The following is a 56356-nucleotide window of genomic DNA, read 5'->3' on the forward strand; positions in this document are numbered from 1 at the left end:
TGCGCCTCGCCGCCGCAGAGGTCGCGACGGCCGCTGCCGGTCTCGAGATCCGCACCGCCGGCGGCAAGGGCTACGCGAGCGCCACCCCGGCGTCGCGCCGCTTCCGCGAGGCGACCTTCATTCCCGTTCAGAGCCCCAGCGAAGGTCAGCTGCGCTGGGAGCTCTCCCAGGCGAACTGAGGCCGGGCATGGACGACAACTGGACCGACCCCGGCTACATCGACCCGGTCGCCCTGCGCAACACGATGGGCGCGTTCCCCACGGGCGTCACCGTCATCACGACGACGACCGGAGGGACGACACCCGTCGGCCTCACCGTGAGTTCGTTCACCTCGGTCTCGCTCAAGCCGCCGTTGCTCCTGGTCTGCGTGGCGCGGACGGCCGGCAGCCTGCCGGCGTTCCGCGTCGGCAAGCACATGGCCGTCAACGTGCTCGGGCGTGACCAGGAGAGCGTCGCGCGGTTGTTCGCCGGACGCAGCGAGGACCGGTTCGCCGGACTCGATTACTCCAGCTCGGCCAACGGCTCGCCCCTGCTCGCCGGCACCTCGGCGTGGGTGAGCGGCTTCGTCGAGCGCATCTACGACGCGGGCGACCACGTCATCCTCCTCACCCACATCGAGGAGATGCAGCGCAACGACAAGAGCCCCTTGCTCTACCACTCCGGCACGATGCACGACTGGAACGAAGCAGCCCTCACCTACGAGATCTGACGCTCCACCGAAACCAGAAGGACCACCATGACCGACACCCTCGAGCGCCCGGGCAACAGCGCCTCGGACGCCCAGAACAGCGACGAGCACGTGCCTGCGCACCGCTCGTCCGGCACGAGCCCGACGCCCGCAGCGCGGCCCGTCTCCGAGTTCTCGACCATCCCCGAGATGGTCGACCGCGTCGCCGCAGGCGCCCTGGAGAAGGCGAGCCACCCGCTGTCGCACTTCGTGCGCTCCCTCATCGGCGGCGTCTTCGTCGCCTTCGGCGTCCTGCTCTCCCTGACGGTGGCAACCGGCGTGTCGACACCCGGCCTCGAATCCCTCGTCATGGGCCTGGCCTTCGGGATGTCGTTCGTCCTCATCCTCGTCTCGGGCGTCTCGCTCATCACCGCCGACATGGCCGCCGGCCTCATCCTCCTGCTGCGCCGCCAGATCGGCATGGGCGCGTACGGCCGATTCCTCGGCCTCGGGCTAGTGGGAAACCTGCTCGGCACACTCTTCTTCGTGACGGTGGCTGCCCTCGCCGGCGGGCCCTATCTCGCGAAGCCGTTCACCGAGCAGGCGCTCAAGGTCGGCGTCGCGAAGAGCGGTGAGGGCACGTTCTCGGCCATCCTGCTCGCCGTCCTGTGCACCTGGTTCCTGCAGACCGCCATGTTCATGTTCTTCAAGGCACGCAATGAAGGCACCCGGATGGCGTTCGCGTTCTACGGCCCGTTCGCCTTCGTCGTCGGCGGCACGCAGCACGTCATCGCGAACATCGGCTTCATCGGTTTCCCGTGGCTGCTCCACGCGTTCCACCCCGACGCCGCGCCCGCCACGCCCATCACGTGGGACTTCGGCGATCACGGCATGCTGCGTAACCTCGCGACGACGACGCTCGGCAACTTCATCGGCGGCGCCCTGCTCGTGGCGCTCCCGTTCTACATCGTCTCGCGGCTCATGCAGCGCGAGCGCTGAGTTCCGAGCGAACGTGAAGGAGGCAGGCACCTGGCTGGGGTGCCCGCCTCCTTCACGTTGGCGGACCTGAGCCGACATCGATCAGCTCTCCAGCGGATCCGCCACGTCGCGTGCGGCGATGACCGAGCGGCCGAGGAAGAACAGTGCGATCGCGGCAGCCACGAGTGCCGCGACGCCGGCGCCGATGAAGACGGTGTGCACCTGGACGACGCCGGCGTCGCGCACCGTCTGGGCGTTGGGCCGGTCGACCTTCTGCATCTCCGTCGAGAAGCGGTGGAGACCGACGGCCGTGAGTAGCGCGAGTCCGACGACCATGCCCATCATGCGGCCGACGACGACGAGCGCGGACGTCACGCCGTGTGCGCTCTCCGGGGCGTCGGCGAGCGCCGCGTCGTTGACGGGGGCGACGGCGAGACCGATGCCGAAGCCCGCGACGAGGAGCACGAGCGTCGAGATGACGAGATCGGAGAGGGCTCCGCTGCGCCACCCCGACATGACGAGGATGGCCCCGCCCGCGAGCACGAGCCCGGGAGCCGCGACGAACGCCGGGCCGATGCGGCGCAACAGGAGACCGCCGACGAGCGCACCGATCGGCACGGCGACGAGGAAGCGCAGCAGGACGAAGGCTGCCGTCGTCTGCGAGTTCGTCATCGTGAGGCGCGCGAGCACCGGGATCTCGACGACGACCGCCACGAGGGCCGTCCCGACGAGGAACGACACGAGCAGCGCCGCAGGCACACGTCCGGTGAGCACGCCGCGCTCGATGAGCGGCTGCTTCGCCGTCAGGTGCCGCACGACGTAGCCGACGAGCAACACCCCGGTGACCGGCAGCAGCCAGACACCCGAGTCGCTCATGACCTGCTTCGAGGAGTCGGCGGTGGCGAACGTCCACACGACACACGCCAGCGCGCCGGTGAGCAGGGCCGCACCGAACACGTCGACCGCCCGAAGGCGCGGCCACCACACCGCAGCCGTGAGCACGACGAAGCCGGCGAGCAGGCCGAGACCCCAGAACCCGATCGGCGTGATGAGGCGGGACGTGTAGCCCTCGTACGGCACGAACGGCGGGCCGTACGTGACGTTGGACGTCAGCCGCTCCGGTGCCCACAGCGCCAACACGACGACGGCCGTGCCGAGAGCCCCGGCGATCCAGCCGACGCGTGCGACCCAGCGAGCGCCGAGACGCAGCGGTTCACCGGTCGGCGCGCCGCGGCCGAGCACGGCGATGACGAGGGCCAGGACGACCGCCGCGCCGGCGTTGAGCCAGAAGATGGCCCGCCAGGACCAGAACGCGAGGACGGCTGCGCCGAGCAGCGGGCCGATGACGGCACCGATCTCCTGCACGGCCGAGACCATGCCGAGGGCGACGCCGCGGCGTCCGCGCGGCAGTAGATCGGCCACCAGGGCGAGCGTGGCGGGCACGAGGCCGCCACCGCCAATGCCCTGAATGACACGGCCTCCGACGATGACCGGGAGGTCCACGGCGAGCGCCGTCACGACGCTTCCGAGGCCGAAGAGCACGAGGCACCACAGGAGCACGCGCTGGCGTGACACGAGGTCGGACAGCCGCCCGATGAGGGGAAGCACCGCGATGTAGCCGAGCAGGAAGCCCGAGACGATCGGCGCGGCACGCTGCAGCTGGTCGATACCGAGCCCGACGCCCGACATCATCTCCTCGAGCGCGAGGACGACGACGTAGGTGTCGGCAGCCGTCAACAGGACGGCGAGCGCTGCCGTGGCGAGCAGCGCCTTCGATCGGGGCGTCGGCTCGCTCATGGCGGGCGTCACGGTGGCGTCCGTGCTCATGCGGGCTTGGAGATCGTCGCCTTCTGCCCGAACTTCGACATCTCGAGGTTGTACGTGGCGTCGGACGAGTCGAAGAACGAACCGTTGATCGACATCGAACGCATCTCGTTCTTGTCGTTGAGACCGACCTCGACCGTGTAGTTCTTACGCGTGCGCCCGAAGCCCATGGCTTTCGTGGCGGTGGGTCCGTCGACCGTGCCCTTGAACAGGGTCACCTTCTCGCCGCCGACGAGCTTCTCGCCCGTCTTCTTCATGTCCTTGCTCAGCACCGGCAGTGCCGGGAGGCCCTTCGAGGCGTTGAACAGCGACGACGGCAGCGGCACACCCATGTCGTCGAGGTTGACGGCGATGTACTTCGACGAGAAGCCGGGCTTGACCCAGCTCTCCTTCTCAATGCTGATGACCTCGGCCTTGACGTCGCTGCCGCCGGTGTTCGCGGTGACCGTGCCCTTGAACGACTGCGGCGAGTTGACGACGTCGCCCTCACCGGACTTCAGGGACGACTCCTGGTCCGGCGTCCCCGAGGAGGTGAGCTTGACGTGGTAACCCGCCGTCTTCGCCATGACGTCCTGCGCGGCCTTGAGGCGCGTGCTGGCGTCGCTGTCGTCCGACGTGTCGGACTTCTTCGTCGACGAGCACCCGGCGAGGGCGAGCGTGGCGAAAGCTCCGGCGAGCGCGATGCGGCGGGAGGGCAACTGTGCGGTCATGCGGTCAACCTATCCATCGGGGGCGCGCGAGCGCCCCATTTGTGCGCATTGGCGTTTCCCGATTGAGACGCTCGCCGGAGCCTTCCCGGTTCCGCCCACCTGACGGCGGCAGCGTGTGTTTGGGTGTGTTCATGGCCCGCATCGACTGGAACACCCGCGAAGTGACTGCGCCCGACGGCGCCCGACTTGCCGTCTTCGTCCACGAACCGGCCGGTCTCGCCCCGGACGCGACGACGATCGTCATGGCGCACGGGTGGACGCTGGATCACCGCTCCTGGGAGCCCGTCGCCGAGCGGCTCGCCGCCGAGGGCGGACGTCGCATCGTGGCGTGGGATCAGCGTGGACACGGCGGCTCCAGCGTGGCCGGTGGCGCACGACGCGGCGGCGAGGCGAGTGTGCACGCACTCGGGGACGACCTCGCCCTCGTCATCGAGAAGGCCGTTCCGGAGGGCTCACCGATCATCCTGGCGGGCCACTCGATGGGCGGCATGACGATCATGGCGTTCGCGGGCATGCACCCCGACGTCGTGCGTGAGCGGGTCACGTCCGTCGTCCTCGTGGCGACCTCGGCCGGGCAGCTGCGCGGTCTGCGCATCCCCGGCGAAGCCCTCGCCATGCGGGCCCTGAGCCACATCCCGTGGCGCCCGGGTGTTTTCGCGACGACGCGTTCGCAGCGCATCGCGTTCGGCCAGGACGCCCGCAAGGAGGACGTCATCGCCGCGCGCGCCCAGATGCGCGGCACCCGCCTGTCGACGACGGGCAGCTACTACAAGGCCCTCATGGCCCACGACGAACTCGCGGCCCTTGAGTCACTCAAGGACACCCCGGTGACGATTCTCGTCGGCACGCGCGACATGCTCACCCCGCCGCGTCACGCCAAGGCGCTCGCCGAGGCACTGCCGGACGCCGACGCTCAGTTCCTCGAGGGCAAGGGGCACATGCTCACCTACGAGGCGCCCGACGAGGTGGCCGCCGCCATCCTCCGATCCTGAGCGGCCACCGGGGCACCGGTCCCGCGTTTCCCAGGCAACTTCTCGGGGCGGCTTGCCGTCAGGCGAGCCCTGCCTGACGCTCCAGCCCCGCGAGGATGAGGTCGAGGCCGGCGACGAACTGCTCGAAGTCGTCGTGGTCGCGGAAGATCGGCGCCATCGAGTGTGCGAAGGGAAACACCTCGGGGTCGCGCTGCATCCACGTGTCGGCCCACTCGCCGAGGTAGCGCTCGCGCATCTCGTCGGGGTTCTCGCCCGGCTCGGGTTCGGGTGCCTGCTCGATCGCCATCTGCGCGCCCATGCCGACGACGTAGTTGACGACGGCCGAGACGGCCTGGAAGCGCTGGCGATCCGTGAGGTCGAGGCGCAGCAGGTGTTGGCCGATGCCCTCCCAGAACACGAGTGAGTTCTCCTGCAGCTCCATGTCGTGCATGAAGTGCGCCGCCGTCCACGGGTGCGCCTGGCGGAACGCTCGGCGACATGTTCGGTCGCCGCCGCAGCCTCCTGCTCGGTCTCAGCGCCTTCGGCGCCGTCAGCCTCGGCGTCCTCTTCATCGACGCGGCGTGGCAGCTCGTCGCCATCCGCGCCCTGCTCGGCATGGCGGCCGCCTTCATGGCCCCCGCCACGATGTCACTCACCTTCCGCCTCTTCGACGACGACAAGCTGCTTGGCAAGGCGATCGGCCTCATCGTCACTGTCGCGATGATCGGCTTCGCCATCGGCCCGGTGCTCTCGGGCCTCGCCGTCGAGCACATGAGCTGGCACGTCCTGCTCCTGCTCAACGCGCCCGTCGCCCTCATCGCCGCGCTCGGTGTTGCCTGGGGCATCCCGGCCGACGAGAAGAGCGAACTTCGCACCGGCAGCCTCGACACCGTCGGAGCCTTCTTCTCCATCACGACGCTCGCCGTCGGCCTCTACTCCTTCACCAGCGGCGTCCAGAACGGCTGGGCCTCGACGACGACGCTCACCTGCTTCGCCGTCGCCGTCGCCGCAGGCATCGGCTTCTACCTTCGTGAGCGCAGCGCCGCCAACCCGATGGTCGACCTCAACCTGCTCGCTCGCCCCGCCGTCCGCGGCAGCGCCCTTATCCAGACCGCCGTCATGCTCGCCATGGTCGGCACGATGTACGGCACCTCGCAGCAGTTCCAGTTCGCCTGGGGCTGGAGCCCGGTCGAGGCCGGTTTCGCCAACCTGCCGTTCGTCTTCGCGATGCTCGCCGCGTCGCCCCTGGCCGACAAGCTCATCGCGACGATCGGTCAGCGCAAGACGTCGGTCTTCGGCGGCTCGATGGCGGTGCTCGGCCTCGTCGTCATGACGTTCGCCGTCGCGCAGAACTTCATCGCCATCGCGGCAGCCACGATGATCCTCGTCGTCGGCGTCCGCTGCACCATGAGCAGCGCCGCCCTCGCCCTCATGGGCGACCTGCCCGACGACCAGACGTCCTTCGGTGCCGCGCTCAACGACACCGTGCAGGAGCTCGGTAACTCGGTCGGCGTCGCCATCATCGGCACCGTCATGGCCGTCGTCGTCGCCGGCTTCGTGGCCCTGGGCGCCCGCTCCCTCACGGACTCGAAGGCCACCGACGAGCACTGAGCCACGACCCCCTCACGATGTTGAGCGGTGAGCGCGACACCGATGCCGCGCTCACCGCTCAACATCGTCATGGGGTGGGGCGGTTTCGGCACGGGGCGCCGGGCCTCGGTCGTAGCGTGAGCCCATGTCGAACCACGACCCTGCCCAGGCGATGACGGACGACGACGCGGTGGCCGCTTTCCGTGCCGCGTTGCGCCACCCGACCGTCGCCGGAAGCGCCTACGACGCCGCGGTGTTCAGCGCGTTTCACGAGACGCTGCGCTCGTCGTTCCCCTTGCTGTTCGCCGCGGCGGAGTCGGTCGAGGTGCCGGGCGACGCTCTGCTCCTGCGCGTCGGCGGAACCACCGACGCCGATCCGCTCGTCCTCATGGCTCACCAGGACGTCGTCCCGATCGAACCGAGCGACACGTGGACCCACCCGCCCTTCGACGCCCATGACGACGGGGAGTTCCTCTGGGGCCGAGGAACACTCGACGACAAGGGTTCCCTCGTCGCCATCTGCGTGGCGATAGAGCGGTTGCTCGGCCGCGGGGTCACGCCCCGTCGCGACGTCTGGCTCTCCTTCGGCGCCGACGAGGAAGTCATGGGTCATCACGCCGCGGCCGCCGTCGAGGCGTTGCGGGCGCGCGGCGTCACGCCGTTCGTCGTGCTCGACGAGGGCGGCGCCGTGGCTTCCGAGGTCTTCCCCGGCGTGACGAAGCCCGTCGCGATGATCGGCGTCGCCGAGAAGGGCACGGCCGATCTCCGGCTCGTCGCACACGGCGACGGCGGGCACGCCTCGACCCCGAAGAGGGGCGGCGCCACGGCGAAACTGGCCCGCGCCATCTCGGCACTCGACGCCAACCCCGCCCCCGCGCGGCTGACGCCGACCGCCGTCGCGATGTTCGAGGCTGTCGCCGAGGTCGCGGCCCGACCCCTCTCGCTCGTCCTGGGCCGGATCGGGTCGGCGAGCGGCCTCTTCGCCCGGGTTCTCACGCGCCTCGGCCCCGAGACCGCCGCGATCGTCCGCACGACGCGGGCCGTCACGATGCTCGAGGGCTCGAAGGCCCAGAACGTCATCGCGACCACCGCGACAGCCGGCGTCAACATGCGCATCAGTGTCGGCGAGAGCCTCGACGAAGCGGTGCACGCCGTCGAGCGGGCCGTCAGGCCCCACGCACAGGTCGAGCTCATCGGCGGCAGCGGGCCGACGCAGGTGGCACCCGTCGATCACCCCGCGTTCGAGACGCTGCGCCGCGTGACACGCGAGGTGCTGGCCGACGCACACGTCGCTCCCTACGTCATGAACCAGGCCACGGACGCCCGTCACTTCCACGCCGTGTGGCCGCACGTCTATCGCTTCACCCCGTTCCATATGTCGAAAGCGCAGCGCGAGAGTCTGCACAACGTCGACGAGCGCATCACGCGGGCCTCGTGGCTCGAGGGCGTGCGCTGGTACGAGCGTCTCGTCGAGGAGGCCTGATTCCCGTGGAGAAGAGCACGCGATCGGGCGGCGACGTCGTTCCGAAGATCGCCGCCGTCGTCGGCTTCCTCGTCGTGGTGGAACTGACATCCGGCGTCATCCAGGGCTACTTCACGCCGCTCTACACCGATATCGCGCGGCATCTGGGCATCCACGACGCCGATGTGAACTGGTTCGAGGCGGCGCAGTTGCTCGTCTCCGCGGTCACGGTGCCGGTGTTGGCGCGCCTCGGCGACATCGTCGGGCACAAACGCGTACTCCTGCTCTCCAGTGCGATCACGGCGTGCGCCGCATGGGGCGTCGCCTTCGCGCCGAACTTCTGGCTCTTCCTCATCGCCTGGGCGCTCATGGGGCCGTACGTCGTGTGGCTGCCGCTCGAGATCGCGCTCGTTCACCGGCGCACGAAGGGCGATAGCTCGCGCACCCGGACGGCTGCTGCCGTGCTCGTCCTCGCGCTCGAGGTCGGCGTCATTGCAGGAGCGCTGACGTCAGGCGCCCTCCAACCGGTGATCGGCATGACGGGTCTGCTCGCCATCCCGGCAGTCGCGATCACGGCGTGCTTCGTCGTCATCTGGTTCGGGGTGCCCGAGACGCCCCCGACGGGCTCGCACCGCCTCGACCTGCCGGGTGCCGCGCTGCTGTGCGGGTTGTTGCTCGCCGTCATGGCCGGGCTGATGCTCGTGCGCTTCGTCGGGCCGGGAAGCCCGTGGCCGTGGTTGGCCCTCGTCGTCGGAGCCGGCCTTGTCGTGCCGTTCGTGCGCCACGAGATGCGCCACCCCGACCCGGTCATCGACGTACGCCTCCTGCGTGAGCGCCGTCAGTTGTCGGTGCAGCTGGCCACCGGCCTGTTCGGCTTCAGCGTGCTCGGCGCCCAGATCCCGCTGTCGACGTTCGCCCGCACCGACCCGGACGTCACGGGCTACGGCCTCGGCGCCAGCGCGGGTGGGGTCTCGATGCTCATCGGCGGCTACGTGCTGTCCATGGGGCTCGGTGCCGTGACGGCGCCCGCGCTCGCGAAGCGGCTCGGCGAGTTCGGCGCGTTGGCGGTGGCCGCGTGCCTCGTGGCGCTCGGGTACGGGCTCAACGTCGTCAGTCACGGTTCGGTCGTCGGCCTGCTCGTCAACATGATGATCGCCGGAATCGGAAGCGGCGCCCTCGTGGCGGCGCTCCCGGTGGCCGCCGCCGGTGCGGCACCGGCGTCGCACACGGGCCAGATGACGGGGCTGACGAACATGGCGAAGACGGTGGGCGGCGCGATCGCGTCCAGCATCTTCGCCCTGTGCCTGGCCTCGGCCGGGCAGACGGAGGACGTGGGCGACCACGCGCCGCTTGGCGGCTACCTCGCCGTCTGGGCAATCTGCTCGGCCACGGCCGTCGGCGCGGCCCTCCTGCTGTGGCGCGCCCGCCGAGTGAGCGGTGGCCCCGAACCCCAGTGATGCAGAAAGTGGAGGTTGTGCACGAAATATCGTGCACAACCTCCACTTTTCGCGGTCAACCAGGCGTCAGCCTCAGCGGGCGTCGCTGCGGGGAACGATGATCATCGGCACCGGCAGAGCGGCGAGCATGCGCGTGGCCGACGTGCCGAGGAACGTCGTGCGCCCGCGCGCCAGGCGCGAGGAGCCGACCATGAGGGCCGTGCGCTCGTCCCAGTCCATCTTCTTGACGGCGTGCTTGAGCGAGCGGCCCTTGCCGACGCGCGTCGTGACGTCGGCGCGCGCACCGATGCGCTTCGCCGCGTTCGCGAGCACGCGCTCGGCCTCGTCGAAACCGTCGACGTGCAGCTGCTTGTCGTCCTTGAGCGAGACGAGCGAGACGAGGTCGAGCGGCAGGCCGACGCGGGCAACACCCTCGGCTGCCTCGAGCACGATCTCCTGCGCGCCCGGGCGCGGGCCGATGGCCGCCGACAGCGACGCGAGGGTGTCGAACTTCGACTTGCGGTAGTTACGCGGCGCCATCGCCACCGGAACGGGGCTCGCGTGGAGCAGACCCCCGACGATGGGGTTCGTCGCCACGGCCTGACCGGGGCCGGAACCGGCACCGATGACGATCATGGCCGAGCCGAGCTGCTCGGCGGTGCGCAGGATGCCCTGCGTGATCGACGTGTCGTGCGCGACGTGCGTCTCGACGTTGACGTCCTTGTCGACCGACTTCGCGGCCTTCTTCAGCCAGCCGCGGGCCTCCTTCTCCACCCCCTTCTCGAAGCTCGTGTCGCCGATGGCCAGCGTCGCCGTGTGCGTGGGGTGGTGCACGACGTAGACGATGTCGAGTGTGGCGTCGAAGGTGCGCGCCAGCACGGAGCCCAGCTTGAGGGCGTCCTGGGAGCGCTTGTCGCCACCCCAGGCGACGAGGTAGCGGGAGCCGCCCGCGGGCACTGCAGAGTCGTTGTTTGCCATGAGTCGAACTTACCGCCCGTCGGGTGAGATTGGTCCCCTCCCAAGGGTGCTCCCCTGAACGAGAAACCGTGGCCGGCACGAAGAGAGGCGGCGGCTCCCAGGGGAACCGCCGCCTCTCGTGAGGGAACGTGTCAGCTCACGGCACCGGGCACGACCTTGAGGCCCGTGACCGGAGCCTCCATACCCGCCGGCGCCTCGACACCCTCGGGCATCTTCAGCGCCTCGCCGCGCTCGACGTCGATGACGACGTTCTGCCCGTCGAGCACCTCGCCGCCGAGCAGCGCACGCGCGAGGCGGTCGCCGATCTCCTTCTGCACGAGTCGGCGCAGCGGACGTGCGCCGTAGGCCGGGTCGTAACCCGTCGCGGCGAGCCACTCGCGCGCGGCCGGCGTCACGTCGAGCGTGATGCGGCGGTCGGCGAGGCGGCGGCTGAGCGACGCCACCTGCAGTTCGACGATGTGCGAGAGCTCGTCCTGCGTCAGCGGATCGAAGATGACGACCTCGTCGAGACGGTTGAGGAACTCGGGCTTGAACTGCCCGCGCACCGCACCCATGACGGCGTCACGCTTCGCGTCCGGGCTCATCGTCGGGTCGACGAGGTACTGGCTGCCCAGGTTCGAGGTCATGACGAGGATGACGTTGCGGAAGTCGACCGTGCGGCCCTGACCGTCCGTGAGGCGTCCGTCGTCGAGCACCTGCAGCAGGATGTCGAAGGTCTCGGGGTGAGCCTTCTCCACCTCGTCGAGCAGCACGACCGAGTACGGGCGACGACGCACGGCCTCGGTGAGCTGTCCGCCCTCTTCGTACCCGACGTATCCGGGCGGCGAGCCGATGAGGCGAGCCACCGCGTGACGCTCCGAGTACTCCGACATGTCGATGCGCACCATGGCGCGCTCGTCGTCGAAGAGGAAGTCGGCGAGCGACTTCGCGAGTTCCGTCTTACCCACACCCGTCGGGCCGAGGAAGAGGAACGAACCGGTCGGACGATCGGGGTCGGCAATGCCGGAGCGCGAACGGCGCACGGCGTCGGACACAGCCTCCACGGCATCACGCTGGCCGATGAGACGCTCACCGAGGAAGTCCTCCATGCGCAGGAGCTTCTCGGTCTCGCCCTCGAGCAGGCGGCCTGCGGGGATGCCGGTCCAGGCTGCGATGACCTCGGCGATGTCGTCGGCTCCGACCTCCTCGGAGACCATCGGCGCCTCACCACCGGCCGTCGAGCTGGTGGCCTCGGCCGCCTGGGCCTCCTCGAGCTGCTTCTCGAGCGTCGGGATGTCGCCGTAGAGCAGCTTCGACGCCGACGCGTAGTCGCCCTCGCGCTGCAGCCGCTCGGCCTGCGTGCGCAGGTCGTCGATCTGAGCCTTGAGGTCGCCCACCTTGTTGAGGCCGGCCTTCTCCGCCTCCCAGCGCGCCGTCAGCGCGGCGAGTTGCTCCTCGGTGTCGGCGAGGTCGGCCCGCAGCTTCTTGAGCCGGTCGACGGACGCCGGGTCGGTCTCGTTCTCGAGGTGCAGCTCCTCCATCTTGAGACGGTCGACGCTACGGCGCAGCTGGTCGATCTCGACCGGCGAGGAGTCGATCTCCATGCGCATGCGCGATGCGGCCTCGTCGATGAGGTCGATGGCCTTGTCGGGCAGCTGACGGCTCGTGATGTAGCGGTCGCTCAGCGACGCCGCGGCGACGAGCGCCTGGTCCGCGATGGCCACCTTGTGGTGCGCCTCGTAGCGCTCCTTGAGCCCGCGCAGGATGGCGATCGTGTCCTCGACGCTCGGCTCACCGACGAACACCTGCTGGAAGCGACGCTCGAGCGCCGGGTCCTTCTCGATGTTCTCGCGGTACTCGTCGAGCGTCGTCGCGCCGACGAGGCGCAGTTCGCCGCGCGCGAGCATCGGCTTGAGCATGTTGCCCGCGTCCATCGACGAGTCGCCGCCGGCGCCCGCGCCGACGACCGTGTGGATCTCGTCGATGAAGGTGACGATCTCGCCGTCGGAGCTCTTGATCTCCTCGAGAACGGCCTTGAGGCGCTCCTCGAACTCGCCGCGGTACTTGGCTCCGGCGACCATGGCGCCGAGGTCGAGCGAAATGAGGCGCTTGTCGCGCAAGCTCTCCGGCACGTCACCGGCGACGATGCGCTGTGCGAGACCCTCGACGACGGCCGTCTTGCCGACGCCGGGCTCACCGATGAGCACCGGGTTGTTCTTCGTTCGGCGGCTGAGCACCTGCACGACGCGACGGATCTCGCTGTCGCGGCCGATAACCGGGTCGAGCTTGCCCTCGCGGGCGACGGCGGTGAGGTCGGTACCGAACTTCTCGAGCGCCTCGAAGGTGCCCTCCGGGTCGGCGTTCGTCACCTTGCGCCCGCCACGTGTGCCCGGGATCGCAGCCTCGATGCCCTCGGCGTCGAGCGACGAGAAACGGCCGGTGCGCGCGAGCGCGAGAAGGATGTGGTCGGTGGAGGTGAACGAGTCACCCATCGACGACATGATCGTGCGCGCCTGCTCGAGGATGTTGAGCAGTTCGCGGCTCATGCCCGGCTGTCCGACGCTGGCGCCGCTCGAGCTGGGGTACGTGGCGAGCACGCGGTCGGCCTCCGCCGTGACGGCGGCCGGGCTCGATGCCGAGGCCTCGAGCAGGGGACGCGTCGTCGTGTCGGTCTGCTCGACGAGCGCCTTGAGCATGTGGGCAGGCTCGATCGACGGGTTGCCCGCCGTCTGCGCTGCGGTTACGGCGCCGGAGAGGGCCTCCTGCGCCTTCGTGGTCAGTTGAAGATCCACTGGCTGACTCCTTGCCCTTGAAACGTGTGCGATGCGTGCTGCTTTCACCGTGTCACTGGGAACAGTTCTACTGGGTGCAACACTGCTTGTCATCGTCAACGACAGGAAAGTTGAGCCTATTCCACTCAAGGCGGTCGGCCAGCGCGGCGTTTCTCCATCAACGACACGGTCACCGACGTCGCTGCCGGTTCGCTGCTGCGAGATGCGGACCTCGACGAGTCAGGGAGGCGACGCCGGATCGGAGCCCACGAGCCCCCCGCAACCATCCTCCCGGCTCGCGCCGGACGATTGACGCGATTTCGGGTTGTCACACCCCGGTGAGACTCTGAACTGTGCGCAGTCTCGGCAAGATCCTCTCCTCCACACGCGTGTTGTGGCCCTCCTACGTCGCCATCCTCTTCACCTCGGTGCTCATCACCACAACGGCGTTGCTCATGCCGTTCATCATCTCGGGTGCCACCGACGAGGTCGTCGATGTCGTCAAGGCGGGTGGGCACACCGACGGGCACGTGAAGACGATCGTGTGGTTCGCCGTCGCGCTACTCGTCGCCGACCTCGCGAACACGTTCATCAGCAACATCGGCGGGTACATCGGTGACGTCGCCGCGGTACGCATGCGCCGCATCCTGTCGACGCGTTACTTCGAGAAGCTGCTCACGCTGCCGCAGAGCTACTTCGACCGTGAACTGACCGGCACGATCATCAACCGGTTGTCGCGCAACATCTCCGAGACGACGCAGTTCCTCAACATGTTCGCGAACAACTTCCTGCCGATGTTGCTCACGACGTTCGCGGTACTCATCATCTCGGCGGTCTACTCGTGGCCACTCGCGCTCTTGCTGCTCATCGTCTTCCCGGTCTACATGTACCTGACGACGCTCACGAGCAAGAAGTGGCAGGTGCTCGAGCAACAGAAGAACGAGCAGTTCGACATCGCCGGCGGCCGCTTCGCGGAGGTCGTCGGGCAGATCCGCGTCGTCAAGAGCTTCGGCCAGGAGAAGCGCGAGCTCACGTCGTTCGACGACCGGTACGCCAGCACCGTCGCGACCACGCGCGTGCAGTCGCGCTACTGGCACCTCATGGACGCCGCCCGCCGCGGCTCGCTCAACGTCATATTCTTCGGCGTGTACGCCATCGTGTTCGTACAGACCGTGCGCGGCGTCTTCACCATCGGCGACATGGTGCTGCTCATCCAGCTCGTCAACATGGCCCGCCAGCCCGTCATGATGATGAGTTACCTCGTCGACTCGGGGCAGCGCGCCGTCGCGGGCAGCCGCGACTACTTCAAGGTGCTCGACGAAATGCCCGAGCGTGACATCGCCGCCCTCGCTGCCGACGATGCGCCGGCGTCGCGGGCGAGCAGCGCGACGGCTCGTGGGAGCGACGACGGCCGCGACGACACCGTGATCGAGTTCGACGACGCGACCTTCGGCTACGACGACAATCGCGCGGTGCTCGAGCACATCGACCTCTCCATTCGACACGGTGAGCGCATCGCGTTCGTCGGCGAGTCGGGCGGCGGCAAGACGACGCTCATCAGCCTGCTGCTCGGCCTCTACCGCCTGCGCGAGGGCCGCCTCAGCGTCTTCGGTCGCGACGTCGACGAGACGCCGCTCGCGCAGCTGCGCTCGGACTTCGGCGTGGTCTTCCAGGACAGCTCGCTGTTCAGCGGAACCATCCGGGAGAACATCGCGTACGGGCGGCCCGACGCGAGCGAGGAAGAGATCGTCGACGCCGCGAAGCGCGCCAACGCCGACATCTTCATCCGCCGTTTCGACGACGGCTACGACACGACGATCGGCGAACGCGGCCTCAAGCTCTCGGGTGGGCAGAAGCAGCGCATCGCCGTGGCGCGAGCCATGCTCAAGGACGCCCCGATCCTCATTCTCGACGAGGCGACGAGCGCGCTCGACACGAAGTCGGAGCGCCTCGTGCAGGCCGGTCTCGACGAGCTGATGGAGGGGCGCACGTCGCTCATCATCGCCCACCGCCTCTCGACGATCAGCACGGTCGACCGCATCGTCACGCTGCGTGACGGGCGCATCGACGAGGTCGGGCCCCCTGAGGAACTCGCCGTCTCCGGCGGCATCTATGCGGAGCTTTTGGCCCTCCAGGCCTCGGGGCGCAAGACCGACAAGAAGCGCCTCAAGGAATACGACATCGCGGGCTGACAAGAACGGAGCCGGCGTGGGCACCGCAGCGGAGCGAGGATGTCCGCGCTGGCTCCGGGCGCAGGCAACCGCGTCATGTGATCGCGGGCTGACAAGAACGGAGCCTGCGTGGGCACCGCAGCGGAGCGAGGATGTCCGCGCTGGCTCCGGGCGCAGGCAACCGCGTCATGTGATCGCGGGCTGACAAGAACGGAGCCTGCGTGGGCACCGCAGCGGAGCGAGGATGTCCGCGCTGGCTCCGGGCGCAGGCAACCGCGTCATGTGATCGCGGGCTGACAAGAACGGCTTGGGTGGTGGGACCGGAGCGAAGCGAGGATTCCGCCACCCAAGCCGGGCGCAGACGATCGCGTCAGGAGACCGTGCCGGTGAGGTGCTCGACGGCGAGACGGCCCAGCGCATTCGCGGCCAGCGGGCTGTCCCCCGTGAGCAGCTTGCGGTCTGCGTGAACGGCACCGGTCATGTCGTCGTTGACGAGCGTGATGCCTTGACCGCGCAACGCTTCACCGAGCGCCCAGGTGAGCTTGCCCGGCAGGTAGCCGATCTCGACGTTGGCGCCCTCGTCGAGAGAGTCGGGGAACACCGCGATCGAGTAGCCGTCGAACGGTGAGGAGCCGTTCTCGCCGGCCGCGAGCAGCGCAGCCGGACCGTGGCAGAGGGTGATGACGTAGCGGTCGACGTCCAATGCCCAGCGCAGCACCGCGCCGACGTTCTCGTCATCCTGAAGCGAAATCATCGCACCGTGACCGCCCGGAATGAAGATGGCCGCGTACTCGCTGTCGGCGCCCAGCTCGTTCTTGACGACGTCCGCGAGGTTCTTCGGGTTGCGGATCTTGGGCAACAGGGTCTCGAACGCGTCCTTGACGGCGTCGTCCTCCTTGGGGAACGCCCAGTACTCGAACTTGCCCATGAGCCCGGACGGCGTCGCGATCTCGATCTCGTACCCCGCCTCGCTCAGGTGCATGAGGGGTACGAGCGTCTCGATCGGGTGGTTGCCGGTGCTGAACAGCGCCTCTCCCTCGACGGGCAGGTAACGTTCATCGACCATGACGGCGAGGATCTTCTTCGGCCCCTCGGTCACGGTGCGCTTCTCACCGCCGTCGAAATCGCTCTTCGCCGGGACGTACTGGCCCAGGGAGTACACCGAGGGGAAGTACGCGCCGTGCTCGGCCTCGTCGGCCTGGGGCTTTTTGGACTCGGACATGGTGTGACCTCCAGATCAGGTTGAATCCTGCTCAGGCTCAACGCCTCTCGCGCTGAACTATTCCAGCAGTACCTCGGCGCATGATGCCCTGTTCGTGCTGGGTGCGATGCTTCCCGTCGAGGGCGCGCCGCTCACGTGCGACCACGTTCCCGCCGTGCGGGGCGACGGACGACGAGGCGCAATCGTGGACCACCGCCTCCCGTCCTCCGTGTCAGCGGGTGACGTCGGGGTAGGTGTCGCCGTCGAGGTCGAAGTCGACGACTTCTCGGCGCACCGTGTCGGTGTAGGTCATGTTCTGCGTCTCGCGATCGACGCTCAGACGCAGCCGCTCGACGGCGTACACCTCGGTGCTGATGACCGGGCGCTCCTCGTGCAGCACGACGTCGTAACCGTCGGCCTCTGCCGAACGGCGGGCTCCGGAGCGCTCGCGTTCGTCGCGCTGGCCGTCGTAAACCTCGTCGCGTGAGTCGGAGCGCACGCCGTCAATGGCATCGTCGTCCCGGCCTTCGGCCTCGCCGTAGGCGCCGGCGGGGGTCTCCTTCGAGCCGTACGGCATGCCGCCGGTGCGGTCCTCGATGCGCGGCTCCCAGTACGACGGAGGCAGATCGAGCACCTCCTCGCTGCCGTCGTCGTAGACCCGCACGAGGTCAGCCACCTCACGGCGCACGGGCAGCGTCACCGTCAGTTCCTCGACGATGATGCGCTTGCGCACCTCGACCCGCCCCACCTCGTAGCGTTCGACGCCGGGCGTCAGGCGCTCCTCGTGCAGCACCATGCCGTCCGCCTCGTCGCGGCGCCCGTCGAAGGGGCGCTCGACGCCTCGCTGGTCGCTCATCTGTGACTCCTTCGTCCGTGGCGCGGTGCGCCACCCGGTTTCACGTTCACGCTACCGGAGCGGTCGAAGGCACGCTCCCCTGCGGCCACCCCTTGCGGAGCGCGGCCGAGTGAGAAAAGGTGAAGGCATGACTGACAACCAGAAGATCACCGTCACCCGCACGATCGAAGCTCCGGCCCAGAGCGTGTTCAACGTGCTCACCAACCCGGCCGAGCACGTGAAGCTCGACGGCTCCGGCTTCATCCGCAGCGTCGACCACGGCGACCGCATCCAGAAGGTCGGCCAGGTGTTCACCATGAACATGGAGGGCGAGCACATGGGCGGCGAATACCAGACCGACAACCACGTCACCGGTTACGTCGACGACAAGCTCGTCGCCTGGCAGACGGCGCCGGCCGGCACCGAGCCGAAGGGCTGGGAGTGGATGTACGAGCTCGACGCGAAGGGCCCGAACGAGACCGAGGTGACCCTCACGTACGACTGGAGCAAGGTCACCGACAAGGAACTGCTTAAGAAGGTGCACTTCCCGCTCGTCCAGGAGCACGCGCTCGAGGAGAGCCTGCAGAAGCTCTCCGAGCTGGCCGCAAGCTGACGCCTGAAGCGCACAAGGCGAAGCGCCGCACGCCCGAAAGGGGGTGCGGCGCTTCGTCGCGTCGGTCAGCGCGCGTCGGTCAGCGGGTGGGCTGCTGCGCGGGGTTGTCGTCGAGCCAGCCGCCGTTCTCCTCGGCCAGTTTCTCGAAGCGCTCGGCGAGCGCCTGCGCGACGGCGGAGGCGGCGTCGTCGATCGTCGCCTGACGCACGTAGACGCCCCAGTCGTGGTCTTCGTCGTCCTCTTCACCGGCGAGCGCCTCGCGGACGACGCGCACCTCGGTGAAGTCGTCCTCCTCGAGCAGGTCTTCAGCGATCTCGTCGGCGATCTCGCGTTCGGGGAAGATCATGAGGTACTCGGTCATGCCACCACTGTGCCAAGCGTGCTCGCCGATTGCCACAGGACGCGCCGCCGGTAGATTGGGCGGCGTTCCCCCACTCAAGGAGTCCCCCGAATGACTTGGGCGTTCGTCATCGCGCTGATCCTTCTCGTGCTCGTCGCGCTGAGCAACTTCGCGCTGCAGAAGCGCGTGCGCCAGCTCGAGCAGGAGGTGACCGATCTGCGCAGCGGCCAGGACATCTCCCAGCGCGTCAGCTACCTCGTGAACAACGGCCGCGAGGTCGAGGCGATCGCGGTGTACCGCAAGGCCACCGGGCTCGGTCTCGTCGAAAGCAAGAGCGCCGTCGAGGTCATCGCGAGGAACAACCCGCAGATCTGACGACGGCTCGGTTCACCCGGCTTTCACGACGTCGTCGCACGCCGGTCGTCGGGGCGCCACGACGACGTCGGCCGTCAGCCCTAGGTTCGCGGCGATGAACGGACGTTATGTGGCGGTGGGTGACTCGTTCACCGAGGGCGTCGGTGACGCGAACCTCATGTACCCCAACGGCGTGCGCGGGTGGGCCGATCGTATGGCCCGCCAGATGGGGCGCGCGGACGCGACGTGGGAGTACGCGAACTTCGCCATCCGCAGTAAACGCCTCGACGAGATCGTCGACGAACAGTTCGACGCCGCACTCGCGTTGAACCCGACGCTCATCTCCTTCTACGCAGGCGGCAACGACATCCTCGCCGTCCGCTCCGATATGCCCGCCATCATGGAGCGTTACGAGGCCGCGCTGCAGCGCCTCGTCGGATCGGGCGCGCAGGTGCTGCTGTTCACGACGTTCGACGTGAAGATCTCGACGGCGCTCGAGCCGCTGCGGCGGCGCATCGTCTTCTACAACGACTCCGTGCGCGAACTGGCCCGCCAGTACGGCTGCCTGCTCGTCGATCACACCCAGTTTCGCGAGTTCGACGACCCGCGCATGTGGGCGTTCGACCGCATCCACATGAGCCGGCTCGGGCACAAGCACCTCGCCGCCTACGTGCTCGCCGAACTCGGCATCCCCCACACGCTCAAACTGCCGGAGCTGCCTCCGTTCGAGGCGCCGCACTGGCGCGAGAGCATCCGCACCGAGAGCCGATGGCTCGCCACCGAGGTGATCCCCCTCCTCCGGCGCCGCATCAACGGCGTCCGTGAGGGCGATTCGCTCCCCCCGAAGTGGCCCGAACCGATCCGCCCCGCGGACGGCATGAAGCGACTGGCCCGTGCGCGCGCGGGTGACGCCGTCGAGGTCAGGGCACGCGCAGGTGAACGCCACGCCGGCTGAGCGCCCGCGTCACGCTCACGGGCGATCAGACGCCCGCGCCGCGCACCGCGACGTCGACGAGATCCCCGAGGCGGCGCGCCACGGATTCGACCTCGGCGCGTCCGGTACGCGTGCGGTTCAGCTCGAGCACCCCACCGGAGACGATGAGGCCCGCGGCGACGACGCTGCGCTCCGCGTCACCCCCCGCTGCGACGAGCAGCGCCGCGATGGCGTCCTCGAGACCGGCGACCAGCGCGACGACCTTCTCGCGATACGGCCCGGGCGCACCGAACAGCACCTCCCGTCCGACGACCATCGCGTTCTCGGGGTAGTCACGGGCCTGCTGCGCGAACGGTTCGAGCAGACGCAGGACGCGCTCGCGCACCCCACCGTCACCGGCGTCGTCGGGCAGGTGATCGTCGACGAGATCACGCCACTCGTGTTCGACGACCATCATGAGCAGTTCCGCCTTCGTCGGGGCGTACTGGAACACGGTGCCGGCGGCGACGTTGGCGCGCTTGGCCACCTCGGCCGTCGTCATGCGCTCGTACCCCACCTCACCGAGCAGGCTCTCGGCAGCCGCGAGGATGCGGGCCTGCTTGTCGGCCTTGTTGCGTGCGCGACGACCCTGCTGGTCCGCGCCGCTCACGACGGGACGTCGGCGGGTCACGACCGTGGCGTCAGGCGTACCCGGCGTGGGGGCCGGCCTCGTCGGGGCCGTCGAATCGGCCGACGGTGTCGCGGACGCGGCCGTGGCGCTGAGGGGAAGCGTCATGGATCGAAACATTACCCGGGCCGAAAGGCCCTGGTGGCGCCGCAAAAAATGAGTACAGTCAAAAATATCCGGAAACGAAGGAGACACCATGGACACCATGAAGGCCGCACGCCTCGACGTCACGCACCACACCCTGAACGTTGAGGAGGTACCCGTCCCGACGCCAGGGCCGGGCCAAGCCGTCATCGAGGTGAAGGCGGCGGGCGTCTGCCTGTCGGACGTGCACCTGCTCGAAGGGCTCATCGCGCCGCAGTTCCTCGACAGCGAGAAGGTGACGCTCGGTCACGAGGTCGCGGGCATCGTCACCGCCCTCGGTGATGGCGTGCCGACACTGCCCGGCATCGAGGTGGGCAGCCGCGTCCTGCTGCAGGCCGGCCACCGCCTCCCGAACGGCCGCATCCTGACGCGCGGTGTCGACTACGACGGCGGGTACGCCGAATACGCCGTCGCGCAGGCCGAGACGCTCGTCCCGATCCCCGGCGACCTCCCGTTCGAGCAGGCCGCCATCATCCCCGACGCCGTCTCGACGCCGTGGGCAGCCATCCAGACGAGCGGGCGCGTGCGCGCCGGGGAGGCCGTCGGCGTCTGGGGCCTCGGCGGGCTGGGCATTCACGCCGTGCAGTTGCTGCGTCTCATCGGCGCCTCCCCCATCGTCGCGATCGACCCGCTCGAGGCCGCCCGCGAACGGGCGCTCGCCGTCGGCGCCGACGTGGCGTGCGCCCCTGAAGACGCAGAGGACGCCATCCGTCAGCTCTCACCCCGCGGTCTCGACGTCGCGTTCGACTTCGCGGGCGTGGCCCCCGTGCGGGCCCAGGCGATGGCCTCCCTCGCGCCGCAGGGACGTCTCGTCATCGTCGGCCTCGCCGGGCGGCCCATCGAGATTCCGTCCGACACCGCATTCGCCTACAAGCAGCTGACGTTGCGCGGCCACTACGGCAGCGAGGGAACGGACGTCCACCAGCTCGTCGCGTTGACCCGCACGAAGCGGCTCGACCTGTCGGCGTCGATCAGCGGGGTCTTCCCGCTCGAGGAAGCGCCCGAGGTGCTCGAGCGGCTCGCGCGCAAGGACGGCAACCCGATCCGTTTCATCCTGCAGCCCTGACGGCGCACGCAGCCGTCCGCTCATCCATCGTCCGGCGCGATGATCTCGCGCACCCGACCTCGAGGAGATCCCATGTATTACAGCAGTGGAAACTACGAAGCCTTCGCCCGTCCCCGCCCGCCGAAGGACGCCGCGAGCAAGCACGCCTGGATCGTCGGCAGCGGCCTCGCGGGCCTCGCGGCGGCCGTCTTCATGATCCGTGACGCCGCCGTCCCCGGCGAGAACATCACGATCCTCGAGAAGGGCTCCCTCGCCGGTGGCGCCCTCGACGGGATCGAGGAGCCCGAGAAGGGGTTCGTCATCCGCGGTGGACGCGAGATGGAGAACCACTTCGAGTGCCTGTGGGATTGCTTCCGCACGATCCCCAGCCTTGAGGTCGAGGGCGCGTCCGTGCTCGACGAGTTCTACTGGCTCAACAAGGACGACCCGAACTACTCGCTGCAGCGCGCCACCGTCGAACGCGGCCAGGACGCGCACACCGACGGGTTGTTCACGCTGAACAAGAAGGCGCAGAAGGACCTCGTCAAGGTGTTCCTCGCGACGCGCGAGGAGATGGAGAACAAGCGCATCGACGAGGTGTTCGGCCGCGACTTCCTCGACAGCAACTTCTGGCTCTACTGGCGCACGATGTTCGCGTTCGAGGAATGGCACAGCGCACTCGAGATGAAGCTGTACCTGCACCGCTTCATCCACCACATCGGCGGACTGCCGGACTTCTCGGCGCTCAAGTTCACCAAGTACAACCAGTACGAGTCGCTCGTGCTGCCGATGACGAAGTGGCTGAGCGAGCAGGGCGTGCGTTTCCAGTACGACACGGAGGTGACGGACGTCGAGTTCGACCTGACGGCGTCGGCCAAGCGCGCGACCCGCATCGAGTGGACCCGCACCGGTGAGCACGCCGGTGACACGGGCGTCGACCTCGGGGAAGACGATTACGTCCTGATGACGATCGGCTCACTCGTCGACAACTCCGACGAGGGCGACCACCACACCGCCGCGACGCTGAACCGCGGCCCTGCGTCGGCGTGGGACCTGTGGAAGAAGATCGCGCGCAAGGATCCGTCGTTCGGGCGTCCCGAGGTGTTCTGCAGCTCCATCGACGAGACGAAGTGGGAGTCGGCGACCGTCACGACGCTCGATGAGCGCATCCCCGAGTACATCCGGCGCATCGCCAAGCGCGACCCCTTCAGCGGACGGGTCGTGACGGGCGGCATCGTCACCGTCAAGGATTCGAGCTGGCTCATGAGCTGGACGGTGAACCGCCAGCCGCACTTCAAGAAGCAGCCGAAGGACCAGATCGTCGTGTGGGTCTACAGCCTGTTCGTCGACACGCCCGGCGACTACGTCAAGAAGCCGATGAGCGAGTGCACCGGCGAGGAGATCACCGCCGAGTGGCTCTACCACCTCGGCGTGCCCGAGGCTGACATTCCCGAACTCGCGGCGACGGGCGCGAAGTGCGTACCGGTCATGATGCCGTACGTGACGTCGTTCTTCATGCCCCGCAAGGCCGGTGACCGCCCTGACGTCGTGCCGGAGGGCGCGGAGAACTTCGCCTTCATCGGCCAGTTCGCCGAGACGAGCCGCGACTGCATCTTCACGACCGAGTACTCGGTGCGCACCGGCATGGAAGCCACCTACCAGTTGTTCGGCGTCGAGCGCGGTGTTCCCGATGTGTTCAACTCGACCTACGACGTGCGGACGCTGCTCGACGCCTCGGCGCGCCTCAAGGACGGCGAGAAGACCGAGCTGCCCGGCCCCGCCGTACTGCGCCGCAAGATCGCGAAGGGGCTCGACTCCACCGAGATCGGCGTGCTGCTGCGCGAGCACGGCATCCTGTGACGGCGACCTGACGCCCGCATCGCGCGCCGAGGCCCTCATCCCGAGTCGGGGATGAGGGCATCGGCCATGCAGGTGTTGTACGACGACGGTGTGGCGCTGCGTCGCGCGCTCCGGAGGGTGCGACGTGCGTCTGACGAGCTCGGGCTCAGCGGGTGCCGTACGGCACGAGCGAACGCCCGGTCGAGCGCGGGCGCGGTCGTTCGCCGGGCCGCAGCGCGACGATGCCGTCGCGCCCGGCCGCGAAGACGCGCGTGTGAGAGCGCGATTCGAGCGCGTCGCGGTACTGCGCGTTCTGTTCGCTCAGCTCCTCGATCCGCGCCCGCAGCGCCGCGACCTGGTGCTCAAGCTCCATGATGCGTTGGATGCCGGCGAGCGAGACGCCCTCCGACGACAACTCCTGCACCTGACGCAACTGCGCGATGTCGCGCATCGAGTAGCGGCGACCGCCGCCACCCGTGCGTTCGGGGGTGACAAGCCCCAGACGGTCGTACTGGCGCAACGTCTGCGCGTGCATGCCCGCCAGTTCGGCCGCCACCGAGATGACGTAGACCGGCTTGGACGGGTCGGCACGCACGAAGTCGGCCTGCCCGGAGCGGAAACCACCGCTCTCGCGCGGTGTCACGACGCGGCCTGACGCGCCTTAGCGAGCAGCTCTTCGCGCGGGTCGGCTTCGCCCGCCGCGAGGGTCTCGACAGCCTGACGCTGCTCGTCGGTGAGCTCCTTCGGCACGACGACGTGAACCTTCGCGATGAGGTCGCCGGTCGCCTTCTTCGTCTTCACGCCACGGCCCTTGACGCGCAGGCTGCGGCCCGAGGGCGTGCCGGGCGCGACGCGGACCTTGACGCTCTTGCCGTCGAAGGTGGGCACCTGCACCGTGGCGCCGAGGGTCGCCTCGGCGAACGTCACGGGCAGCTCGACGGTGAGGTTGTCACCGTCGCGGCCGAAGATCGGGTCGGTGCCGACGCTGACGTGCAGGATCATGTCGCCGTTCGGGCCACCGCCGAAGCCGGCACGGCCCTTGCCGCGCAACCGGATCTTCTGCCCGTCCTTCACCCCGGCCGGAATGCGCGCGGTGAAGCTCTGGCCATCGGCGTCGCTGATGCGCACCTCGCTGCCCTCGACGGCCTGACGGAACGTGATCGAGGCGCGCGCCTCGACATCCTGGCCACCGCGCGGCTGCGCCTGACGCTGGTAGCCGCCCCCACCGGGGAACCCTCCGCCGGAGAAGCCACCACCGGCTCCGCCGAACTGTGCGAGCAGATCCTCGAGGTTGAGGCCCTGCTGACCGGCGCCACCCGCCGAATACGTGCGGGCGCCACCACCGCCGCCACCGAACATCGAGGAGAAAACGTCCTCGAAGCCGCCGGCTCCCCCGGCGCCGCCGCCGAAGCGGGCACCGCCGCGCGCCATCTGGCGAACGGCGTCGTACTGCTGACGCTGCTCGGGGTCGGCGAGCACCTGGTGAGCCTCGCCGATGTCCTTGAACTTCTGCTCCGCGGCAGCGTCACCGGGGTTCTTGTCCGGGTGCCACGTGCGGGCGAGCTTGCGGTAGGCCTTCTTGATCTCGTCCTCGCTCGCGTCCTGCGCGACACCGAGAGTGGCGTAGAAGTCCTTCTCGAACCAGTCCTGACTGGCCATGCGCACCTCCTGATCTGTGTGATGGCGCGTCGTCCGGCGTCCGGGACGCTGGGGGCGCGTATCGCGTGCGCGTGCGAAAGATGAATGTGGTCGAGGTGAGCGAGTCGCTCACCCGTGGTGGCGTGGGACCGAACGGTTCGTGCGGCCCCACGCCGACGTGGTTCGGCGTCAGCCTGCCACCGAGACGCGGGCGGCGCGCACGACGCGCTCACCCACCTTGTAGCCGGGCTGCAGCACCTGGACGACGAACGTTCCGTCGACGCCCTCGGGTGCCTCGGCCTCGACGTGCATGAGGGCCTCGTGGACGTTAGGGTCGAACGCTTCACCGGCCTCGCCGAAGCGAGCGACACCGTAGCGGTCGAGCGTCGTCTCCAGCTTGGAGGCGATCTTGCTCATCGGGCCGTCGGTGAGGTCGCCGTGCTGGCGGGCGAGCTCGATGTCGTCGAGCACCGGGATGAGGGATTCGACGACCGAACCGATCGTCGTCTCCTTCTCGCGGGCCCGGTCACGCTCGACGCGGTTGCGGTAGTTGACGTACTCGGCCTGCAGACGCTGCAGGTCGGCCAGGCGCTCGGCCGCGAGCTTGGTGTCGGGGTGCTCGTTCTCCTCGACGCTCTCGCTGGCCTCGCCCGCGACCTCGTCCGGCGTCGACGCCGATTCGGCCTCGTCGGCCTGCTGCTGAAGGTTCTCGCCGGCCGCGTCCTGCTCGGACGCCTTGACGTTCTTCGTGTTCTTGCCGCCGGGCAGGTCGTCGCCGACACCGCCGGCGAACGAGTTGTCACCCTCGCCCGGTGCGGGGTTGTTCTGTGCGTCCGTCATGTCGGACTCCTTCCTGCCACGCGGGTGATCCGGGTGGCACAGCGGCCGGTGAGCTGCCTGTGGGCAGCCCACCGGCCGTGCAGATCCGTGTCGCGCCGAGCCATGGCTCGACGATGTGAGGGCCCGGGTGGAGACCGTCACCGGCCTCCACCCGTCACCGCATCACTTCTTGGTGTCGTCCTCGTCGTCGACGACCTCGGCGTCCACGACGTCGTCGTCGCCACCGGACTGGGGCTGCTCCCCGGCAGCACCCTCAACACCGGCGTCGCCGGCCTCGGCGCTCGCGGCGTACATCGCAGCGCCCATCTTCTGGCTGGCCTCGGACAGCGCCGTGGCCTTGGCGTTGATGTCCTCCGGCGTCGCGGACGACTCCGGCTTCAGGGCCTCCTTGAGCTCGGCGAGGGCGCTCTCCGTGGCGGACTTCTCGTCAGCAGGCACCTTGTCGCCGTTCTCCTCGAGGAACTTCTCCGTCGAGTAGACGAGAGCCTCACCCGTGTTGCGGGCCTCAGCCTCCTCGCGACGCTTCGCGTCCTCGGCGGCGTGCTCCTCGGCCTCCTTGACCATGCGCTCGATGTCTTCCTTCGGCAGCGCGGAGCCACCGGAGATCGTCATCGACTGCTCCTTGTTCGTGCCACGGTCCTTCGCGGAGACGTGGACGATGCCGTTGGCGTCGATGTCGAACGTGACCTCGATCTGCGGCACGCCACGGGGAGCCGGGGCGATACCGGTGAGCTCGAAGTTACCGAGCGGCTTGTTGGCCTTGGCGATCTCACGCTCACCCTGGAACACCTGGATGTCGACCGACGGCTGGTTGTCCTCAGCCGTGGAGAACACCTCGGTGCGCTTCGTCGGGATGGCCGTGTTGCGCTCGATGAGCTTGGTGAACAGGCCACCCTTCGTCTCGATGCCGAGGCTCAGCGGTGTGACGTCGATGAGGAGGACGTCCTTGCGCTCACCCTTGAGGACACCGGCCTGCAGGGCGGCGCCGACGGCGACGACCTCGTCCGGGTTGACGCCCTTGTTCGGCTCCTTGCCGTCGCACAGCTTCGTCACGAGCTCCGTGACGGCCGGCATGCGGGTGGAACCACCGACGAGCACGACGTGGTCGATGTCGGAGACCTTGACGCCTGCGTCCTTGAGGACGTTCTCGAACGGCTTCTTCGTGCGCTCGAGCAGGTCGGAGGTCATCTTCTCGAACTGCGCGCGGGTGAGCGTCTCCTCCGCGTGGATCGGGCCGTTCTCGCCCATGGACAGGTACTGCAGGGAGATGTTCGTCGAGCTGGAGCTCGAGAGTTCCTTCTTGGCCTGCTCCGCGGCGTCACGCAGACGCTGCATGGCGATCTTGTCCTTCGACAGGTCGACGCCCGACTCGCTCTTCACCTTGTTGACGAGGTGGTCGACGATGCGCTGGTCCCAGTCGTCACCGCCGAGCTTGTTGTCACCGGAGGTGGCGCGCACCTGGATGGTGGCGAAGCCGTCCTCCTCGTCCTTGCCGACCTCGAGGAGGGAGACGTCGAACGTACCGCCACCGAGGTCGAAGACCAGGATGAGCTCGTCTTCCTTGCCCTTGTCGAGGCCGTAGGCCAGAGCAGCAGCGGTGGGCTCGTTGACGATGCGCAGGACGTTGAGGCCCGCGATCTCGCCGGCCTCCTTCGTGGCCTGACGCTCGGCGTCGTCGAAGTACGCCGGAACCGTGATGACGGCGTCCGTGACGTCCTCACCGAGGTAGGACTCGGCGTCGCGCTTGAGCTTCATGAGCGTGCGCGCCGAGATCTCCTGCGGGGTGTACTTCTTGTCGTCGATCTGCGTGCTCCAGTCGGTGCCCATGTGGCGCTTGACGGAGCGGATGGTGCGGTCGACGTTCGTCACGGCCTGACGCTTGGCGATCTCGCCGACGAGGATCTCGCCGCCCTTGGAGAACGCGACGACCGACGGGGTGGTGCGAGCGCCTTCGGCGTTCGCGATGATCTTGGGCTCGTTACCTTCGAGGACGGCAACGGCCGAGTTGGTGGTACCGAGGTCAATACCTACTGCGCGACCCATGAGGGATGCTCCTTCGTGTTGCTCACGACGACGCCGGGCCGCATGACCCGAGCCGTCAGGTTGACTGATGCTGACTCAACTCCGGTTGGTCTGCAGTGTCAATCCCAGACTCACCAAAGTTGCTCTTACTTGACTCAACTTTCGTGAGCGCTGGATCATTCCCGGGTGCCGAAGGATTTTCTCAAGAAGATTTTTCGGCGCGCGACGGCTGGGCGGTGCGCGCCGTTTCGGGGTCCGACGGCTGCACAACTCCCAAGGCTGGGCATTTGACGCCACCCCGGCGTCGCGTCGGCTGCGAAACCCACAAGATCGGGCGAAACGCAGCACGCGGACGTCAGTCTCGCGATCGGTCCTCGGCGAGGTACTTCTCCACCGCCCGGGCCGCCTGACGAGCCGCGCGGGAGGCGCCGATCGTGCTCGCCGACGGCCCGTAGCCGACGAAGTGGATCCGCGGGTCGAGCGCGGCCGTCGTCGCGCCCTGGACGTTGCCCGGCACCCGCTCGAGCGCGATGCCGCCGGCCGACGAGCGCAGGTGCAACGGCGCGAGGTGGTCGATCGCGGGCCGGAAGCCCGTCGCCCACAGAATGACGTCGACACGCTCGAACCGGCCATCCGACCAGCGCAGCCCGTCCGGTTCGATCCGCTCGAACATCGGCAACCGCGCGTCGTACACACCGAGGCGGGCCGCATCCTTCTCCTGGGGCCGCAAGGTGAGTGCTGTCCCGGAGACGACACTCTGAACCGGCAACCCCTGCACGGCCCGCTCCTCGATGCCCGTGACGACGGCGACGCCGTCGAACCCCTCGCTCCACACCGGCTCGCGCCGCGTCACCCACACGACGTCGGCGATCGGGGCGATCTGCCCGATGAACTGCACCGCCGACGCGCCGCCCCCGACGACCGCGACACGCTTGCCGCGCAGGTGCTCCGGGCCGGGGTAGGTGGCGGTGTGGAACTGCTCCCCCGCGAACTGCGCCGCACCCGGATAGGTCGGCACGAAGGGCCGGGTCCATGTGCCCGTCGCATTGACGAGGGTGCGCGTGCGCCACGTGCGGCCGTCGTCGGCCGTGACGACGAGCGGGCCCCGCCGCGCCCCGTCCTCCGCCTCCACGCGCATCACCTTGACGGGCCGTTCGACCGGCAGGTCGTGTTCGCTCTCGTACTCACCGAAGTACTCCGGAATGACGACGTTCGCCCGTTCCGGTGAGCGCCCGGGCGCGGTTGAGTCGGGCAGGTCGGCGACTCCGTGGACGTCGTCCATCGTGAGCGCGTCCCAGCGGTGCTGCCACGCCCCGCCCGGGCCGGAATCGCGGTCGAGCACGACGTGCTCGATGCCCCGCCGCTTCAGCGCATAGGACGACGCCAGGCCACCCTGACCGGCTCCGATGACGAGGGAATCGTGGATCACGCACACGAGAACGCCGCCGATCGTGCGGTTATGCCGTCACCGGCCGCGCTGATTACCGCCGGGTAGGCTCTTCGGGCAGTGGGGCGATCGGCAAGGCCACCCCATCGAGACGACATGCAGAGGGTGACGAACACGTGAGCGCACAGGCCGTTGCTGCCGACGAGAAGGTGCAGGGCGAGAACGTCACCGTCCGTCGCGTGCGCCGCGGCACGACCCAGGCCCGCGTCACCACGCTCAAGGGTCCGGCAGGCCGGGACTTCGTCCTGCTCGCCGGCATCGGCGTCGCCTCGAACTACTACGTACGCCTCGCGGCGGACCTCAACACCACCGGTTCGGTCCACGCCATCGACCTGCCCGGGTTCGGCGGGGTGCGTCACCGCGACCGCGCGCTCGACATCGGCGACTTCGCCGAGATCGCGGGCGCCGTCATCGACGACCTCGGCCTCGACGACCCCGTCGTCATTGGTCACTCGATGGGCGCTCAGGTCGCCACGGAGCTTGCCGCCCGCCGCCCCGAGCTCACCTCGCTCGTCCTCATCGGCCCTGTCATCGACGCCGACGCCCGCACCATCCCCCAGCAGATCCTTCGCCTCGCGCACTCCGCGCTCTACGAACCGGGCGCGGTGCGGGTGCTCGTCGGGATGTCGTACGCGATGTGCGGCCCGCGCTGGATCCTCAAGACCCTGCCTCGCATGATGCGCTACCGCATCGAGGAGCGCATCGGCGCCGTGCAGGCCGACACGCTCATCGTGCGCGGCGACCACGACGCGAACTGCCCTCGCGAGTGGGCCGAGCGCCTCGTCGAGCTCGTTCCTCGCGGCCGAGCCGTCGAGGTCGACGACGCCGCGCACTCCGTCATGTACCGCCACGCGCACGAGGTGGCGAAGCTCTGCCTGCTCCACGACGGGGGCGAGGAAGCCGTGCGCGAGCTCGAGCCGCCGAGCAAACCGCGCCACCCCGCCATGCGGGTGCGCGGCGTCGCGATGAACGTCGCCGGCATGGTGCGCGGCGACGACGCGCTCATCGCGCGCGGCATCGTCACCCAGCGCCACGCCACCGACATGGCCGACTGAACCAGCCGCACCAACACAGCTCGGCCCCGAAACGGCGAACGTTGCGGGGCCGAGGTGCGTCCACAGGTCAGTTGACCGTGAACTCCTGCGAGGTTCCGGTGTACGGCGAGACCTTGCCGTTCCAGCCGTTCTTCCAGTCACCCGTCTGCACAAGGCGGTAGGTGCCCGCCGGGACGTCGCCCCGGATGCGCCAGTCCACCGTCGTGCGCGAGTATGAGGCGCCCTCGCGCTTCCACGTGTAGGACGTGTCCCAGTCGCGGTCGGTGAGGTAGGTGACCCACTGCGAGCCCTCCTTGCGCTGCACCTCGAGGAAACTGCGCTGCGTGCGGAAGTCGTTCTTCGGGTGACCGCCGCGGAAGACCGCCGTCGCCGTCTGGCCACGTGAGTAGGAGGCCTTCGGCTGGGTGAGCACCTGGCCGAACGACTGGCTGAGCGGCTTGTCGTCGAGCACGACACCGGCGCGCGACGCCCCACCGGATTTCGTCGTCGGCGTGACCTGGTTGCTCACGCTCGTCCCGTCACGCATGGCCTTGGCCAGGCCCGAGTACTCCTGGAGGAAGGCACCGAGCTGGTTCGGGCCGAACTCCGTCGACGCACCCTCGTAGTGCTGCTTCGCGTACTCCTCACGCGTCGTGAGGTAGCCCATGTAGGAGTTCGTCAGGCCCGCGACGACGACGTTGTCGACGCCCGTGCCGGCGAGCTGCTTGCTCACCTCGGCCCGGATACGGCGACCGCTCATCGTCGTGGCCTCGGCGGGAACACCGACGAGCGCGACGTTGCCGATGCGCAGGATCTGCACCGGAGCCGCCGTGGGCGCCATACCGAGCTTCCCGTCCGGCAGGAGCACGGCCTTCTCCTCCTGGCACGCGTCGTCGGCACCGAGGATCGTCGTGAGCGACGCCAGGGCGAAGCGCGTGAGGCCCCCGAGGGCCGAGGTGTCGATCTTGTTGTACTTGTCGGTGACGCTGAAGCTGCCCTTCGTCATGCCCTCGTAGATGCCGGGGATGTCGGACGGGCCGTTCTCGGCGCCGGCCGCGAACGACCAACCGCGAGCGGGCTTGCACAGCTTCTTTTCACCGGCGCCCTGCGTGTACTCGCCCTTGACCGTGTAGTCGGCGAAGTTGGCCCAACGCCCACGGGAGTCGATGGGACCAGTTACCGGGGTCGACGGGCCGTTCCACAGCTGCTCGCCCCGCGTGTACTGGCGCATTCCGTCGATCTCGGTGTTGACGAAGTCGTCGCTCGAACCACCGAAGCCGGGCGCCGATTTCGAGTTGCCCTGCGTGGAGACGACGTCGCCCTCGTCCGAGCTGGCGAACGCCGCGACGAAGGTCTTGGCCTTCGTCGGGTCGGACTTCATCTTCTTCTCGAACTCGTACTGCGCGCGGCCCTTCGTGTCGCCGCTGATGTGCGTCGTGTCCTTCGAGAACTGCGTCGGGTGCGTCGAGAACCAGTTGATCATTCCGACCGGCTGACCCGACGCGGACGTCAGCTTGAGCACCGTCATCGTCTCGTTGACGTTCGAGTCGAAGGAACCGGCGTCCTTGTTCGCCTCGTACGCCTTCGCGGAGCGGTTCTTCGTCGCGCCCGAGAGGTTGCCGCTCGTCACGGAGATGTTGCCCGGCTCGACGTTGGCGTCCGCGCGCTCGATGGAGGCGACGATGCCGTTGACCATGGCATCGAAGTTGCGCTGGTCGTAGCCGGAGCCCGACTTGTCGGCCCCGGCGATCTGGTAGAGCTTGTCGTGCGACTGGCCGGAGTTGGCGACGTGGGTGTGCGTGGCCGAGAGCATGACGTTCGAGTCGTCGTAGCGGCTGCCGTACTTGGCCTTGAGCTTGTTGACGACGCCCAGCTTCACCGACTGGAACATGGCACCGGCGTCGGCGCTGACGAAGACGACGCGCTTGCCCGTCTTCGGGTCCCCCATGACGTAGGCGTGCGAGTACAGGCGCTCCTGGAGGCCGTTCATCTCCTGGTTGGCCGCGTATCCGAAAGCACCGGTCTCGGCCACCGCGCCGGTGATGTCGTAGATGCCCGCACCCACGAGGTACGGGGCGTTCGTCTCGGCCGACGCCGCCGGAGCCCCGGCGAGCGAACCCGCCGTGACGGCGAGAGCGCCCATCATCGCGAGCGCCGAGACCCGCTTGCTCTGCTTCTGCATTCCGTTCGCCTTCCTCTGTGACGCACGACACGTCAACGACCCGCACAGGTTATCCCGGACGTGCGATCAGTTAGGGGAAATGTCACCGAAACCTGGACGACCGCGCCGGGTGTCCCCCGACGCGGTCGCTCACGTGGCGCCCGGAAGACCGGTCAGGCGCCGATGGCGTTGAGCGCGTCGATGTCGCCGGGCTCGAGCGTGACGTCGCCCGCACCGCAGTTCTCCTCGAGGTGCGCCACCGACGAGGTGCCCGGAATGAGCAGGACGTTCTCGGAGCGCCCGAGCAGCCACGCGAGGCCGACCTGCGAAGGCGTGATGCCGCGCTCCTCGGCAATGGCCTTGACGGTCTCGTTCTCCGCCACCTTCGGCATGCCCGGGAAGGCCGAACCGAGCGGGAAGAACGGCACGTAGGCCACGCCTCGCTCGGCGCACAGCGTGAGGGTGGCCTCGTCGTCGCGGGCGAGCAGGCTGTAGGGGTTCTGCACGCAGACGGCGCCGGCGTCGATGCCCCGGGCGGCCTCGTCCCTCGTCACGTTGCTCACGCCGAAGTGCTCGAGGAGGCCGTCGTCGACCAGTTCCTGCATGGCGGCGAGCTGGTCGTCGAGCGGGCAGTACTCGGTGCCCGGGTCGCTCATCTCGTCCTTCGGCATGACGCGCAGGTTGACGACGGGGAGGCGCTCCACGCCGAGGGTGTCGAGGTTCTCGCGAACCGCTGCCTTGAGGGCGTCGGGGTGCTGATCGGGCAGCCAGTTGCCCTGCTCGTCGCGGCGGGCACCGATCTTGGACACGAGGACGAGGTCGTCGGCGTACGGGTGCAGCGCCTCACGGATGAGCTCGTTGGAGACGTTCGGCCCGTAGAACTGCGACGTGTCGATGTGGTTGATGCCGAGCTCGACCGCGCGCTTGAGCACGGCGATGGCTTCGTCGTGGTCTCGTGGCGGCCCGAACACGCCGGGGCCGGGCAACTGCATGGCGCCGTACCCGACGCGAGCGACGGAATGCCCTGCCAGTTCGTAAGTCGTCATGGCTCTATTCGACTACTCGCAAGCGGTCGACGAAAGGTGGCGTCCGTTCGATTTCGGTGGGCGGGACGGGCCTCGTCAGCCGAACAGGTCGAGGTGCCACAGGGCGGAAGCGCCCTCGAGCAGCAGCCAGAAACGTGCGAATCGTCCCACGAGGACGGTGGAGAGGAAGATCGTCATGCTCATGCGCACGCTGCCCGCGACGACCGCCATGACGAGCAGCGGCGGCAACCCGACGAACGACGACGCCAGCATGATTCCGGTCGACAGCAGCGGCTGCTGCGTGAGCCGGTTCGACCACCGCTCGTACGTCTCCCGACGCTTGCCCTTGTCGAGCTTCTTCTGCAGCCACGCCGACTCGGTGCCCCGTGCACCGAGCACGTACCAGACGACCTTCCCGAGTGTCTGACCGGCAGCGGCGACGAGGGCGAGCCCTACCGTCAGCGCAGGGTCGGAGCGCAGCCCGATGACGGGCAGATACGCCTCGACGTTGAAGAACGGCAGCAGCGCCGACGCGACACCGACCCCGAAGGCCAGGAGCAGCGCCGTCACCGATCACTCGTTCCGGCAGCTCCATTGGTTCCGGTGGTTCCGGTCTCTGGCGCCGAGTCCGCTGCGCCGGTGAACGGCGGAATCGGCAGGCCGATCGCGAGGAGCCGGCGCAACGACACGACCTTGAGCACCACGAGCGCGAGCGCAATGACGAGGCCCACCCACATCGACCCGGTGAGGAGCATGAGGACGACGACAGCCGCAGAGTTGACCGCCTTCGCGGGCTTCGACCAGTTCCACGTGAAGATCGTGCGGTCGACCTCGAAGAAGTAGTTCGGCGAACGCACCCACCAGGCGAGGAACGCGATCGACAGGAACGCGTCGATCGTCATGAACTGGAAGAGGTAGATGAAGATCGGCACGACGAAATCGTGGTGCAGCCACGCGAGGCCGAGGTAGACGGGCGCGCAGTTGACGCGGTCGCACAGGATGTCGAGGACCGCGCCGATGCGCGTCTCGCATCCGAGTTTGCGAGCGACAGCACCGTCGAGGATGTCGCCGACCCAGTAGATGCCGAGCGCCGCCCACAGGAGGTGCTCGTCACGTCTGACCACGGCGAGCGCCGCCACCGCGAGGGAGGCTATGGTACGCACGAACGTGATGACCGTTGCCGGGGTCCAGAGTCGTTCGGCGGCGGGGTCGGCACCGTAGCGCTCCACCAGCGTCATGCCTACCTCGTCTCCTGTGCGTGCGACGAGGCGATCATGACACGCACGAACGTCCCAATCGCACGCCACGCGGCGTCGAGACGCGTTCGCAACCTCCCGATCAGCCGCGGGGCGCGTACATGATGACGGCGACGCCCACGAGGCAGACGAGCGCGCCGACGATGTCGTAGCGGTCGGGGCGGAAGCCGTCGAGCGCCATCGCCCACAGCAGCGAGCCCGCGACGAAGACCCCGCCGTAGGCCGCGAGGATGCGCCCGAAGTTCGCGTCCTGCTGCAAGGTGGCCACGAATCCGTAGATGCCGAGCGAGACGACACCCGCGCCGATCCACGCCCAACCGCGGTGTTCGCGCACGCCCTGCCACACGAGCCAAGCGCCGCCGATCTCGGTGAGCGCGGCGAGGGCGAACAGGGCGACGGAGCGCAGGATCGTCATGTCTGCATCGTCTCAGGCGTCACTCGAGCACGAGGTGCTGACGTCCGTCGATCAGTTCTCGCGCAGCATCGAGATGGCCCGCATGAGTGGCTGTCTCCGTGATGACGTGCAGCAGCGCATCGCGCAGGTTCTCGACGTGGCAGGGGCCCCACGCGTCGCGCCACTGCAGCGGACGTGCTTCCAGTGACATGGCGGCGATGACGGCGTCGGCCGCGCGGCATTCGCGCTCGTACAGGTCGAGGACGGTCGCGAGTGTTTCGCGCCCGGGAACCTGCCACGCGTCGTCAGCGAGCCGAACCCCTTCACCGGCCATGACCCAGCGGAACCAGAAGCGCTCGACGTCGAGCGCGAGGTGGTGGACCGCACCCAGGAGGCTCCAACTCGAGGGAAGCGGGGCCCTGCGGGCGGCGTTGTCGTCGAGTCCCTCGAGGCTGGCACGCACGTGGCCACGCTGCTTTTCGAGGTAGGCGATGAGCACCGCGCGTTCGTCCATGGACCCAAGTCTGCCGGATTCGTGAGCGGCTCCGTCAGAGCGAGAGCAGGCCGCGCACGAGCGCACTCGCGCCGCCGATGCCGGCCAGGAGCATGGCGAGCGCCTTGGCCCGCTCCGTCGGAACGTGGCGTGCGAGCCCGCTTCCCATCCCGATACCGACGAGCACGAGCACGACCACGTACGGCAGGAGCCACAGCGGCGGCAACTCGTGGACGCCCGTCGAGCCGAGGAGCACCTTCGCGGCCACCGAGACGGCACCCATCGTCATGAAGATCGGCTGGAGCGTGGCCGCGAACGACGTGTGCTCCCAGCGCGTCAGTCGCGAGTGAATGACGAGCACCGGCGCGGACACCCCGCTGACCGTGTTGAAGAAGCCGCCGACAACGCCGGCCACGGGCGTCGGCCAGGCGCGGGTGACGTGGGGCAGGCGGCCGAGGCGATCGGCGAGCGCGGTGAACGCGATGGCGCCCAGCACCGCCGCACCCACGATGACCTGCAGCCACGCGGCCGACGCCGCCCTCACGACGAGCGCGCCCACGACCGCCCCGGGCACGACACACGCACAGATGACGGCGGCACGGCGCCAATCCACCTGGCGGCGCAGGGTGAGGGTGAGCAGCAGCCCCGAGACGGTCGTCGTCGCGTTCGCGAGCAGGACGCCGGTGGCCGCTCCCATGACGAGGGTGAGCGTCGGGGCGAGGACGAGACCCATGCCGGAACCCGAGAGTCGTTGCAGCACAGCACCGATGAGGATGGCGCAGGTGACGGCAGCGAGCGTCGTCACGGTGAGATCCACGAGACCATTGAACACCGATGGACGCGCGCCACAGGATTCCCCGTTTGTGAGGCACGGACGAGGTCGTCACAATGAGCCGGTGCATGACGTACTCGATCTCCTCCGGCGGCGACTGGCGGCCGGCTCCACGCCCGGCTCGCGTGACGACGACGCGCGCCTCGCTGTCGTCCTCGAGGGCGGCAGTTCACGTGCCGCGTACGGCGGGGGCATGGTGGCCGAGATGGAGGAGCGTGACCTTCTCCCTGCCGTCGACGCCGTTTACGGAACGTCGGCCGGAGCGCTCAACGGGGCCTGGCTCGTGTGCGGGCGGGCGCGAGCCAACATCCACGGCTGGTGGGCTCCCGAGAGCATGAACGCCACCATCCGACCGCGAAACGCGTTGCGCGGAAAGCCGGTCGTCGACACCGACGTCATCGTCTACGACCTGTACGAGAACGTCACGCCCATGGGCTTCGAGGAGATTCTCGCCAGCGACGTCGAGTACCACCCCATCGCCACGGCCGCAGCGACGGGCGAATCGGTCGACCTCGTGAACACGATCCACGACAAGGCGAGTTTGCAGAACGCCATGCGGGCCACGGCCCGTCTGCCCGTGTTGGGCGGGCCGCCCGTCGAGATCGACGGGGAGTTGTACATCGACGGCGGCATCAGTGAGAACGTGCCGATCGAGACCGCCCTCGAGCAGGGTGCGACGCACGTGCTGGTGCTTCGTACGAAGGCGCCGTCCCTGGAGATCTCCCCGGACAAGCGCATCGAACGTCAGCTCGTGGCGCGGTGGATGACGCGGCACGCGCCCGGTTCGGCCGGCGCGTGGAAGCGTCGCGCGGAACGCAAGGTGGAGCTCGAGTCGCTCATGTACGACGACCCGCGCATCCTGCAGGTCTCACCACCCGCCGACGTGGCGCGCATCTCCGTCGTCGGCCGGGCTGAGGACGTTCAGCGCCGCGCCGTCGAGGACGGCCGGCGCATCATGGCCGATCTGCTCGACGAGGCAGACATCGCGCGCTCCTCCACCTCGGAAGCCTTGCACGGGCCCCACTGACCCGCTCCAGACGGCCCCCCCCCCCCCAGACGACGAACGGCCGGTGAGGAGTGAATCCTCACCGGCCGTTCGTCGTTCGGAAGAAACGTTGCCGCGTCAGCGTCGGCCGCTGCGCGAGTTCGCGGAGAACGACGCCGCTCCCCCACCGCTGCGGCCACCCGTGGCCGACCCGTTACGGCGCGAGCCGCCGCGGGCCCCACCGCCCTGGCCGCCACGTTCGCTCGAACCCTGCGACCCACCTCGGCCGGAACCGCCGCGCTTCTGGCCCGAACCGCCCTGACCACCACGGCTGCGACCACCGGAGGGCGAGCCGCCCCTCTTCGAGGGCTGCTGGACGGGCGCACTCGGCATCGCAGCAGCCACGGCGCTGGCGTCGAGAAGCGAACGCTCGCCGGGGGCGAGTTCCTGCAGCAGCGGGTGCGCACTGTCGACCGACGTCGTCGTCGCGGTGATCTTCGCCGCGCGCAGGAGCGACTTCACGTCGCCGCGCTGATCCGGCGTCATGAGCGTGATGACGGTGCCCGCCGCGCCGGCGCGTGCCGTACGTCCCGAGCGGTGCAGGTAGGCCTTGTGCTCGGCCGGCGGGTCGGCGTGAACGACGAGCGACACGTCGTCGACGTGGATACCGCGCGCCGCGATGTCGGTGGCCACGAGCGTGCGAACGCTGCCCGAGTGGAAGGCGTCGAGGTTACGCACGCGGGCGTTCTGCGACAGGTTGCCGTGCAGGTCGACCGACGGCACACCGCGGGCGGCGAGCTGCTTCGACAGCTTCTTCGCGCCGTGCTTGGTGCGGGTGAAGACGACGGTGCGCCCCGGCGCGGAGACGAGGTCGGTGAGGACGTCCATGCGCGTGTCCTTGTCGACGGCGAGCACGTGGTGCTCCATCGTCGCCACCGGCGAGCTGGCCGAATCGGCTTCGTGCGTCACGGGGTTCGTGAGGAACTTCTTGACGAGAACGTCGATGCCGTTGTCGAGCGTCGCCGAGAACAGCAGGTGCTGAGCGTCGCTCGGCACCTTCGAGAGGATGCGCTTGACGCCGGGCAGGAAGCCCATGTCGGCCATGTGGTCGGCCTCGTCGAGCACGCAGACCTCGACGTCCTCGAGGTTGCAGAAGCCCTGACCCATGAGGTCCTCGAGGCGTCCGGGACACGCGACGAGAACGTCGACCCCGGCGGCGAGCGCCTTGACCTGCGGGTTCTGGCCGACACCACCGAAGACGGTCGTGTAGGTCAGGCCGGCGGCCTCGGCGAGGGGCTTCAGCGAGTCGGCGATCTGGTTGGCGAGCTCACGCGTCGGTGCGAGGACGAGCGAACGCGGCTTGTACGTGCGCGTTTCGTAGCGCGTCTCGTCGAGACGAGCGACGAGCGGCAGGAGGAATGCGAACGTCTTGCCCGAGCCGGTACGGCCACGGCCGAGAACGTCACGGCCACCGAGGGAGTCGGGCAGCGTCGCGGCCTGGATGGGGGTGGGCGTGGTGATGCCCAGCTTGTCGAGCGTCTTCGTCAGGACGGCAGGCACGCCGAGATCGGCAAAGGAAGTCAAGAAATCTCCGAACACATGGATTCACCCGCGAGGCGTAACACCTCGCGTCGCAGGCGAACTCGTTGTTCTCACGATCACCGGGTCGACGGGCGAGAAACGTCGCCTCCGGCCGACCGGCCACCTGCTCGAACGGCCAGTCTACGCGCTGTACAGGCAGACTCCTGCCGCCGCTCACGTCCAGGGCACCCCGGACGCGTGAATCGCAGCCGTCGGCGCCCCATCCTTGTGTGCCCATAGGCTGGGCAACGCACCGCACACATGCCTAGGCTGCACGCAGACCAATCCGTCCACCGCGCCCGCCCGAAGAACCTGACGGCACGCGATCCGCGTGCCGAGGACGCCGACAGCACAAGGGGAATTCGATGGCCGCCATCGCCCACACACCAGCCCGTCGGTTGGACGATCACCCGCCCATCAGCCGTGGTTCGCTCACGGTGGCCGGCATGTCGACCATCATCGAGTGGTACGACTTCACGCTGTATCTCTACATGACGACGGTGATCTCCCGCGTCTTCTTCGGGGGCGGCACCGGCGGCACCGCCGCCACGTTGCTCGTGTTCGCATTCACCTACCTGCTGCGCCCGGTCGGCGCGGCGGTGTTCGGTCACATCGGCGACCGGATCGGGCGCAAGCCGGTTCTGCTCATCTCGATGGCGCTCATGACGGTCGCGATGCTCGTCACCGCACTGCTGCCGACCTACGCGTCGATCGGTGCGACGGCGGGCTGGCTCATGATGGCGATGCGCTGCCTCATGTCCTTCAGCGTCGGCGGTGAGTACTCCGGCGTCATCACCTACCTCGTCGAAGGTGCGGAGCCGAAGCGTCGCGGATTCATCACGTCGCTGGCCTCGGCGGCCAGTGAGGTCGGCGGTCTCATGGCTGTCGGTCTCGCCGCCCTCACGACGTCGTTCTTCACCGGCCCGGACCTCGACTCGTGGGGCTGGCGCATCCCGTTCTTCATCGGGGCGATCATGGCCGGCGCCACGCTCCTCATGCGCTCGCGCATGGACGAGTCGCCCGTCTTCGAGGAGGAGGACGAGGACGACAAGGCGACGAACCCCCTCGTCGAGGTGCTTCGTGTCGAGCCCGGCGCCGTCGCCCGCGGCTTCGCTATCTCCGCGCTCGGCTCGATCACCTACTACGTCGGCATCGGCTATGCGCCGACCTTCCTGCAGAACGCCGGCAAGTTCAGCGAGAGCGACGCCCTGTGGCTCGGTACCGCAGCCGCGGTCGCCGTCATCCTCGTGACGCCCTTCGCGGGCATGGCCGCCGACCGCTTCGGGCGCCGCCCGATCCTGCTCCTGTTCGGCGTCCTCGCGGCGGTGACCTCGCTGACGATGTTCCAGCTCATGGCCTCCGGCAGCCGAGGCGCAGCGCTCACCGGAGCACTCGTCCTCGCCGCTGTCGCCGGTGGCTGGAGCGCCGTCGCCGCGTCGACGATCGCCGAGCAGTTCAAGTCGAAGGCACGCATGTCCGGCATGGCGCTCGGCTTCACGACGGCCACGGCCATCTTCGGCGGGTTCGCCCCGCTGGTCGGCGAGCGCCTCATCGAGATGACCGACTGGAAGCCCGCCCCCGGCGCGATGATCGCCGTCGTCGCGCTCTGTGTGCTGCCGGTCGTCTGGTATCAAAAGGAAACGGCCCCGGCCGTCGTCGAGAACGAGACACACTGAGGCAGGCCGCTACCCCAGCATGCGGGTGGCGGACGAGAGATCGGCGGGCACGCGGTAGACGCGTTGCTCGCCGTTCTTCGTCACGGTGACGACGAATGCGTCACCCTCCTTCGTCACGTTCTCGACGGTGGCGTCCGGCACGAGCGAGCGGACGGCCGTCGTCACGTTGCGCACCTGCGTCGCGGTGGCGGTGTCGCTGAGCTCGGCCCGCGCGGCGGCACTGGCGTCCGTGGCCCACGACGCGACGACCGCTTGAGCCCCTGCTCCGAGGGCGACGAGCGTGGCCGCGACGGTCAGCGTGACCGTGGCGAGCGTGCGGATGGGACGACGACGGTGAAGCCTTCGTGGCATGGCGTTTCTCTCCTTCGAGGTTGTCTCGCGAACGAGCGTCACCGCCCCGGCTGTGGCGCTCCTGTCACCGCCGTGTCACCGGCATGGGAGCCGTCACCGGACGTTCGTCCCGGCGCCCCGCCTCGCAGCGGGGGTGGTCTGCGAGGTACCGGACGGGCGCATCAGCGCAGCCGTTCGCCTCTCGTGAGGACGAGTCACATGAAGAAAATCGTCGCGTCGCTGTTCGCGCTGTTGAGCGCGAGTGTCGTGGCGTGCGGCTCCCCCGAGGCCGCCGTGATCGACTCACCGTGGTCGTCCGTCGCCACAGGCATGAGCGGCGACTGGGGTTGGCGACTCGTGCAGTCGACGAAGGGTGAGCACCGTTGCCTGGGCCTCGTCGCGGGGCGCGACGGTGAGGTGCCCTCGACGAAGGCTGCGGGACGCGCCCTCGCGCAGCCGCGCAAGGATGACGACGTGCGCGCCTCCGGCTCGTGCTCCTTCGTCGGAACCCTTTCGAAGACGACGACACGCGACGTGAAACTCGAGCTCGACGACACCTCGACCCTGTCGGCGGGCATGGTGCCGGCCAAGGCCATGACTCTGCTCGCGGGAACCGTCACGACGCCGACCCAACCGATCGTCGACATCGAGGGACTCCCCCGGGCCCGCTACTGGCTCGCACCGAATCTCGACACGAGCGGCACCTTCGACCTCCAGGGCGCCGACGGTGCGGCGGTCGCCTTCACCACGCCCCTGTGATCACGCCTCGTGGGCGCACCCGCGAGTTGAGACAATGCCGGACGTGAACACGAGCGACGTCCCCTGGGCCATGCAGATCGCGCTGCGCGTGGAGAAGAGCGACCCACCGAGCGACATCGGCGCCTGTGAAGCGGCCGCTCGCGCGTGCGTCGGGCTGATCGTCGAAGCGGAGCGCCGGGCCGCCGCCCCGCTCGCTGAATCGGACGAGGCTGTGGTGGACACCTCGTGGCTCGAGGCCGTCGACGCGTGGCGCGGCATCGCCATCCGCAAGATCGTGCGGCGCGCCCGCGGCAAGCGCTGGGACGACGCGCAGACCGTGCCCGGCTTCACGTGCACGCAGGGCCGCGCCGAGGCGCGCGCCTTCGTCCCGGCACCGGTCAAGCCGCTGCCGCCCGAACTCGCGAAGATGCAGGTCGAAGGCACCGCGCTGCCCGAGGGTGAGAGCACCACCGAGAACGCGATGGTGACAGTGCGCATCAGCCCCCTCGTCGAGATGACGAGCGGCAAAACGGCCGCACAGTGTGCCCACGCGGCGCAGCGGGCGTGGGAGGCGATGACGCCCGACGAGCGCAGCCGCTGGGCGAACGACGGCCACCGCGTGCGGGTCGTGCGCGACACGGAAGCGGCTTGGGCCGCCGACGCGGGCCGCGTCAGCATCATCGACGCCGGCTTCACCGAACTCGAGGGCCAGCACGAGACGACACGCGCGAACTGGTGAGTGCGAGGCGTTCGGCTTGAGCGTCGCGTTCCCCGTCCGGGGCGAGGCTCTCCCACATGCGCGACTCCTCGCGCATGTGGGGAGGTCAGAGCCCAAGGGTTCCCCACTCGCGCGGCATCTCGCGCATGTGGGAGGCGCCGTGACCGCCCCCATCTGTCCACGGGGTCGCAGCAGCCCTTGGTGATTCGTTGAACGTTCAATAGCCTGGGTCGACACCCCCTTTCGAAGGAGCAGGTATGAAGATCGGCGTCGTTCTCGGATCCATCCGTGACACCCGCAAGGGCGAACTCGTGGCGCAGTGGGTGCTCGACCAGTCATCCGCACGTGACGACGCCGAGTTCGAGCTCATCGACCTCGCCTCGTTCGACGTGCCGCTCCTGACGAGTGCCACCCTCCCGGCCCAGGCGAACCGCTCCTACGACAACGAGCAGGTGACGGCGTGGAGCAAGGCGATCGACGCGTGTGACGCGTACGTCTTCGTCACGCCCGAGTACAACCACGGCGTGCCCGGCGGTTTCAAGAACGCCGTCGACTCCCTCGGCCCGGAGTGGCAGAGCAAGCCCGTCGGCCTCGTCTCCTACGGCGCCGACGGCGGCGTGCGCGCCGTGGAGCACTGGCGCCAGATCCTCGCCAACTTCCACATGATCGTCGTGCGCCAGCAGGTCTCGCTCCTGCTGTTCAGCGAGTTCACCGAGAACGGCCTCAAGCTCGAGGACCGCCGCGCCGGCGAGCTCACCATGCTGTTCGACCAGGTCGTCTCCGCGGCCAAGCGCTGCGCCTGAGCGGTTCCCTCACGGCCGGTCGGCGCTCGCGGACGGCGGGCTCGGCGCACTAGGGTGCGTTCACCCCATCAAAGGATCCACCCATGTCAGCCGCACCGCGCCTCGTCGTCGATCTGGACGTGCTCGAACGCAACATCGAGACGATGGCGGCCCGTGGGCGGCGAGCCGGGCTCCCGATTCGGCCGCACGCCAAGACACACAAGATCCCCCGGATCGCCGCGATGCAGCGAGACGCCGGCGCCCGGGGATTCACGCTCGCCACGATCGGTGAGGCCGAGGTCTTCGCCGCGGCGGGCTTCGACGACCTGTTCATCGCCTACCCGCTCTGGGTCGACGCCGGAGACGGGGCGAGACTCGCACGGTTGAGCGAGTCGGCGCAGATCACCGTAGGGTGCGACAACCTCGATGCAGCCCGATCCCTGCGTCGCCATACGGGCACCGCTTCGCTGCGCGTGCTCATCGAAGTCGACTCGGGCCAACACCGCAGTGGCGTGACGCCGGGCGACGCGGGCGAGTTGGCGGCTGCCGTGGCCGGGCTCGGCCTCGACGTCGTCGGCGCGTTCACCTTTCCCGGGCACTCCTACGCCCGTGAGGCGCGCGGCAGCGCCGCCCAGGACGAGCGCGCCGCTCTCTCACTGGCTGCCCAGGCCATGCGAGCCAAGGGAGTAGAACCGAACGTGCGAAGCGGCGGGTCGAGCCCGAGCATGGCGTTCGTCAGCGACGGGCCGTCTGTTTCGTCGGCGGGAACCTCACCTACCTCGTTGACGGTCGGTGAACCCTCACCCGCCGACACGGCCTCGTCGGCGCCCACCGAAATGCGGCCTGGCGCTTACGTGTTCAACGACGCTCAGCAGTGGGAACTCGGGGCGTGCACCGCCGAGGACATCGCCCTCACCGCACACGGCACCGTCGTCAGTCACGCAGGAGGACGCCTCGTCGTCAACGCCGGGAGCAAGGTGCTCGCCCCCGACAAGGCGGCCTGGGCCACCGGCCACGGGCGTCTGCTCGACCATCCCGACGCCCGCATCGTGCAGCTGTCGGAGCACCACGCCGTCGTCGACATGGGCGGTTCGTCGTTGCCCGCGCTCGGCTCGACCGTGCGCCTCGTGCCCAACCACTGCTGCAACGCGATCAACTACGCCGACGAGGTCGACGTCGTGCAGGACGGGCGGCGCCTCGACCCGTGGGCCGTGGCCGCCCGCGGCCTCAACGGCTGAGCGGCTGGAAGGCGTAGCGCTTACGCGGCGCCAGCGCACTCAGCTGCGCCGCTTGGACGCTTGGGCGCCGCCGCGGGCGAGAGAACCGTCAGCGAATGAGGCGGCCGATGGCGTCGCGCACCTCGGCGAGCTTGATCTCCTGCTCGTCTCCCCCGGCGCGGGCCGCGTCGACGACGCAGTGGGCCATGTGGTCGTCGAGCAGTTCGAGCGCGACGGCCTTGAGGCCGGACTGGATGGCCGAGATCTGGGTGAGCACGTCGATGCAGTAGCGGTCCTCGTCGACCATCTTCTCGATGCCCCGCACCTGCCCCTCGATCCGCTTGAGGCGTCGCGAGAGCGCCCTCTTCGAGTCGTGGTAGCCGGGCGTTTCAGCCGATTCGTCACTCGTGCAGCAGGTTTCGGCCAACGAGGGCGTTTCGGTCATGACTGGTCCTTTCCGTTCGACGACGAGGCGGCGAAGCCTCGCAGACGCAGACTGTTGAGGACGACGAACACGGAGCTGAACGCCATCGCCGCGCCCGCGATCATCGGATTGAGCAGGCCGAACGCGGCCAGCGGTATGGCCGCCACGTTGTAGGCGAAGGCCCAGAAGAGGTTGCCCTTGATCGTGCCGAGGGTGCGACGGGCGAGGCGGACGGCGTCAGCCGCCACGCGCAGATCGCCGCGCACGAGCGTGATATCGGCCGCCTCGATGGCGGCATCCGTGCCCGTGCCCATCGCGAGGCCGAGGTCGGCCGTCGCGAGCGCGGCAGCGTCGTTGACGCCGTCGCCCGCCATCGCGACAACGCGCCCCTCACCCTGCAGGCGCGTGACGACGTCGACCTTGTCGGCGGGCAGCACATCGGCGATGACATCGGCGATGCCCACGTCGGCAGCCACGGCGTGCGCGACACGCTCGTTGTCGCCGGTGAGCAGCACCGGGCGCAGGCCGAGTTCCTTGAGCTCGGCGACGGCCTGGGCGCTCGTGGGCTTGATCGTGTCGGCGACCGCGACGAGGCCGCGCGCCGCGCCGTCCCAACCCACCGCGACCACGGTGGCGCCACCCGCTTGAAGGCGAGCCGCTTCGTCGGCGAGGGCAGCGGGAACCGGCATCGACCAGTCCTCGAGCAGCGCTGGTCGACCGACGACGACCCGGCGGCTCGTGTCGCCGTCGACCACGACGCCCTGGACGCCCAGACCGGGCACGTTCTCGAAGGAGTCGAACGTCGGGCGCAGCGCCGTGCGGTCCTGCGCAGCCCGCGCGATGGCCTGGGCGATGGGGTGTTCCGAACCACTCTCGAGCACGCCGGCGTAGGTGAGCACGTCGCCGTCGGCCTCACCGTCGGCGGCGACGACGGTCTGTACGCCCATCTCGCCACTCGTCACGGTGCCCGTCTTGTCGAGCACGACGGTGTCGACGCGACGGGTCGATTCGAGCACCTGCGGGCCCTTGATGAGGATGCCCAACTGCGCGCCGCGACCCGTACCGACCATGAGGGCCGTGGGCGTCGCAAGGCCGAGCGCGCACGGGCAGGCGATGATGAGCACGGCGACAGCGGCGGTGAAGGCACCCTCCACGTCGCCGGCGATCACGAGCCACGCCACGAACGTCAGCACCGCGAGGGCGATGACGACCGGCACGAAGACACCGGAGATCCGGTCGGCCAGACGCTGGGCGTCGGCCTTGCCGTTCTGGGCGTCCTCGACGAGCTTCGCCATCCGCGCAAGCTGAGTCTCGGAGCCGACGCGGGTGGCGCGCACGACGAGCCTGCCGCCCGCGTTGAGGGTGGCCCCGACGACCTCGTCGCCGTCCGTGACGTCGACAGGAACCGACTCGCCGGTGAGCATGGAGGCGTCGATGGCCGACGTGCCGTGCTCGACGACGCCGTCCGTGGCCACCTTCTCGCCCGGGCGCACGACGAAGCGATCACCGACGGCGAGCGCGCGCACGGGGATGCGCTCCTCGCGCTCGGAACCGCCCGAGCCGCGCAGGACGGTGACCTCCTTGGCCCCGAGGTCGAGCAGCGCGCGCAGCGCCGCGCCGGAGGCACGCTTGGAGCGGGCCTCGATGTAGCGGCCGAGCAGGATGAACGTCGTCACGCCTGCGGCGGCCTCGAGGTAGATGTTCGAGCTACCGTGCCCGCTCGAGGAGGCGAACTCGAAGCCGTGCTTGAGGCCGGGCATGCCGGCGTGGCCGAAGAAGAGTGCGTAGAGCGACCAGCCGAAGGCCGCGAGGACGCCGACGGAGACGAGCGTGTCCATCGTCGTCGAGCCGTGGCGCGCGTTCGTCCACGCCGCACGGTGGAACGGCCACGCGCCCCACACGACGACCGGCGCGGCCAGCGTCAGCGACAGCCACTGCCAGTTCGTGAACTGCAACGGCGGCACCATCGCCATGAGGACGACCGGCACGGTGAGAACCGCGCTGATGAGGAGGCGTTGACGCAACTCCTCCGTGTGTCGTTCGGCGTCCGACAGCGGCGCGTCAGCACCATCGGCATCAGCGTCGCCCACAGGAGTGAGCGGCTCGGGTTCGATGACGCTCGCGCCGTACCCGGCCTTCTCTACGGTGGCGAGGAGGTCGGCGACGTCGGTGCCCCCGGGGTAGCTGACGTGCGCCTTTTCCGTGGCGTAGTTGACGCTCGCGTCGACGCCGTCGAGCTTGTTCAGCTTGCGCTCGATGCGGTTGGCACACGACGCGCACGTCATGCCGGTGAGCGCGAGTTCGACCTCGTCATGGGTGGTGGTCGCCTGCATCCTCGTCCTTCCTCACTCGATGCGGAGCGCGGCTGAAGACGGCGCGGACGTGGGGAGCCACCTTCAGCTGCGACTGCGGTTCGCCGTCGCCGTTCGGCCGATCACGCGAGCTGGTATCCGGCCTCGGTGACGGCCGCTTCGACGGCCTCGCGCGAGACGGGCTCGTCGGAGGCGAAGGTGAGGCTGCCGCTCTCGTGGTCGACCGTGACGTCGCGGACGCCCGCGATCTCCTCGACCTCTTCGGTGACGGACGCAGCGCAGTGGCCGCAGGTCATTCCGGTGACGGTGTAGCTGTTCTCGTGAGCCATGGTCTTCTCCTCTCGGGTGCGGCGCGCAGCCGCTCGGTGAGGACAACAGTATACCCCCACGGGGTATTCGACGAACAGTGTGATCTCCGCGACGCTCTTCACGCAGCGTGCGCTCCACGTTCACGGCAGGGCCACTCACAGCGGCGGAAAATCATCGAAAGTCGTTGTGTTACAGCACTCGACCATCAGGACGCATCATGTTCGACATCTCTCGCCGCCACTTCGTCGTCGGCGCCGGAGCCGGCTTCGGCGCGACGCTCATCGGAGCGAACGCCACAGCTTCCCCCGGCGGGGGCCGACTTTCTCAGAACCCGTTCGCTCTGGGAGTGGCTTCCGGCGACCCCCTGTCCGACTCCGTCATCCTCTGGACCCGCCTCGCCCTCGACCCGCTGGACGAGAGCGGTTTCGCCGGCATGCCGGCGCGCACCGTTCCGGTGCAGTGGCAGGTCGCCGAGGATCCCGGCATGCGGCGCGTCGTACGTCGCGGAACCTTCAGGGCCAGGCCGGAGAACGCCCACAGTGTCCACGTCGATGTCAGAGGGCTGCGGCCTGGACGCGAGTACTGGTACCGCTTCAAGGTGATGCGTTGGCTATCACCGATCGGCCGCACCCTCACGGCACCCGCCCCTCACGAGATGCCGGCCTCGCTCGCCATGGCCTTCGCCAGCTGCGCACAGTACGAACACGGCTTCTTCACGGCCTACCGGCGACTCGCACAGGATCACCCGGACCTCGTTCTTCACCTCGGCGACTACCAGTACGAGTACAGGGCGAACACCTACGTCTCCCCGGACGGCAACGTGCGCGACCACGCCGGGCCCGAGACGTGCGACCTCGCGAGCTACCGCCAACGCCACGCCCAGTACAAGGCCGACGTAGACCTGCAGAGCGCACACGCCGTCGCGCCGTGGCTCGTCGTGTGGGACGACCACGAGATCGACAACAATTGGGCCGCGGGCGTGCCCGAGAACACCAAGGCCGAGGAAAACAACGGTACGCCCGCGGCGTTTGCTGCGCGGCGACGCGACGCCTTTCGCGCCTACTGGGAGAACATGCCGCTGCGCCTGCCCCAGCCGAAGGGCGCTTCGTTCCGGATCTACCGCCGCACACAGTGGGGCCGCCTGGCCACCTTCCACATGATGGATACGCGCCAGTATCGCGACGACCAGCTCTACGGCGACGGGTGGAAGGCCAAGGGCCCCGAGATCGACACGCCCGGACGTTCGATGACGGGAGAAGCTCAGGAGAAGTGGCTGCTCGACGGGTTCACGGCGTCGCGCCAGCGTTGGGACATTCTCGGACAGCAGGTGTTCTTCGCCGCGCAGGATGCCGACGCCGGCCCCGGCGAGAAGTACTCGATGGACGCGTGGGACGGCTATCGGGCGAACCGTTCGCGCCTCACGAAGGGGTGGACCGAGGCGGGCGTCCGCAACCCGGTCGTCCTCACCGGGGACGTGCACAAGCACTGGGCAAACGACCTCAAGCTCGACTGGTCGGACCCCGATTCCCCCGTCGTCGGCTCCGAGCTCGTCTGCTCGTCGATCACGTCGACCGGTGACGGTTCCCACTCGACGACCAGCCCGAACCAGCGCATCAACCCCCACCTGAAGTTCTACAACGACGACCGCGGCTACGTCACCACGCGCATCACCCCGGAGGCGATGACGGCCGAGTTCCGTTCGCTCGACATCGTGACGAAGCCCGGCGCCGACGCCGTGACGAAGGCCCGTTTCCGTATCGAGGACGGTGTTCGCGGCCTCCAGCGGGCCTGATGCGATGCCCACGTGAGCCACGCCACTCTTTTTGACCACGTCGACAAGAACCGTCCATCCTTGGCGAGTTCTCCCGCCCGCGACGGCGACCCCGACGCAGGCGTTCCACCCTCGCCCACCCTCAGCGAAGGACACCAGTGACGCAGATCGACACGACCCGAGCGACCCCTTCGACGCGGCGGGCTCCCCGCCCCCACTCGGGCTGGGACGCTCCGACCCGCGTGCGCATCACGCTCACGGCGGCCTCGATCTTCGTCCTGCTCGTCGGCGCGAACCTCATCACGCCACTGTTCCCGCTGTTCTCCGCGCGCCTCGGGCTGACGACGAGCGACGTAACGCTGGCCTTCGTCGCGTACATCGTGCCGCTCGTCGTCGGGCTACCGATCTTCGGTCACTGGTCCGATCACTACGGACGACGGGCCGTCATGGCCGTCGCCGTGGTGGTCGCCCTGCTCGGGACAGCGGCGTTCGTCACGGCGCAATCGCTCGGCGCGCTCGTGCTCGGCCGCGCTCTGCACGGCGCGGCCGTCGCGCTCGCCACCGGCACCGCAGCGGCGAGCCTGCGCGACCTCCTGCGCGAGCGATCGGAACTCGCCACGGCTCTGACGCTCCTCAGCTCGGCGGGCGGCGTGGCAGCCGGCCCGTTCATCGGCGGTTTGCTCTCGCAGTTCGGCGACCCGATGCACACGCCCTACCTCGTCCACGGTGCCGCCGTCGTGGTGCTGCTCGGCCTGCTCATCGCGGTGAAGCCGCTCCCGCCCGTCGCGCCTCCGCCCGCCGACCACCCGCGCTGGCTGACGCTCATGCCCGCCATGCCGCGCGTGTCCGCGACGACGCGTCGCATCTTCACCCTCGCTGCGGCGACCGGGTTCCTCTCCTTCGCCGTGTTCGGCTACTTCCTCGCCATCGCCCCCGGTCGCTACGCCGATCTGCTCGGCGGCTCGCGCCTCATGGCCGGCATGCTCGCGACGATCGCGCTCGGCAGCTCGGCCGCCGCACAGCTCGCTCCGATCCGCGGGGCGCACAAGGCCGCGGTGGCCCTCACCCTCATGACCGGTGGACTCGCTCTCGCCTTCTACGCCGACCACGCCCACACCGCACCGGCCCTCGTCGTCGCAGGCTTCCTCATCGGCAGTGGCCAGGGCGTCGCGTTCCGCACGCTGTTCGCCACGATGAGCGCGCTGACGCCGCCGCGCGAGGTGGCACGCTCGGTGAGCCTCATGTACGTGGTCACCTACTGCGGCAGCGCCATCCCGGTGCTCGTCCTCGGCATGGCGATCGACCACGTCGGCGCAGACACACCCGTTGGCGTCTACTTCGTCGCCACCATCGTCATGGCAGCGCTGCTGGCCCTGGCCTGCCTGCGCTACCGCGTGCCGGCACGCGACGAGTTCGCCCACCACGGGCACTGAGCCCGGTCGGCGGTCCGCGACGAGCCGAACCGTCAGCTCGACGCGAGGTGCTCCCCGAAGCGCTGCATGCCCGAGATCCAGCGGTCGTAGTCGGCCGTCTTGCCGCGGAGCATGTCGAGCACGTTGGCGTGCGGGAGGATGAGGAAGGTCTCGGCCCGCATGGCATCGACGACGTCCTGCGCCACCTGCTCGGGGCTGAGCACCGGCCCCGACTCCGTGACGGCGCGCTGTGCAACGCGCGACCCCTCGCTCACGTCGGTGAGCAGCGCCGTGTCGACGCCCATGGGGCACAGGCACGACACACGCACACCCTTCGTGCCGTAGGTGACGGCGAGCCACTCGCAGAACGCGACGGCGGCGTGCTTCGTCGTGGCGTACGTGGCCGAGCCGAGCTGCGTGATGAGGCCGGCGGCCGACGCCGTCGAAACGAAGTAGCCCTCGCCGCGCCCGACCCACCCCGGCACGAGCGCCTGCGCTGCGCGCACGTGCGCCATGACGTTGACGTCGAACGACGCCGCCCACGCCGCCTCGTCGGCGAGGTCGGCTCCACCGCCGATACCCGCGTTCGCGGCGTACACGTCGACGGGCCCGTCGAAGGTCTCCTCGGCCAGCGCGATCATGGCGGCGATGTCGGCCGGGTCAGCCGCGTTGCCCGCCCGCGCGGCTACGGCTCCGTGGGTCTGCGCGAGGCGCTCCCGCGTCGCTTCGAGGCGGTCACCGTCGAGGTCGCTGATGACGACCTTGGCCCCCTGTTCGAGGAAGGCCTCCGCCATCGCGGCGCCGATTCCTCCCGCGGCGCCCGTGACGATGCACACCTTGCCAGCCAGCTCCATGATTCGCTCCTTGCTCCGTCGCTCAACGTGTTCCCGATCACATCACACGACACCGACAACCCCGAACACGGCCTCACCGGAACGAGACCGGGCCGCCCGGACTTCGGGTCGAAACCAGCGAAGACGCGGGGTAGTTTCGGGGACATGACGTGGTTCCCACCCGAGATCCCGGCGTCAGCGGGCGCCATGCTCTTCGACGAGGCGGGCAACCTCCTCGTCCTCGAACCGACCTACAAGAAGGGCTGGACGATCCCCGGCGGCGCGATGGAGGCCGACGGGGAATCACCCTGGGAGGCCTGCCGCCGTGAGGTGCTCGAGGAGACGGGGCTCGTCGTCACCTCGGGGCGCCTCGTCGTCGTCGACACGCGGCCCGACAAGCAGACGGGCACGATCGGCCTGCGCTTCCTCTTCCACTGCGGCACGCTCACCGACCAGCGGATCGCGTCGATCGAGCTGCAGGAGAGCGAGATCCGCAGCCACCGCTTCGTCGATCGAGAGGGTGCGAAAGCCCTCCTTTCCAAGCCGGTCCGACGACGCGTCCTCGCCGCGTGGGATGCGCCGGACTGCCTCTACCTCGAGAACGGTCGCCCCGTGGAGGGCATCGAGACACCGGCGTCATGACACCGAGCCGATGTCGGATCGGTCACATCATGAGCTCCGTGCGGAATAGCGCCCGATCGGGCAGGCTTATGCGTTGGCAGACGTGGGCGACGCTGCCCTCCACCGACATTCCCCGAAAGGTTGCGATTCTCCATGGTCAACCCCGGCAAGGCCCTCGGCCGCGCACTCATCGGCTCGCTGTTCATCTACGGCGGCCGTAACGCTCTCGTGAACCGTCAGCACCTCACGGGTCTGATCGACAACGCGCAGGAGCAGTACGGCGTCAAGGAGAAGGTGCCCGCCACCTCCGAGCAGCTCATCCAGGCCAACGGCGCCGGCATGGTCGCCCTCGGTTCGACCCTCGCGCTCGGCATCAAGCCGAACCTGTCCGCCATCGGCCTGCTCGGCATGATCGGCGTGACGACGGCCGCTGCGCACGACTTCTGGAACCTCGAGGACCCCCAGGAGCGCAACGAGCAGATGACGAAGTTCTTCGGCAACGTCGCCGCTGCCGGTGGCCTCATCACGCTGCTGTCGACGAAGGGCTGATCCGTCGCGCCACCAGGCGCCCAGATCGCACCGAAGCCGCCCTCCCCCATGGGGACGGGCGGCTTCGTCGTGTCGCGGCTCGACGGAGCGATCAGTTGACCGGCGTCACCGCGCGGCCGTCGGCGAGCCACGTGCGCACGTTCTCCAGCACGGTGTCGGCCATCGCACGGCGCGTTTCGCGGGTGCCGCTCGCAATGTGCGGCGTGAGCACGACGTTGTCGAGCGCCATGAGAGCCTCGTTGATGTGGGGCTCGTTCGGGTAGACGTCGAGGCCCGCCCCCGCGATGGTGGCGTCGTTCAACGCCTGGACGAGCGCGTCCTCGTCGACGACGGTGCCGCGCGCGATGTTGACGAGGTAGCCCTCCGGCCCGAGCACAGCAAGGACGTCGGCGTCGACGAGCGCCTTCGTCGCGGCACCGCCGGGCGTCAGGACGACGAGCACCTCGGCCCAGCCGGCAAGCTCTTCGGCACCGCCGAAGTAGCGGTAGCTCGTCTCGACCTCGTTGCGGTTGTGGTAGCCGATCTCGCACCGGAACCCCTCGAGCCTCGTCGCCACCTCCTGGCCGATGCGGCCGAGACCGAGGATGCCGACGCGCCGCCCCGTCACCTCGCGCTGGAGCGGGAACGCGCCGTTCTTCCACTTCCCCGCGCGGGCGAACCGGTCGGACGCGCTGATCCCGCGCAGCACGTCGATGATGAGCCCGACGCCGAGGTCAGCGACACCGTCGTTGAGGACGTCGGGGGTGTTCGAGACGGTGATGCCGCGCTCGCTCGCCGCCTCGACGTCGGTGCTGTCGTAGCCGACGCCGAAGTTCGCGATGAGTTCGAGATCGGGCAGGGCGTCCATGAGGTCGGCGTCGAAACCGGCGAACGAGGACGTCACGGCAACCTTCACGCCGGCTCCGTGCTCATCGAGGAAACTGCGACGCTCACTCTCGTCGGCGGGCAGGCACAGCGCGCCGTCCTCGGTTGTCAGTTCCTCGGTCAGGTCGGGCAGAAGGACGTGCTGTCCCGCGATGACGACGTTGCTCATGGCCCCATCCTGCCAACTGCCCGAACGACCGTGGGCAGCGGAGAGCCGTCAGCCCGAGTTGCGCAGCGCCGTGGCCAGCCCGTTCATCGTGAGCAGGATGCCGCGCTTGAGCTGCGGGTCGTCGTCACCGGCGCGGTAGCGACGCAGCAGCTCGACCTGGAGGTGGTTGAGCGGTTCGAGGTACGGGAAACGGTTGAACACCGAACGCTTGAGCGCCGCGTTGTCCCACAGCAGGTCGTCGTGGCCGGTGATCTTCTCGTACATTGCGAGGGTGCGCGCGTGCTCGTCACGGATCTGGCCGAAGACGCGCTCACGCAGCTCCTCGTCCTCGACGAGTTCGGCGTACTCGGCGGCCAGACCGAGATCCGACTTCGCCATGACCTGCGCCATGTTGGAGATGACGGTCTGGAAGAACGGCCACCGCTCCGCGTACCCGCGCAGCTGCTCGAGCCGCTTCTCGTCGACACCGATCCACCGCTCGAGGGCAGCACCGGTGCCGTACCAACCCGGCAGCATGACGCGGCACAGCGACCACGACATGACCCACGGGATGGCGCGCAGATCGTCGATCGAGTTCGTCGCCTTGCGTGAGCTGGGGCGCGAACCGATGTTGAGCTCGCCGATCTCGGCCACGGGCGTCGACGTCTTGAAGTACTCGACGAAGCCGTCGGTACGGTGCACGAGGTCGCCGTACGCCTCACGGGCGAGCGCGGCGATCTCGTCCATCGCGGTGTAGGCGGCCTCCACCTCGTCGGGCTCAAGACCCTCGACGTCGAGCAGGGACGATTCGAGCGTCGCGGAGACGAGCGCTTCGAGGTTGCGCGTGGCGAGCTTCGGCTCGGCGTACTTCGCGGCGATGATCTCGCCCTGCTCGGTCAGGCGAAGCGAGCCGCGGACGGCGCCGGGCGGCTGCGCGAGGATCGCTTCGTAGCTCGGGCCGCCACCACGACCGACGGTGCCGCCGCGGCCGTGGAACAGGCGCAGCCGGATGTCGGCGTCCTCGGCCACCTCGACGAGGTCGAGTTCGGCGCGGTAGAGCGCCCAGTTGGCGGCCATGTAGCCGCCGTCCTTGTTGGAGTCGCTGTAGCCGAGCATGATCTCCTGCAGCCCACGCTTGCCGTCGACGAGCGCCCGGTAGGCGGGCACGTCGAGCGCGGCGCGCAGCGTCGTCGCGGAGACCTGGAGATCCTCGATCGTCTCGAACAGCGGCACGATGTTCACCGAGCAGACGGGCGTGCCGCCGTCGACGGTGAGCAGGCCCGCTTCTTTGAGGAGTACGGCCGTCTCGAGCATGTCGGAGACGCTCGTGCACATCGAGATGACGTAGTTCGGCACGGCCTGCTCGCCGAACGTCCGCACCGCGTGAGCGGCGGCCGCCGTGATGGCCAGCTCCTTCTGCGTCGTCTCGCTGAACGACGCCGACGGGCCCGCAAGGGGTCGGTTCGACGCGAGCTCGGCGGTGAGGAGTTCGACGCGGGCGTCCTCGTCGAGCGAGGCGTAGTCGTCGTGCACGCCCGCCCAGGCGAAGAGTTCGGCGATCGTCGCCTCGTGCGTATCGGAGTTCTGACGCATATCGAGGCCGTAGAGGTGGAAGCCGAACGTGCGCACGGCCTCACGCAGGGTGGCGAGCCGGTCGTCGGCGATGAGGTTGTCGCCGGTGCTGCGCAGCGACACATCGACGATGTCGAGATCCGCCAGCAGCTCCTCGGGGGTCTCGTACGCCGGAGCGGCCGCGTCGAGCGTCATGGTTTTGGCGTGCGTCTCGGAGAAGAAAGCCTCGAACGTCACCGACAGACGCGCGCGGACCCAGGCGAGCGCCTGACGGTACGGCTCATCGTCGCGCGCGTCACCGGCGTCGGCGCCGCGCTTGGCGAGGGCGAGGAGGTCGTCGCTCGTCGGCGACATGCGAACGGACATCGACAGGCTCTTCTCGAGCTGCGCCAGCTCGTCGAGGTAGTGCCCGACGGCCGTCTCGGACGCGCGCCGCGTGGCGTAGTCGACGACCTCGCCCGTGACGTTGGGGTTGCCGTCACGGTCGCCGCCGATCCACGAACCGGCGCGCAGCAATGGCTCCTCGCCGATGCCCTTGCCCGGGTACAGCTCGTCGAACGCGGTGCGCAGGCCGGCATTGATCTGCGGCATGACGTCGAAGAACGCCGCGTCGTACCAGCGCAGGCCGGCGTCGATCTCGTCGGTGATCGTGATCTTCGACAGGCGGATCAGGGCCGTCTGCCACAGCGTGAGGACCCACAGCTTGATCTGGCGCAGGTTCTCCGCGTCCTCGACCGGGTCGAGGGTCATGCGCTCGCGTTCGCGCATGAGGGACTTGATGTGGCTCTGCGCCTCGAAGACCGTGCGGCGGCGCGTCTCGGTGGGGTGGGCCGTGATGACGGGCACGACGCTCGCGCCGGCCA

The 56356-nt window shown here is 68.9% G+C and carries 52 protein-coding genes and 1 pseudogene (2 of these 53 only partly in view); 24 read left to right on the forward strand and 29 right to left on the reverse strand.

Features of this window, described 5'->3' with window-relative positions:
* The 3 genes in view from H7F30_RS00260 to H7F30_RS00270 are tightly spaced (at most 27 nt apart) and all read left to right on the forward strand, a layout consistent with a single transcriptional unit that may run on beyond the window.
* Nucleotides 1-179, forward strand: the final stretch of a protein-coding gene (locus H7F30_RS00260; protein WP_187036018.1) for an acyl-CoA dehydrogenase family protein. 901 nt of this gene lie to the left of the window's left edge; the window shows 179 of its 1080 coding nt (coding positions 902-1080); the start codon falls outside the window, past its left edge; the stop codon is at nucleotides 177-179.
* An 8-nt stretch (nucleotides 180-187) separates the two neighbouring features.
* A complete protein-coding gene (locus H7F30_RS00265) occupies nucleotides 188-709 on the forward strand; it encodes a flavin reductase family protein (RefSeq protein WP_187036021.1) in 522 nt (173 codons plus the stop codon).
* A 27-nt stretch (nucleotides 710-736) separates the two neighbouring features.
* Nucleotides 737-1666 (forward strand): formate/nitrite transporter family protein, encoded by a 930-nt coding sequence (locus H7F30_RS00270; protein WP_187036023.1) that lies wholly within the window; start codon nucleotides 737-739, stop codon nucleotides 1664-1666.
* 81 nt (nucleotides 1667-1747) lie between these two features.
* Here the strand turns inward: H7F30_RS00270 and H7F30_RS00275 are convergent, their stop codons facing one another.
* Nucleotides 1748-3472: an MFS transporter gene (locus tag H7F30_RS00275; protein ID WP_255464901.1), complete on the reverse strand. Its 1725-nt coding sequence runs from the start codon at nucleotides 3470-3472 to the stop codon at nucleotides 1748-1750.
* On the reverse strand, nucleotides 3469-4179 hold the full coding sequence (locus H7F30_RS00280; protein ID WP_047310480.1) for an LppX_LprAFG lipoprotein: 711 nt from the start codon (nucleotides 4177-4179) through the stop codon (nucleotides 3469-3471). Before H7F30_RS00280 ends, H7F30_RS00275 begins: the two co-directional genes overlap by 4 nt.
* 131 nt (nucleotides 4180-4310) lie before the next feature.
* Between H7F30_RS00280 and H7F30_RS00285 the strand changes: the two genes are divergently transcribed.
* Nucleotides 4311-5171, forward strand: coding sequence for an alpha/beta fold hydrolase (locus H7F30_RS00285; protein WP_187036025.1), 861 nt, complete (start codon nucleotides 4311-4313; stop codon nucleotides 5169-5171).
* A gap of 58 nt (nucleotides 5172-5229) precedes the next feature.
* On the opposite strand, the gene H7F30_RS00290 is transcribed toward H7F30_RS00285, so the two are convergent.
* Nucleotides 5230-5601 (reverse strand): TetR/AcrR family transcriptional regulator C-terminal domain-containing protein, encoded by a 372-nt coding sequence (locus H7F30_RS00290; protein WP_187037753.1) that lies wholly within the window; start codon nucleotides 5599-5601, stop codon nucleotides 5230-5232.
* A 35-nt stretch (nucleotides 5602-5636) separates the two neighbouring features.
* Here H7F30_RS00290 and H7F30_RS00295 point away from each other — a divergent pair.
* From H7F30_RS00295 to H7F30_RS00305, 3 genes and pseudogenes are all read left to right on the forward strand, one after another.
* A pseudogene (locus tag H7F30_RS00295) lies at nucleotides 5637-6761 on the forward strand (MFS transporter); the annotation flags it as partial.
* Between the two features lie 124 nt (nucleotides 6762-6885).
* On the forward strand, nucleotides 6886-8223 hold the full coding sequence (locus tag H7F30_RS00300) for a M20/M25/M40 family metallo-hydrolase (RefSeq protein WP_255464902.1): 1338 nt from the start codon (nucleotides 6886-6888) through the stop codon (nucleotides 8221-8223).
* 5 nt (nucleotides 8224-8228) lie between these two features.
* Nucleotides 8229-9659, forward strand: coding sequence for an MFS transporter (locus tag H7F30_RS00305; RefSeq protein ID WP_187036029.1), 1431 nt, complete (start codon nucleotides 8229-8231; stop codon nucleotides 9657-9659).
* Nucleotides 9660-9731: 72 nt separating this feature from the next.
* Here the strand turns inward: H7F30_RS00305 and H7F30_RS00310 are convergent, their stop codons facing one another.
* Nucleotides 9732-10616, reverse strand: a complete 885-nt coding sequence (locus tag H7F30_RS00310; protein WP_187036031.1) for a universal stress protein — start codon at nucleotides 10614-10616, stop codon at nucleotides 9732-9734.
* A 131-nt stretch (nucleotides 10617-10747) separates the two neighbouring features.
* The gene (gene clpB / locus H7F30_RS00315; protein WP_047310482.1) at nucleotides 10748-13387 is read right to left on the reverse strand and encodes an ATP-dependent chaperone ClpB; all 2640 of its coding nucleotides are present in this window, start codon (nucleotides 13385-13387) and stop codon (nucleotides 10748-10750) included.
* Between the two features lie 332 nt (nucleotides 13388-13719).
* Between clpB and H7F30_RS00320 the strand changes: the two genes are divergently transcribed.
* Nucleotides 13720-15558 carry an ABC transporter ATP-binding protein gene (locus tag H7F30_RS00320; protein WP_187036033.1) on the forward strand — a complete coding sequence of 613 codons (1839 nt, stop codon included), beginning with the start codon at nucleotides 13720-13722 and terminating at the stop codon, nucleotides 15556-15558.
* Nucleotides 15559-15907: 349 nt separating this feature from the next.
* On the opposite strand, the gene hchA is transcribed toward H7F30_RS00320, so the two are convergent.
* Both hchA and H7F30_RS00330 read right to left on the reverse strand, forming a co-directional pair.
* A complete protein-coding gene (hchA, locus tag H7F30_RS00325; RefSeq protein WP_129664129.1) occupies nucleotides 15908-16759 on the reverse strand; it encodes a glyoxalase III HchA in 852 nt (283 codons plus the stop codon).
* Nucleotides 16760-16970: 211 nt separating this feature from the next.
* On the reverse strand, nucleotides 16971-17594 hold the full coding sequence (locus H7F30_RS00330) for a DUF2382 domain-containing protein (protein ID WP_129664127.1): 624 nt from the start codon (nucleotides 17592-17594) through the stop codon (nucleotides 16971-16973).
* A 127-nt stretch (nucleotides 17595-17721) separates the two neighbouring features.
* Here H7F30_RS00330 and H7F30_RS00335 point away from each other — a divergent pair, with 127 nt between their 5' ends.
* Nucleotides 17722-18186 (forward strand): SRPBCC family protein, encoded by a 465-nt coding sequence (locus H7F30_RS00335; RefSeq protein WP_129664125.1) that lies wholly within the window; start codon nucleotides 17722-17724, stop codon nucleotides 18184-18186.
* 79 nt (nucleotides 18187-18265) lie between these two features.
* On the opposite strand, the gene H7F30_RS00340 is transcribed toward H7F30_RS00335, so the two are convergent.
* Nucleotides 18266-18547 carry a hypothetical protein gene (locus H7F30_RS00340; protein WP_047310487.1) on the reverse strand — a complete coding sequence of 94 codons (282 nt, stop codon included), beginning with the start codon at nucleotides 18545-18547 and terminating at the stop codon, nucleotides 18266-18268.
* A gap of 90 nt (nucleotides 18548-18637) precedes the next feature.
* Between H7F30_RS00340 and H7F30_RS00345 the strand changes: the two genes are divergently transcribed.
* Nucleotides 18638-18901, forward strand: a complete 264-nt coding sequence (locus H7F30_RS00345) for a hypothetical protein (RefSeq protein WP_118914607.1) — start codon at nucleotides 18638-18640, stop codon at nucleotides 18899-18901.
* 94 nt (nucleotides 18902-18995) lie between these two features.
* Nucleotides 18996-19835 carry an SGNH/GDSL hydrolase family protein gene (locus H7F30_RS00350; protein ID WP_129664123.1) on the forward strand — a complete coding sequence of 280 codons (840 nt, stop codon included), beginning with the start codon at nucleotides 18996-18998 and terminating at the stop codon, nucleotides 19833-19835.
* 25 nt (nucleotides 19836-19860) lie between these two features.
* Here H7F30_RS00350 and H7F30_RS00355 read toward each other — a convergent pair whose 3' ends face one another.
* Nucleotides 19861-20589 carry a TetR/AcrR family transcriptional regulator gene (locus H7F30_RS00355; RefSeq protein WP_165357889.1) on the reverse strand — a complete coding sequence of 243 codons (729 nt, stop codon included), beginning with the start codon at nucleotides 20587-20589 and terminating at the stop codon, nucleotides 19861-19863.
* Nucleotides 20590-20677: 88 nt separating this feature from the next.
* Here H7F30_RS00355 and H7F30_RS00360 point away from each other — a divergent pair, with 88 nt between their 5' ends.
* Together H7F30_RS00360 and H7F30_RS00365 are read left to right on the forward strand one after the other, a co-directional pair.
* A complete protein-coding gene (locus H7F30_RS00360; RefSeq protein WP_129664119.1) occupies nucleotides 20678-21691 on the forward strand; it encodes a zinc-binding dehydrogenase in 1014 nt (337 codons plus the stop codon).
* Nucleotides 21692-21763: 72 nt separating this feature from the next.
* The gene (locus H7F30_RS00365; protein WP_129664117.1) at nucleotides 21764-23530 is read left to right on the forward strand and encodes an oleate hydratase; all 1767 of its coding nucleotides are present in this window, start codon (nucleotides 21764-21766) and stop codon (nucleotides 23528-23530) included.
* 145 nt (nucleotides 23531-23675) lie between these two features.
* Here the strand turns inward: H7F30_RS00365 and H7F30_RS00370 are convergent, their stop codons facing one another.
* The 5 genes from H7F30_RS00370 to H7F30_RS00390 form a co-directional block, all read right to left on the reverse strand.
* The gene (locus H7F30_RS00370) at nucleotides 23676-24152 is read right to left on the reverse strand and encodes a heat shock protein transcriptional repressor HspR (protein WP_370448525.1); all 477 of its coding nucleotides are present in this window, start codon (nucleotides 24150-24152) and stop codon (nucleotides 23676-23678) included.
* Nucleotides 24149-25168, reverse strand: a complete 1020-nt coding sequence (locus tag H7F30_RS00375; RefSeq protein WP_129664115.1) for a DnaJ C-terminal domain-containing protein — start codon at nucleotides 25166-25168, stop codon at nucleotides 24149-24151. Before H7F30_RS00375 ends, H7F30_RS00370 begins: the two co-directional genes overlap by 4 nt.
* Before the next feature lie 168 nt (nucleotides 25169-25336).
* Nucleotides 25337-25987 carry a nucleotide exchange factor GrpE gene (locus H7F30_RS00380; RefSeq protein ID WP_129664113.1) on the reverse strand — a complete coding sequence of 217 codons (651 nt, stop codon included), beginning with the start codon at nucleotides 25985-25987 and terminating at the stop codon, nucleotides 25337-25339.
* Nucleotides 25988-26149: 162 nt separating this feature from the next.
* A complete protein-coding gene (gene dnaK, locus H7F30_RS00385) occupies nucleotides 26150-28030 on the reverse strand; it encodes a molecular chaperone DnaK (protein ID WP_129664111.1) in 1881 nt (626 codons plus the stop codon).
* Nucleotides 28031-28364: 334 nt separating this feature from the next.
* Nucleotides 28365-29435 (reverse strand): NAD(P)/FAD-dependent oxidoreductase, encoded by a 1071-nt coding sequence (locus H7F30_RS00390; protein WP_187037757.1) that lies wholly within the window; start codon nucleotides 29433-29435, stop codon nucleotides 28365-28367.
* Nucleotides 29436-29572: 137 nt separating this feature from the next.
* Here H7F30_RS00390 and H7F30_RS00395 point away from each other — a divergent pair, with 137 nt between their 5' ends.
* Nucleotides 29573-30511, forward strand: a complete 939-nt coding sequence (locus H7F30_RS00395) for an alpha/beta fold hydrolase (protein ID WP_052946768.1) — start codon at nucleotides 29573-29575, stop codon at nucleotides 30509-30511.
* Between the two features lie 67 nt (nucleotides 30512-30578).
* On the opposite strand, the gene H7F30_RS00400 is transcribed toward H7F30_RS00395, so the two are convergent.
* The 7 genes from H7F30_RS00400 to H7F30_RS00430 form a co-directional block, all read right to left on the reverse strand.
* On the reverse strand, nucleotides 30579-32672 hold the full coding sequence (locus tag H7F30_RS00400) for a neutral/alkaline non-lysosomal ceramidase N-terminal domain-containing protein (protein ID WP_205744861.1): 2094 nt from the start codon (nucleotides 32670-32672) through the stop codon (nucleotides 30579-30581).
* A gap of 152 nt (nucleotides 32673-32824) precedes the next feature.
* Nucleotides 32825-33697, reverse strand: coding sequence for an oxidoreductase (locus H7F30_RS00405; RefSeq protein WP_129664107.1), 873 nt, complete (start codon nucleotides 33695-33697; stop codon nucleotides 32825-32827).
* 75 nt (nucleotides 33698-33772) lie between these two features.
* On the reverse strand, nucleotides 33773-34246 hold the full coding sequence (locus tag H7F30_RS00410; protein WP_118915115.1) for a VTT domain-containing protein: 474 nt from the start codon (nucleotides 34244-34246) through the stop codon (nucleotides 33773-33775).
* Nucleotides 34243-34914 (reverse strand): CDP-alcohol phosphatidyltransferase family protein, encoded by a 672-nt coding sequence (locus H7F30_RS00415; protein ID WP_129664105.1) that lies wholly within the window; start codon nucleotides 34912-34914, stop codon nucleotides 34243-34245. Before H7F30_RS00415 ends, H7F30_RS00410 begins: the two co-directional genes overlap by 4 nt.
* A 100-nt stretch (nucleotides 34915-35014) precedes the next feature.
* On the reverse strand, nucleotides 35015-35347 hold the full coding sequence (locus H7F30_RS00420) for a YnfA family protein (RefSeq protein ID WP_047310498.1): 333 nt from the start codon (nucleotides 35345-35347) through the stop codon (nucleotides 35015-35017).
* 19 nt (nucleotides 35348-35366) lie between these two features.
* Nucleotides 35367-35840, reverse strand: coding sequence for a DinB family protein (locus H7F30_RS00425; protein ID WP_129664103.1), 474 nt, complete (start codon nucleotides 35838-35840; stop codon nucleotides 35367-35369).
* Nucleotides 35841-35874: 34 nt separating this feature from the next.
* On the reverse strand, nucleotides 35875-36636 hold the full coding sequence (locus tag H7F30_RS00430) for a sulfite exporter TauE/SafE family protein (RefSeq protein WP_052946899.1): 762 nt from the start codon (nucleotides 36634-36636) through the stop codon (nucleotides 35875-35877).
* Between the two features lie 79 nt (nucleotides 36637-36715).
* Between H7F30_RS00430 and H7F30_RS00435 the strand changes: the two genes are divergently transcribed.
* The gene (locus H7F30_RS00435; RefSeq protein WP_129664101.1) at nucleotides 36716-37678 is read left to right on the forward strand and encodes a patatin family protein; all 963 of its coding nucleotides are present in this window, start codon (nucleotides 36716-36718) and stop codon (nucleotides 37676-37678) included.
* 96 nt (nucleotides 37679-37774) lie between these two features.
* On the opposite strand, the gene H7F30_RS00440 is transcribed toward H7F30_RS00435, so the two are convergent.
* Entirely contained in the window at nucleotides 37775-39220 is a 1446-nt protein-coding gene (locus tag H7F30_RS00440) for a DEAD/DEAH box helicase (RefSeq protein WP_129664099.1), read from the reverse strand.
* A gap of 443 nt (nucleotides 39221-39663) precedes the next feature.
* On the opposite strand from H7F30_RS00440, the gene H7F30_RS00445 reads away from it, so the two are divergent.
* A complete protein-coding gene (locus H7F30_RS00445) occupies nucleotides 39664-40893 on the forward strand; it encodes an MFS transporter (RefSeq protein WP_255464904.1) in 1230 nt (409 codons plus the stop codon).
* A 9-nt stretch (nucleotides 40894-40902) separates the two neighbouring features.
* Here H7F30_RS00445 and H7F30_RS00450 read toward each other — a convergent pair whose 3' ends face one another.
* On the reverse strand, nucleotides 40903-41244 hold the full coding sequence (locus tag H7F30_RS00450) for a hypothetical protein (protein WP_187036037.1): 342 nt from the start codon (nucleotides 41242-41244) through the stop codon (nucleotides 40903-40905).
* A 198-nt stretch (nucleotides 41245-41442) separates the two neighbouring features.
* On the opposite strand from H7F30_RS00450, the gene H7F30_RS00455 reads away from it, so the two are divergent.
* The 4 genes from H7F30_RS00455 to H7F30_RS00470 all read left to right on the forward strand — a co-directional run bounded on the left by H7F30_RS00455 (nucleotide 41443) and on the right by H7F30_RS00470 (nucleotide 44699).
* A complete protein-coding gene (locus tag H7F30_RS00455; protein ID WP_187036039.1) occupies nucleotides 41443-41982 on the forward strand; it encodes a hypothetical protein in 540 nt (179 codons plus the stop codon).
* A gap of 43 nt (nucleotides 41983-42025) precedes the next feature.
* Nucleotides 42026-42700 (forward strand): peptidyl-tRNA hydrolase, encoded by a 675-nt coding sequence (locus tag H7F30_RS00460; RefSeq protein WP_370562741.1) that lies wholly within the window; start codon nucleotides 42026-42028, stop codon nucleotides 42698-42700.
* Between the two features lie 236 nt (nucleotides 42701-42936).
* Entirely contained in the window at nucleotides 42937-43482 is a 546-nt protein-coding gene (locus tag H7F30_RS00465) for an NADPH-dependent FMN reductase (RefSeq protein ID WP_187036041.1), read from the forward strand.
* Between the two features lie 83 nt (nucleotides 43483-43565).
* Nucleotides 43566-44699, forward strand: coding sequence for an alanine racemase (locus H7F30_RS00470; protein WP_187036042.1), 1134 nt, complete (start codon nucleotides 43566-43568; stop codon nucleotides 44697-44699).
* A gap of 88 nt (nucleotides 44700-44787) precedes the next feature.
* Here the strand turns inward: H7F30_RS00470 and H7F30_RS00475 are convergent, their stop codons facing one another.
* From H7F30_RS00475 to H7F30_RS00485, 3 genes are all read right to left on the reverse strand, one after another.
* Complete coding sequence (locus H7F30_RS00475) at nucleotides 44788-45123, reverse strand: metal-sensitive transcriptional regulator (RefSeq protein WP_187036044.1); 336 nt, start codon at nucleotides 45121-45123, stop codon at nucleotides 44788-44790.
* Entirely contained in the window at nucleotides 45120-47435 is a 2316-nt protein-coding gene (locus tag H7F30_RS00480) for a cation-translocating P-type ATPase (protein WP_187036045.1), read from the reverse strand. Before H7F30_RS00480 ends, H7F30_RS00475 begins: the two co-directional genes overlap by 4 nt.
* Nucleotides 47436-47536: 101 nt before the next feature.
* Entirely contained in the window at nucleotides 47537-47743 is a 207-nt protein-coding gene (locus H7F30_RS00485; RefSeq protein ID WP_118912817.1) for a heavy-metal-associated domain-containing protein, read from the reverse strand.
* Between the two features lie 197 nt (nucleotides 47744-47940).
* Between H7F30_RS00485 and H7F30_RS00490 the strand changes: the two genes are divergently transcribed.
* Nucleotides 47941-49515 carry an alkaline phosphatase gene (locus H7F30_RS00490; RefSeq protein ID WP_129664085.1) on the forward strand — a complete coding sequence of 525 codons (1575 nt, stop codon included), beginning with the start codon at nucleotides 47941-47943 and terminating at the stop codon, nucleotides 49513-49515.
* 137 nt (nucleotides 49516-49652) lie between these two features.
* Nucleotides 49653-50927 (forward strand): MFS transporter, encoded by a 1275-nt coding sequence (locus H7F30_RS00495; protein ID WP_187036048.1) that lies wholly within the window; start codon nucleotides 49653-49655, stop codon nucleotides 50925-50927.
* Nucleotides 50928-50959: 32 nt separating this feature from the next.
* Here the strand turns inward: H7F30_RS00495 and H7F30_RS00500 are convergent, their stop codons facing one another.
* Nucleotides 50960-51760 carry an SDR family oxidoreductase gene (locus H7F30_RS00500; protein ID WP_187036050.1) on the reverse strand — a complete coding sequence of 267 codons (801 nt, stop codon included), beginning with the start codon at nucleotides 51758-51760 and terminating at the stop codon, nucleotides 50960-50962.
* A gap of 144 nt (nucleotides 51761-51904) precedes the next feature.
* Between H7F30_RS00500 and H7F30_RS00505 the strand changes: the two genes are divergently transcribed.
* On the forward strand, nucleotides 51905-52381 hold the full coding sequence (locus tag H7F30_RS00505) for an NUDIX hydrolase (RefSeq protein ID WP_187036051.1): 477 nt from the start codon (nucleotides 51905-51907) through the stop codon (nucleotides 52379-52381).
* Nucleotides 52382-52513: 132 nt separating this feature from the next.
* Nucleotides 52514-52909 (forward strand): DoxX family membrane protein, encoded by a 396-nt coding sequence (locus H7F30_RS00510; RefSeq protein WP_052946773.1) that lies wholly within the window; start codon nucleotides 52514-52516, stop codon nucleotides 52907-52909.
* Nucleotides 52910-53000: 91 nt separating this feature from the next.
* Here the strand turns inward: H7F30_RS00510 and H7F30_RS00515 are convergent, their stop codons facing one another.
* Together H7F30_RS00515 and ppc are read right to left on the reverse strand one after the other, a co-directional pair.
* Nucleotides 53001-53942 (reverse strand): 2-hydroxyacid dehydrogenase, encoded by a 942-nt coding sequence (locus H7F30_RS00515; RefSeq protein ID WP_187036053.1) that lies wholly within the window; start codon nucleotides 53940-53942, stop codon nucleotides 53001-53003.
* 48 nt (nucleotides 53943-53990) lie between these two features.
* A protein-coding gene (ppc, locus tag H7F30_RS00520; RefSeq protein ID WP_187036055.1) for a phosphoenolpyruvate carboxylase crosses the window boundary here: on the reverse strand, nucleotides 53991-56356 show its 3' portion. 421 nt of this gene lie beyond the right edge of the window; only the last 2366 of its 2787 coding nucleotides appear in the window; its start codon lies off the right edge, out of view; its stop codon occupies nucleotides 53991-53993.

This window comes from Dermacoccus sp. PAMC28757, assembly GCF_014302635.1.
GTDB classification, from domain to species: Bacteria; Actinomycetota; Actinomycetes; order Actinomycetales; family Dermatophilaceae; genus Dermacoccus; species Dermacoccus abyssi.

Bases quoted from the DNA above. Each gene is read 5' to 3' on its own strand.
- H7F30_RS00265 (WP_187036021.1), top strand. From the start codon at position 188: ATGGACGACAACTGGACCGACCCCGGCTACATCGACCCGGTCGCCCTG.
- H7F30_RS00270 (WP_187036023.1), top strand. From the start codon at position 737: ATGACCGACACCCTCGAGCGCCCGGGCAACAGCGCCTCGGACGCCCAG.
- H7F30_RS00275 (WP_255464901.1), bottom strand. From the start codon at position 3,472: ATGAGCACGGACGCCACCGTGACGCCCGCCATGAGCGAGCCGACGCCC.
- H7F30_RS00280 (WP_047310480.1), bottom strand. From the start codon at position 4,179: ATGACCGCACAGTTGCCCTCCCGCCGCATCGCGCTCGCCGGAGCTTTC.
- H7F30_RS00285 (WP_187036025.1), top strand. From the start codon at position 4,311: ATGGCCCGCATCGACTGGAACACCCGCGAAGTGACTGCGCCCGACGGC.
- H7F30_RS00290 (WP_187037753.1), bottom strand. From the start codon at position 5,601: ATGCACGACATGGAGCTGCAGGAGAACTCACTCGTGTTCTGGGAGGGC.
- H7F30_RS00300 (WP_255464902.1), top strand. From the start codon at position 6,886: ATGTCGAACCACGACCCTGCCCAGGCGATGACGGACGACGACGCGGTG.
- H7F30_RS00310 (WP_187036031.1), bottom strand. From the start codon at position 10,616: ATGGCAAACAACGACTCTGCAGTGCCCGCGGGCGGCTCCCGCTACCTC.
- hchA (WP_129664129.1), bottom strand. From the start codon at position 16,759: ATGTCCGAGTCCAAAAAGCCCCAGGCCGACGAGGCCGAGCACGGCGCG.
- H7F30_RS00330 (WP_129664127.1), bottom strand. From the start codon at position 17,594: ATGAGCGACCAGCGAGGCGTCGAGCGCCCCTTCGACGGGCGCCGCGAC.
- H7F30_RS00335 (WP_129664125.1), top strand. From the start codon at position 17,722: ATGACTGACAACCAGAAGATCACCGTCACCCGCACGATCGAAGCTCCG.
- H7F30_RS00340 (WP_047310487.1), bottom strand. From the start codon at position 18,547: ATGACCGAGTACCTCATGATCTTCCCCGAACGCGAGATCGCCGACGAG.
- H7F30_RS00345 (WP_118914607.1), top strand. From the start codon at position 18,638: ATGACTTGGGCGTTCGTCATCGCGCTGATCCTTCTCGTGCTCGTCGCG.
- H7F30_RS00350 (WP_129664123.1), top strand. From the start codon at position 18,996: ATGAACGGACGTTATGTGGCGGTGGGTGACTCGTTCACCGAGGGCGTC.
- H7F30_RS00355 (WP_165357889.1), bottom strand. From the start codon at position 20,589: ATGACGCTTCCCCTCAGCGCCACGGCCGCGTCCGCGACACCGTCGGCC.
- H7F30_RS00360 (WP_129664119.1), top strand. From the start codon at position 20,678: ATGGACACCATGAAGGCCGCACGCCTCGACGTCACGCACCACACCCTG.
- H7F30_RS00365 (WP_129664117.1), top strand. From the start codon at position 21,764: ATGTATTACAGCAGTGGAAACTACGAAGCCTTCGCCCGTCCCCGCCCG.
- H7F30_RS00375 (WP_129664115.1), bottom strand. From the start codon at position 25,168: ATGGCCAGTCAGGACTGGTTCGAGAAGGACTTCTACGCCACTCTCGGT.
- H7F30_RS00380 (WP_129664113.1), bottom strand. From the start codon at position 25,987: ATGACGGACGCACAGAACAACCCCGCACCGGGCGAGGGTGACAACTCG.
- dnaK (WP_129664111.1), bottom strand. From the start codon at position 28,030: ATGGGTCGCGCAGTAGGTATTGACCTCGGTACCACCAACTCGGCCGTT.
- H7F30_RS00400 (WP_205744861.1), bottom strand. From the start codon at position 32,672: ATGCAGAAGCAGAGCAAGCGGGTCTCGGCGCTCGCGATGATGGGCGCT.
- H7F30_RS00405 (WP_129664107.1), bottom strand. From the start codon at position 33,697: ATGACGACTTACGAACTGGCAGGGCATTCCGTCGCTCGCGTCGGGTAC.
- H7F30_RS00415 (WP_129664105.1), bottom strand. From the start codon at position 34,914: ATGACGCTGGTGGAGCGCTACGGTGCCGACCCCGCCGCCGAACGACTC.
- H7F30_RS00420 (WP_047310498.1), bottom strand. From the start codon at position 35,347: ATGACGATCCTGCGCTCCGTCGCCCTGTTCGCCCTCGCCGCGCTCACC.
- H7F30_RS00425 (WP_129664103.1), bottom strand. From the start codon at position 35,840: ATGGACGAACGCGCGGTGCTCATCGCCTACCTCGAAAAGCAGCGTGGC.
- H7F30_RS00445 (WP_255464904.1), top strand. From the start codon at position 39,664: ATGTCGACCATCATCGAGTGGTACGACTTCACGCTGTATCTCTACATG.
- H7F30_RS00450 (WP_187036037.1), bottom strand. From the start codon at position 41,244: ATGCCACGAAGGCTTCACCGTCGTCGTCCCATCCGCACGCTCGCCACG.
- H7F30_RS00455 (WP_187036039.1), top strand. From the start codon at position 41,443: ATGAAGAAAATCGTCGCGTCGCTGTTCGCGCTGTTGAGCGCGAGTGTC.
- H7F30_RS00465 (WP_187036041.1), top strand. From the start codon at position 42,937: ATGAAGATCGGCGTCGTTCTCGGATCCATCCGTGACACCCGCAAGGGC.
- H7F30_RS00470 (WP_187036042.1), top strand. From the start codon at position 43,566: ATGTCAGCCGCACCGCGCCTCGTCGTCGATCTGGACGTGCTCGAACGC.
- H7F30_RS00475 (WP_187036044.1), bottom strand. From the start codon at position 45,123: ATGACCGAAACGCCCTCGTTGGCCGAAACCTGCTGCACGAGTGACGAA.
- H7F30_RS00480 (WP_187036045.1), bottom strand. From the start codon at position 47,435: ATGCAGGCGACCACCACCCATGACGAGGTCGAACTCGCGCTCACCGGC.
- H7F30_RS00485 (WP_118912817.1), bottom strand. From the start codon at position 47,743: ATGGCTCACGAGAACAGCTACACCGTCACCGGAATGACCTGCGGCCAC.
- H7F30_RS00490 (WP_129664085.1), top strand. From the start codon at position 47,941: ATGTTCGACATCTCTCGCCGCCACTTCGTCGTCGGCGCCGGAGCCGGC.
- H7F30_RS00500 (WP_187036050.1), bottom strand. From the start codon at position 51,760: ATGGAGCTGGCTGGCAAGGTGTGCATCGTCACGGGCGCCGCGGGAGGA.
- H7F30_RS00505 (WP_187036051.1), top strand. From the start codon at position 51,905: ATGACGTGGTTCCCACCCGAGATCCCGGCGTCAGCGGGCGCCATGCTC.
- H7F30_RS00510 (WP_052946773.1), top strand. From the start codon at position 52,514: ATGGTCAACCCCGGCAAGGCCCTCGGCCGCGCACTCATCGGCTCGCTG.
- H7F30_RS00515 (WP_187036053.1), bottom strand. From the start codon at position 53,942: ATGAGCAACGTCGTCATCGCGGGACAGCACGTCCTTCTGCCCGACCTG.